Here is a 57,671-nt window from a genome sequence, read left to right on the forward strand (position 1 = left end):
GTAGTAAGACCCCTTGAAGACGACGAGGTAGATAGGTCAGAGGTGGAAGTGCAGTAATGCATGGAGCTGACTGATACTAATCGGTCGAGGGCATGACCAAGCAAGGTGATAGGTAGGATGAAAGAAAATATTTCTTGTATGCAGTTTTGAAGGTATATGAAAGATAAGAAGCAATCAACATGTGTTGGTTGTTTTTTCGTTTAAGAATAAAATGATAATAATAAAACAGCTGCCGATAATAGATTTTCACACAGGTGAGTATGTGATAAAATCTATTGTCGACAGTCTTTTTTATAATGACATATTCAAAAAATTATCAACATATATAATTAATATAGGATATTATTGGTTAGCTTTGTCTTTGGGTTAATTACAGCAAGGCTTACGATCGAATTCAGGATTGAATGCGTAGAAGTTCTTACTGTCCAGTTTATCCTGCACGATTCTTAGGCTTTCTCCAAAACGCTGATAATGGACAATTTCTCGTTCGCGGAGGAAGCGGATCGGATCACAGACTTCAGGATCTTTAATAAGTCGCAGAATATTATCATACGTAGTGCGGGCTTTTTGCTCCGCGGCCATATCCTCATGAAGATCCGTAATTGGATCACCTTTAGACTGGAAAGTTGTAGCACTCCAAGGAGTGCCGCTGGCTGCCTGCGGCCAGAGAGCGAGAGTATGATCTACATAATATTTATCAAAACCAGATTTTTCAAGCTGTTCCGGAGTCAGATTACGGGTGAGCTGGTGTACAATGGCACAGATAATCTCAAGATGGGCCAGTTCCTCCGTACCAATATCCGTAAGAATACCTGTAACCTCTTTATAAGGCATGGTATATCTCTGTGCGAGATAGCGCATTGAGGCACCAAGTTCGCCGTCAGGACCTCCGAACTGAGTTAAGATAATCTGAGCAATTTTAGGATTGGTCTGTGTTATCTTAACGGGATATTGTAAACGCTTTTCATAATTCCACATAGATTAACATCCTCCTTCCTGCCATGGCCAAGGTTCGTTGATCCATTTCCAATAATCCATTTGTGTGGTTGCGGTGTCAAGTGTAAGTGGGCCATAATATTTGGCATATTCCTTTAGTGCCTGCACACGTTGTTTCTTAAATTCATCAAAAAATTCAAGAGCTTCAGAGCAATTAGGATGTGTGTCAAGATATAATTTTACGTCATCAACGGCAAAACTTACGATATTGATCCATTCCAGAAGATCCTTTTTACAAGGTTTGTTTTCATTCATCGTGAGCCACCACCTTTCCAACAGAATGGAAGATTGAGTTCAGCAAATATAGTTCCGCACCGGAATCCTTTTTCCACTTCATAAAGAGAACGCCATTCCTGCCATGGAACATAAGCCATTGCAATGGAAAGTCCGCTCAATTTGTCATGATCCTGAATATTGCAGCAGGGTCTGGACGGATTAGATGGCGATACAGAGGCCGGCATAGTTCGGCTTCCGCCGACATGACATCCATTAGAATGATTCTGGCGCATGTAATCCGGTGTGTTGTAACGATAATTTGGCATTTTGAGTACTCCTTTCAATAAGGTTATGCAATAATATTGTATGAAAATTGCGTGAAGTTGTGAATCAGAAGGTTGTTTTTGAAAGGTTATCTGAGTATAATAGATACGATTGGAGAGTAGAATTATGGCAAATTATCAAACCGAAGCAAAAAAGGTAAATAGGACAAGAAGCATTGCATATTTTGATTATAATCTGTTAGCTATCTTAATCTGTCTGATCTGCTTTGGACTTGTAATGTTATATAGTACAAGTTCTTATAGCGCGATGGTCAAGCAAAACGGAGACAGTCTGTATTATTTTAAAAGACAACTGTTATTCTGCATAGCAGGATTTTTCGTACTGGGAGTGGTAAGTAAGATTGATTATCACTGGTATATCGGTAAGGCGAAGTTATTTTATTATATTTCTATTGCTATGATGTTCGTGGTAAAGACGCCACTGGGAAAGGAAGTAAATGGTGCAAAACGCTGGATCCGGCTTCCATTTAACCAGCAGTTACAGCCGGCAGAGATTGCAAAGATTGCGATTATACTATTTATTCCGGCACTGATCTGTTCAATGGGAAAAGAGATTAAGCCGTGGAAGGGAATAGGAAGAATAATGGCTTGGGGAGGAATTTCAGCAGCAGTAGTATTTCTGATTACTGATAATCTAAGTACTGCGATCATTGTAATGGGAATTACATGTATCCTTATCCTGGTAGTACATCCCAGAACAAAGATGCTGGTTGGAATTTTAGGAATCATAGGTGTAATTGGAATTACAGGGGCGAGAATTCTGGGACTTATCCTGGAGACAAGTGGAAGCTTCCGTATGCGTCGTATTCTGGTATGGGTCAATCCGGAAAAATATGCATCCGAAGGAGGCTATCAGATTATGCAGGCGCTCTATGCAATCGGATCTGGTGGATTTTTTGGAAAAGGTCTTGGAAATAGTGCACAGAAGATGATTATCCCGGAAGTACAAAATGATATGATTCTTTCTATTATATGTGAGGAACTGGGTGTATTTGGTGCAATCATGGTATTGGTATTATTTGGACTGCTTTTATACCGGCTGCTTTTTATCGCACAGAATGCACCGGATATGTATGGATCATTGATCGTGACGGGAATCTTTGCGCATATCGCACTGCAGGTAACATTGAATGTAATGGTAGTAATTAACTGCATACCGACTACCGGAATTACCCTTCCGTTTATCAGTTATGGTGGTACGTCTGTCTTGTTTTTGATGGCGGAGATGGGGATTGCACTGGGCGTCTCATCCAGAATAAAAATTACTGAATAAAAGTCTTTCATTTCTTATATAAATATGCTATGATGAATAATGTAGTATTTAAAACTACTTGTAAAGATCAAGGTAGTGCGAAATGGGTTTTTGAAATGCTGCATCAGGAGGAAGAATATGAGTTACAAAATTATTATAGATAGTTGTGGAGAACTGACAAGAGAAATGAAAGCATCAGGACACTTTGAGACTGCTTCATTACAGATTGATGTGGATGGATATCATATTGTTGATGATGAGACATTTGATCAGGCTGACTTTTTAAGAAGGACAAAGGAATCCAACGAGTGCCCGAAATCTTCATGTCCGTCGCCGGAGCGTTACATGGAAGGTTATCACTGTGAGGCGGAGCATGTCTATGCAGTTACATTATCTTCGGAGCTTAGTGGTTCTTATAACAGTGCAGTATTAGGAAAGAACTTATATATAGAAGAATATGGTGAAAAAGACATCCACATTTTTAATTCAAAATCAGCATCCGTAGGGGAGACTCTGATTGGATTAAAGATTGCAGAGTGTGAAGAGAAGGGAATGAGTTTTCAGGAAGTAATCGAAACCGTAGATGCTTATATCGAAGAACAGCATACATATTTTGTGCTGGAAACGTTGGATATATTGAAGAAAAACGGAAGACTGAAAGGATTAAAGGCAGTGGTTGCTACCGCTTTGAATATTAAGCCAGTAATGGGATCCACACCGGAAGGATCAATCCAGCAGCTTGCCCAGGCAAGAGGAATGAAGAAAGCTCTTGCGAAAATGGTAGATGAAGTAGCTGCAAAACTGACAAATCCACAGGAAAAGATTTTAGCTATTGCACACTGTAACTGCGAAGAGCGTGCAATAGCAGTGAAAGAAATGCTTTTAACAAAAGCAGATTTTAAAGATGTTATCATTCTTGATACAGCGGGAATCAGCAGTATGTATGCAGCGGATGGCGGAGTGATTATTGTTGTATAATTCTTATGACTATGCTAAAATAGTAGCAAGTGATTGGAAAAGGAGCAAAAAATATGAGCCAGGCAAAGGTAGATAAATATAAACAAGAAAAGGCAAATCGTAAACAGACTCTGAAAAAAGAAAAAATGCAGAGAGTTTTACGAAGATGTGCAGCCGGTATAGTGGCGATTGCCCTGGTTGCAGGTTTTGGATATTCTGCATACAACATATATGAATCTAAGAAACCAAAAGAAGAGATAACCGTTGATTATTCAGCAGTGACAAGCCTTAGTCAGGCGTTATCAGAAAGTGGAACATCAGCAGAATAAAGAAGAAAAAAGATAGTAGACAGATTAAATTCTGCCTGCTATTTTTTTAATTCAATTTCTAAAAAGGGGTTGAAAACGATAAAAAAGTAGTTTACAATGGTTTCAAGTGGTAGAAAGTGGTGAAAAGTGGAACGAAGTGGAGGAATATCCACCATTTCGAAAAGGAGAAGTTCTATGTTGAAAGGAGAGTACAGTCATAATATCGATGCCAAAGGGCGTCTGATCATTCCCGCAAAGTTTCGTGACGATTTAGGGGAGCATTTCGTTATAACAAAAGGAATGGAAAATTGTCTGTACGTATATCCGGAAGATGAATGGAACATCTTTGAAGAAAAACTTAACGCATTGCCAACCACCACTGATAAAAAAGCACGTGCGTTTGCGTATTTCTTTCAGGGAAGTGCAGCGGACGGTGACCTTGATAAACAAGGCAGGACTCTAATCCCTTCTGTATTAAGAGCGTTTGCCCATCTGGATAAGGAAGTAGTATTTATCGGTATGGGAAAACGTGCAGAGATCTGGGACAAAGCCAGATGGGATGAAAAGAATGCTGAAGTGGAACTTAACATTGAAGATATTGCATCTGATATGGAAGCAAGCGGATTCAGTATCTAGAGGGAGAAGATATGGGATTCGAACACAAATCAGTATTACTGAATGAGACAATTGAAGGATTAAACATCAAGCCAGATGGCATTTATGTAGATGGCACACTTGGTGGGGGCGGACATGCATATGAAGTATGCAGACGCCTTGGTGACAAGGGGAGTATTATAGGAATAGACCAGGACGCAGCGGCAATCGAAGCCGCAGGCATCCGCTTGAAAGACTTCGGAGAAAAAGTCACAATAATCAGAAGCAATTATTGTGATATGAAGTCAAAACTTCATGAATTAGGAATTGACAAAGTCGATGGGATTGTCCTGGATCTGGGCGTATCATCTTATCAGTTAGATACGGCAGAACGAGGATTTTCTTATCGTGAAGATGCACCTCTTGATATGAGAATGGACAGACGTCAGAAGATGACTGCCAGAGATATTGTCAATGACTATTCGGAGATGGATTTGTACCGCGTGATCCGGGATTACGGAGAGGACAAGTTTGCAAAGAACATCGCAAAACATATTGTCATGGCACGTGGTAAAAGTCCAATTGAAACAACAGGGCAGCTGACAGAGATTATCAGAGCCTCTATACCAATGAAGTATCAGAAAAAGTCTGGACATCCTGCAAAAAGGACGTTTCAGGCTATTCGTATTGAATTAAACAGGGAATTAGAAGTACTCAAGAATTCTCTGGATGATATGATAGAAATATTAAACCCTGGCGGAAGATTGTGCATTATAACGTTTCATTCACTAGAGGACCGCATTGTAAAGAGTGCATTTAAAAAGAATGAAAATCCATGCACCTGTCCACCGGATTTTCCGGTATGTGTGTGTGGAAATGTGTCGAAAGGACACGTTGTCAGCAGAAAACCAATTCTGCCAAGTGAGGAAGAGTTAGAATATAACAGCCGGTCAAAAAGCGCAAAACTCAGAATATTTGAGCGGGCATAGCTGACCGGGGATAGCAGCAGATAGAAAGGGGTGGCGCAATGGCATCGAACAGACTTTATGCAAATGAAAGACGCCAATCCGGTGCATATAGCTATAGCTCTGCAAATCACAGATCTGAACCGATATATATGTATGGTAATGTGGTTACAAAACCGGAACGTGGACCAGAACGCCGGAAGTCACCCACAGAACCGAAAAAAAGAGTAAGCAGACAGGTACAAAGAAATAGGAAACGCGCGCTTCACATGAATGCGGCATATGTAGTATTTCTGGCAGTTGCAGCAACGGTTGCGTTACTGCTTTGCGTTAATTATGTACGTTTGCAGTCAGAGATGACAAAAAGCTCCAAACAGGTTACGGCGCTTCAGGAAGAACTTGCAAATTTAAAAGAAGAAAATACAACGAAGTATAATGCAGTTGTAGATTCTGTAAATCTGGATGAAGTTCGCGAAAGAGCGATTAACCAGCTTGGAATGACATATGCTTCGCCGGATCAGATTGTAGAATATGATGACCCAGCTACGGATTATGTAAAGCAGTATGATAACATACCGGAAAGCGGAGTGCTTGCTCAGTCGGATAAGAATAAGAAATAGGTGAGACGATGGCAAGAAAAGACAGCAGTTTTTTTAAAAGAAAAATTTCAAACTTTATGAAGAAAAAGCTAGTAATGCTCTTTGGGGCAATAATACTAGCTTTTGTTTTCTTGATAGGATGGATTACCGTTATCAATGCAACAAAAGGTGAAAAATACACAAAAGTAGTACTGGACCAGCAACAGTATAATAACCATACGATTCCATTTAAGCGGGGAGACATCATTGACCGCAACGGAACCAAGCTCGTAACCAGTGAAAGAGTATACAATGTAATTATTGATGCGGAGATACTGACCAGCAAAAAGAAATATATGAATCCGACACTGAATGCATTAAAAAAATGTTTTAATCTTAAGAAGAACACAGTGCGTAAGCAGGTGAAAAAGAATCCGAACAGCCGTTACCTGATTGTAAAAACAGGTGTCAGTTATGAAGACGCACAAAAATTCACGAAAATATCCGAAGATACAGAGAAGTATCCGAATGTACAAGGCGTATGGTTGGAAGAAGATTATGAGAGAAAATATCCATATAATACACTTGCAAGTGATGTGATTGGATTCACAACCAATGGAGATGTAGGAAGTAATGGAATTGAAGCTTCTTATAATTCCATCCTGAATGGCACGGACGGAAGAGAGTATGGATATGTGGACGAAAATTCAGGGTTTGAAAGAACGGTGAAAGAACCGGCGAACGGAAGTACAGTAGTGTCTACGATTGACCTTCAGGTTCAAAGCATTGTAGAACAGCATATCCTGGCGTTTAACGAAGAACATAAGGATGAAGAAACAGAAGGAGAAGGAAGCAAAAGTACAGGCGTTATCGTCATGAATCCACAGAATGGAGAAATACTTGCAGAAGCCTCCTATCCAAATTACGATTTGAATAATCCCAGAGATCTTACCAGATACTACTCGAAAGACACAATTAAAAGCATGTCAAGTGATGAGAAGCTGGAAAAATTAAATGAACTCTGGAAGAATTTTTGTGTAAGTGATACGTATGAGCCGGGATCTACATTTAAGCCGTTTACAATTTCGGCAGGACTGGAGACCGGAATTTTAAAAGGCGATGAAACTTATGTATGTAATGGTGTTATGCATGTAGGCGACCATGACATTCACTGTAGTAACAGAAAAGGACATGGAACGGAGACTCTGAAAGAAGCACTTGAAAACTCCTGCAACGTTGCACTGATGCAGATTGGAGCCAAGATAGGAACAGAAGAATTCAGCAGATACCAGAAACTGTTTGGATTTGGTGAGTATACAGGAATTGATCTGCCGGGAGAAGGAGAAACCAGTGGACTTTTGTATACACCCGAAAAGATGGATGCGGCCAGCCTGGCGACGAATGCATTTGGTCAGAACTTTAATGTTACAATGACGCAGATGGCAGCATCGTTCTGTTCACTGATCAACGGTGGGAATTATTATGAACCACATGTCGTGAAGCAGATACAGGATGAAAATGGAAATGTCACAGAGAATAAAGATCCGGTGCTGGTAAAAAAGACCATCTCACAGGAGACCAGCGAAATCATAAAAGATTATATGCTGGGAGTTGTGGAAGAAGGAACCGGAGCAACAGCAGCTGTAGAAGGTTATGCAGTCGGAGGAAAGACAGGTACAGCGGAAAAATTACCTCGTGGTAATGGAAAATACCTGGTATCGTTCATCGGATATGCCCCGCAGGAGAATCCACAGGTTATGGTATATGTAGTCATTGATGAGCCGAATGTGGAATATCAGGCGAACAGCGGGTACGCTACACAGCTTGCATCACAGATTATGACAGATATCTTCCCTTATCTTGGAATTGAAAAAGCTGCGGATGCCATAACAGGTGATACAGCGACAGATGCCACAACAGATACAGCGGCAGATACAACAACTACAACAGATACGGCAACAGATACAACAACTACAACAGATACAGCACAATAATCAATATCATAACCCCATAGAGGCTTTCATAGATTGATAAAGAAAGCTTTTATGGGGTTTTTATGAAGAGCAAGACATTTCATAAAAAGAAAATATGTATTGTGTTTGGCTGTGCGCTTTTTATGATCATGTATCTGGTGGGAAGACTGGTATATCTGATGGTGTTTGATGCGGAATGTTATCAGAAAAAAGCAGAAGACCTTCATGAACGGGAAAGGGACATCAAGGCTGCCAGAGGTGAGATTATAGACAGGAATGGGGTGGTTTTGGCAACGAACCGCACGGTATGTACGATATCTGTCATTCACAGTCAGATAAAAGAACCGGAGAAGATCATTGCAGAGCTTTCGGAGCTGTTAGAAATGGATCAAGAAGTGATCCGGAAAAGAGTCGGAAAAATTTCCGCCATAGAGCGTATTAAGTCAAATGTAGATAAAAAGACAGGAGACAAAATCCGTAATCTGGGACTTGCGGGAGTGAAAGTTGATGAAGATTTTAAGCGTTATTATCCATATGACAGGCTTGCATCCAAGGTCCTTGGTTTTACCGGAGGAGACAATCAGGGAATTATCGGTCTGGAAGTCAGATATGAAAAATATCTGAAAGGAATAGATGGTAAGATTCTTACAACAACAGACGCAAGAGGTGTAGAACTTGAAAATGTTGCAGAAGACCGTATGGAACCGGTTGCCGGAAACACGTTGAAGATCAGTCTGGATTATAATATGCAGATGTATGCGATGCAGATGGCTGAAAAAGTCAGGCAGGAAAAAGAAGCAGATAAAGTGGCAATTCTGCTTATGAATCCACAAAACGGAGAAATTTATGCGATGGTAAATGTTCCAGAGTTTGATCTGAATCAGCCATTTGAACTGATAGAAACAGACGAAAATAATCTTACAGATACTGAGAAACAGGATGCACTGAATCAGATGTGGAGAAATGGGTGTATCAATGACACGTATGAACCGGGAAGTACGTTTAAAATTATCACGGCATCAGCAGGCCTGGAGGCAGGAGTGGTTCATCTGGAAGACCGCTTTAGCTGTCCGGGATATAAGATTGTGGAAGATAGAAAGATACGGTGTCATAAAGTCGGAGGACACGGAGCGGAAAATTTTACAGAAGGAATACAGAATTCGTGTAATCCTGTATTTATAGAAGTTGGACTTCGTCTTGGAGTAGACCGCTTTTGTGATTATTTCGACCAGTTCGGTCTGATGGAACTGACTGGTGTGGACATTCCAGGGGAAGCGGGAACAATCATGCATAAAAAGGAGAATATCGGACAGGTGGAGCTTGCAACCTTAAGCTTTGGACAGTCGTTTCAGATTACGCCGATCCAGCTTGGCACAACAGTAAGTGCATTGATCAACGGAGGAAGGAGAGTAACACCACATTTTGGAGTAAGCATTCAAAATGATGAGGAAAAGACCATGAAAACATTCCAGTATAAAGAAAAGAAACATATCGTTTCGGAAAAAACATCAGAAACCATGCGTGTGCTGTTGGAAAGCGTAGTTGCGGAAGGATCCGGAAAAAACGCATATGTAGAAGGATACCGGATCGGAGGTAAGACTGCAACATCCCAGACTTTGCCACGAAGTGCGAACAGGTACATTTCATCGTTTGTAGGATTTGCACCGGCAGATCATCCGGAGATCCTTGGGATGTGCGTGATCTATAATCCGCAGGGAGTCTATTACGGAGGAACGATTGCAGCGCCGGTGATCGGTAATATTTTTGAAAATATATTGCCCTATCTTGGCATTGAAAAACAATAGGAAATGCAGTATACTATGTGAAGTTAGAGATTAACTGAATAACAAAAGATTTAAAGAGGTGGATTATGGATTATAAGGTATTTATTCCAGTATTGATTTCGTTTGTATTGAGTGTGATTTTAGGTCCGCTTGTAATACCGGTACTCAGACGACTGAAGATGGATCAGACAGAGAGAGAAGATGGTGTAAAATCACATCTGAAAAAAGCAGGAACCCCTACGATGGGTGGTGTGATGATCCTGCTGTCGGTAGTGATCACATCGGTGTTTTATATTGGCCGTTATCCAAAGATCATTCCGATTCTGTTTCTGACACTCGGATTTGGACTGATTGGATTTTTGGATGATTATCTGAAAGTAGTAATGAAACGTTCGGATGGATTATATCCGAAGCAGAAGATGGCACTTCAGATTGTAGTAACAGCAATCTTTGCATTCTATATGGTGAAGTTTGCAAAAGTTCCGCTTACAATGCTGATTCCATTTTCGGGAGGAAAGTATCTCGATATCGGATGGGTAGCAATTCCATTAATGTTCTTTGTAGTCATCGGAACGGTAAACGGTGTAAACTTTACGGATGGTCTGGATGGTCTTGCTTCGAGCGTTACTGTATTAGTTGCAACGTTCTTTACTGTTGTGGCAATCGGTACAAAAAGCGGAATCGAACCAGTTACATGTGCAGTAGTAGGCGCGCTTCTCGGCTTCTTACTGTTTAACGTATATCCGGCAAGTGTATTTATGGGAGATACCGGTTCTTTAGCGCTGGGAGGATTTGTGGCTTCAGCTGCTTACATGCTTCAGATGCCGATATTTATTATTATCGTAGGATTCATTTACCTGGTAGAGGTGTTATCCGTTATGATCCAGGTAACATATTTTAAAAAGACCGGCGGAAAAAGAATATTTAAAATGGCGCCGATACATCATCATTTTGAACTGTGTGGATGGTCAGAGACAAGAGTTGTAGCTGTATTTTCAATTATCACAGCAATACTTTGCCTGATCGCCCTGATGGCTATGTAGGAGGATATCATGGAAGTAAAGAACAAAAAAGTACTTGTATTTGGTCTGGGAATCAGCGGAATCGGAGCTGGTAAGATTCTTGAGGCACACGGAGCAGATGTAGTACTGTATGATGGCAATCAGAAACTGACAGAAGAAAAAGTAAGAAAACAGCTTGGCGAAGACAGCAATGCAAAGATTGTAATCGGAGAATTTCCGGAAGAGATATTAGAAAACCTTGATATGACGGTTTTAAGTCCGGGGGTACCGACCGATCTTCCTGTAATCGAGAAGATGCGTAAGCAGGGAGTGACAGTGATCGGAGAAGTAGAGCTTGCATATCAGTACGGTAAGGGAGATGTGCTTGCAATTACAGGAACAAACGGAAAGACAACAACCACAACACTCCTTGGTGAGATTATGAAGAATTATCAGGATAATGTGTACGTCGTTGGAAATATCGGAACTCCGTATACAACAGCAGCATCACTTATGACAGATGATACGATCACCGTTGCAGAGATGAGCAGCTTCCAGCTGGAAAGTATCGTTGATTTCAGACCAAGAGTCAGTGCGATCCTGAACTTTACACCAGATCATCTGAATCGTCATCATACGATGGAAGCATATGTGAATGCAAAGAAAAATATTGCAAAGAACCAGACGGAAGATGATTACTGTATCCTGAATTACGAGGACGAGCTGACAAGAGAATTTGGAAAAGAAGTAAAAGCAAAGGTTCTATATTTCAGCAGCCAGCGTAAACTAGAAGAAGGAATTTATCTGGAAGATGGTAACATTATTTACCATTATGGCAATGTATCAGAGAAGATCTGCCATGTAGATGAACTCCAGATCCTTGGAACTCATAATCATGAAAATGTAATGGCAGCATGCGCTATGGCAGCAGTTTATGGTGTTCCGGTAGAAAAAATCCGTGAAAGTGTAAAAGCATTTAAAGGGGTTGAACACAGAATCGAATATGTAACAGAAAAAGATGGTGTTGCATACTATAATGATTCTAAGGGAACTAATCCAGATGCTGCGATCAAAGGTATCCAGGCGATGAACAGACCAACGGTGCTGATCGGTGGTGGATATGACAAAGGTTCTGAGTATACAGAGTGGATCAACAGCTTTGACGGGAAAGTGAAAAAACTGATCCTGATTGGAGATACGAAAGAAAAGATTGCAGAAGATGCCAGAAAATGTGGATTTACAGATTATGAATTTGCAGACACATTTGAAGAGGCAGTGCTGACGGCAGCGAAGATTGCAGAGTCGGGAGAAGCTGTACTGCTTTCGCCAGCGTGCGCAAGCTGGGATATGTTCCCAAGCTATGAAGTACGAGGAGAAAAGTTTAAAGAAATCGTAAAATCCTTATAAATTTTATAAAGGAGAAGCAGATTGACACAATCAAGACGGTGGAAATGTGACTATATTCTTCTGTGTGCTCTTGGCATGATTATCCTGAGCGGACTGGTGATACTATACAGCACAAGTTCGTACAATGGTGAAATAAAATTCGGAGACACATGCTACTATCTGAAAAAGCAGGCTTTTGCAACATTACTGGGGATAGCGGGCATGTGGGTCATAGCAAATATAGATTATCATGTCTGGAGAAGAGGGGCAGTGGCAGGCTACATACTGTCTGTGCTACTGGGAGTAGCAGTACTTCTGATCGGAGATGAATATAACGGGTCCAAAAGATGGTTGTCTTTGGGCCCGTTTTCGTTTCAGCCTTCTGAATTTGCAAAAGTGGCGGTGATCGTATTCCTGACAGACCGGATCATACGCAATGCAAAGAAGATGGGAAAGATAACTATGGTTGGAAAGATTGTGCTAAGTGTGCTTCCTGTTGTAGGGCTGGTAGGAGCTAATAATCTGAGTACAGCGATCATTATTCTTGGAATTGCAGGGGGACTTGTATTTGTAGCTAGTCCGAAGTACGGGCAGTTTTTGATCATGATACTGCTTGGATGTGCATTTATGGGAGTATTTCTTGCAATGGAAAGTTACCGGCTGGAACGCCTTCAGATCTGGAGACATCCGGAGAATTATGAGAAAGGATATCAGACCCTGCAGGGATTATATGCGATCGGTTCTGGTGGTCTGTTTGGAAATGGACTTGGAAACAGCATTCAGAAGCTTGGATTTGTACCGGAAGCACAGAATGATATGATCTTTTCGATTATCTGTGAAGAGCTGGGACTGGTAGGAGCAGCTGGGATTCTGATATTGTTTTTGATACTTATCTGGAGATTTTTTGTAATTGCGGCACATGCGCCGGACCTGGAAGGCACTTTGATCGCGACCGGAGCCATGACACACATGATGATACAGGTCATACTCAATATTGCAGTAGTGACCAATACCATACCAAATACCGGGATTACATTGCCTTTTATCAGCTATGGGGGAACTTCAGTTATGTTCTTACTTTTTGAAATGGGACTTGTGCTAAATGTGTCATCTTTGGTAAAATAAAAAGCGTGCGAGAAAAACACGAATGAAAGGAAGTATGTAGAAAAATATGGGGAATCGCTCATCGAAGAAAAGAAAGAAAAAAAATCATCGCCTGTATGCGGCGGTTGTATTGATTCTGGGAATTGTGATCACGGTACTGGCTGCCGGGCTTCTGTTTTACATACAGGAGATACAGGTAACAGGAAATCAGTATTGTGGAAGCCAGGAAATCATCGATTGCGTACAGAATGACAAAGCTTCGGTTAATTCCATATATGTGAAGCTGAAATACGCACTGGGGATGGGTAAAAAACCTGCCTGTCTGGATGAGATAGAAATCCGCATGAAGAACCCTTGGACTGTACAGGTAAAAGTAAAAGAAAAAGAAGTAATCGGATATGTGAAGCATAAGAAGACATATTTGTGGCTTGATAAGGACGGTCTGGTAGTATGCAAAGAAAATACAGCACCGGCGGATGTTCCGGAAATCAGTGGCTTCAGACTGAAGAAAAAGAAATTATATGAGACACTGAAGACTTCGAATGCTGCAAGATTTTCTATGGCACTGGAGGCATGTGAGGAAAGTCTGAAGTATGGATACCGGACAGAAAAAATCACATTGGAAGAACATGAGTTGTATATGTATCTGGAAAATATACGTGCATGTCTTGGAACCAGTGTATCATCAGAGAAGATCGCACAGATCGGACCAATTGTGGAAAAGCTGGATGGAAGAGCAGGAATACTTCATTTGGAGTCATATTCAGAGGAGAATACAGCGATTACCTTTGATGAAGAAGAAAATTCAAAAGAAAATTAAGAAAATTAGAGAAACCCTATTGATATTTTAAACGAAAGTCTATATTATATACTATATGTAGCAAACTGAGTTCATCTCACTTGCCCAATCAATGGGATGTATAATATATAATAAGGAATAACAAAGGAGGAGAAACCCTTGCTAGAAATTAAAACAAATGAATCAGAAGCAGCGGCAAAAATTATTGTTGTTGGAGTCGGTGGAGGCGGAAATAACGCAGTAAACCGAATGATTGATGAACAGATTGCCGGTGTTGAGTTTATAGCAATCAATACAGATAAACAGGCACTTCAGCTTTGCAAAGCTCCAACACTGATGCAGGTTGGCGAAAAGATCACAAAAGGTCTTGGAGCAGGAGCCAGACCAGAAGTTGGTGAAAAGGCAGCAGAAGAAAGTGCAGAAGAGATTTCTGCAGCACTGAAAGGTGCAGATATGGTATTTGTAACATGTGGTATGGGTGGAGGTACCGGAACAGGTGCTACACCAGTAGTTGCACGTATCGCAAAAGAACAGGGCGCATTAACTGTAGGTGTTGTAACAAAACCTTTCCGTTTTGAATCTAAGACACGTATGAACAATGCCCTTGCAGGAATTGAAAAATTAAAAGAAAGCGTTGATACACTCATCGTAATCCCTAACGATAAACTTCTTGAGATCGTAGACAGACGCACAACAATGCCGGAAGCATTAAAGAAAGCTGACGAAGTATTACAGCAGGGTATTCAGGGAATCACAGATCTGATCAATGTTCCTTCACTGATCAACCTTGACTTCGCGGATGTACAGACTGTTATGACAGATAAGGGTATTGCACATATCGGTATTGGTCAGGGACGTGGTGATGATAAGGCTCTTGAGGCTGTAAAACAGGCAGTTGCAAGTCCTCTTCTGGAGACAACAATCGCAGGTGCTTCACACGTTATCATCAATGTATCCGGAGATATCACTCTTATGGATGCATCTGACGCAGCAGAATACGTACAGGAACTTGCAGGAGAAGATGCAAACATCATCTTTGGTGCAATGTATGATGATTCTAAGGCTGATGAAGCTACAATTACTGTTATTGCAACAGGACTTCATAATGTTGGAGGGAGCGCATCTAAGTTAAAATCAAGACTGGAAAGCCAGACAAGAACATCTGCTATGCCAAATGCAGTTCATGCATCTGCATATGACAGAACAGTACGTCAGGCAGGCGCTGTTCATACACAGCAGGCAGAGCGTTCGGTTTCACCAAGAGCTGATTATGGAACCCAGACAAGAGAAAGCGCTGGAGCTGCTGCAGCGAGAAGAACAATGGGAGGAACAACACCTACATTGGAAACTCCAAGAACACCAACAAGCAAAGTAAAAGAACAGTCAATCAAGATTCCTGATTTCTTCAAGAAATAAGAAGATTGAGATATAGCATATTTAAAAAATTTAACACCTCGGTGTCGAAAGACGCCGGGGTGTTTTTGTCTCTATACCTCTGAAAAAACTGCCAGCGGCAGGGTTGACAGATGTGTTATGTATTCTAAAAATTTCTAAACGTTTCTAAAAGATTCTGAAGGTTACGAGGCATGTCGAAGGAAAAAAGACATACCTTACACCGTCTGACAAATTCCTTTTTTCGAAGAACATATAATATTAAGTGTTGAAAACAACAAATCTGTTTCGTGCACGTGAAAAGAAAAAGAGGGCCAGATGTGTACTATGAATTATATGTAGATATATTTTTTATGGTGAATTTTATGATGGACACGATCCTTTTACTGATCGTAAAGAAGATGATACTATGTTCCGTATCTTATGGCCGCATTCTGCTGGGTGCTGCAACAGGAGCAATGTTAACCTGTGTAGTGGCTACAGGTCTGCAGGGCAGAACGTATCTGCAATGGATATTGTTCTATGGAGTCATTAATACTTTGATGTTAAAGACAGGTCTCCGGATAAGATGGGGGCGGGAGCTGTTAAAAGGATGGATTTTTTTGTATATTGCATCTTTTTTACTGGGAGGAATTTTTCTGGTATTCAGGCCGTATCTGAGAGTGGGAAGTCTGTTCTTTTTGTTGGCAGTACTGAGTTATTATCTGGTACAGGGAATCTGGAAAATACTGCTTTTGCTTACCAGAAGAAATCACGACTACTGTGAGGTGGAGTTGTATCTAGGAAAGCAAAGCTTCCGGTCAAAGGCGTTGATAGATACTGGGAATACATTGCGGGATATGGTAAGCGGACAGCCGGTAAATGTGATAGAAAGGCAGGTTGTGGAGCAGCTTACAGCTGAGGGGCGTCCATTAAGATTCCGGTACATACTGTATCATTCCATTGGGAAAAAAGAAGGAATCATGCCGCTTATAAGGCTTGACCGTATGAAGATCATAGAGGGTACACATTTTAAATGGATTGAATATCCACTGGCAGCAATAAGTGAAGAAAGATTAAGTGAAGAAAATTATCAGGTGATTTTAAATCCAGATATATTGACGGGAGGAAAAGAAAATGGTAATAAAAGTAGCAGTTCCACACCAGTTTAAATTAAAAGTCATTCCGGATTTCCGGACATTATTGTTCCCGGACAGAAGAGATATACATTATATAGGAGGATCGGAGATCTTGCCGTCTCCTCTGGATACAGAAGCAGAACAACGGGCAATTCGTGAACTTGGGACAGAAAAAGACGAATATGCAAGAAAAAAGCTGATTGAGCATAACTTAAGACTGGTTGTATATATCGCAAAAAAATTCGACAATACAGGTGTGGGAGTGGAAGATCTGATCTCCATTGGGACGATCGGTCTGATTAAGGCAATTAATACATTTAACCCGGAAAAAAATATAAAACTCGCCACATATGCGTCAAGATGTATTGAAAACGAGATTCTGATGTACTTAAGAAGAAATAATAAGACCCGGATGGAGGTATCCATTGATGAGCCACTCAATGTAGATTGGGATGGAAATGAGCTTTTATTATCCGACATTTTAGGAACGGAAGAAGATACCATTTATAAAGATCTGGAAAATGAAGCAGAAAAAAAGATTCTGATCAAAGCAATCAGCCATCTCTCTGGCAGAGAGCAGATGATCATACGGATGCGGTTCGGACTTGGAACTGCAGACGGAGAAGAAAAGACACAGAAAGAAGTGGCAGATATGCTGGGAATTTCGCAATCTTACATATCCAGACTTGAGAAAAAGATTATGCAGAGATTAAAGCGCGAAATGGTGAAGTATTCTTAGAAATGTGGTACAATAAAAACAAAAAGGGGTTGGTCATATGAGACTTAGCTTTTTTGGGGCAGCCCATGAAGTGACAGGCAGCTGTCATTTACTGGAAGCATGTGGAAAGAATATTCTGATTGACTGTGGAATGGAACAGGGACCGGATCTTTATGAGAATCAGGAACTGCCGGTTACACCAGGAGAGATTGATTATATTCTTCTGACGCACGCACACATTGACCATTCGGGAAATATTCCATTAATGGTAAAAAATGGGTTTGCAGGAGAGATTGTAACTACATTTGCAACATCTGATCTGTGTAATATCATGCTTCGTGACAGTGCACACATTCAGGAATTTGAAGCAGAGTGGAGAAACCGTAAGGCCAAGAGAAGCGGGGAACCGGAATACGAGCCGATCTACACAGTGGCTGATGCGGATGCAGCAGTAAAACTTCTGGCACCGGTAGATTACGGACAGAAGATTACGCTGTGTGATGGCATTGAGGTACGGTTTAATGACGTGGGACATCTGCTTGGATCTGCGAGTATCGAAGTGTGGATCACGGAGAATGGAGTTTCAAAAAAGGTTGTATTTTCCGGTGATGTGGGAAATAAAAACCAGCCGATCATCAAAGACCCGCAGCCGGTAAAAGAAGCGGATTATGTAGTGATTGAATCTACATACGGAGACCGGACGCATGGGGATGATATTCCGGATTATGTAGGTGAATTTACACGTATCTTACGGGAAACATTCCAAAAAGGGGGCAATGTAGTCATCCCATCCTTCGCAGTAGGACGTACACAGGAGATTCTTTATTTTATACGTGAAATTAAAGAAAAGAACCTGCTTCCGGAGTTCCCGGGATTTGAAGTTTATGTCGATAGTCCGCTTGCAATTGAGGCGACGAATGTATTTAATAAAAATGTCACCGGATGCTTTGACGAAGATGCGATGGCACTTGTGAACCAGGGAATCAACCCACTTTTATTCCCTGGATTGAAGACGACAATCACAAGTGACGAGTCGAGACAGATTAACTTTGATACAAGACCGAAGGTTATCTTATCTGCTTCCGGAATGTGTGAGGCGGGACGTATCAGGCACCATCTGAAACACAATCTGTGGCGTTCTGAGTGTACGATATGTTTTGTTGGATATCAGGCAGTCGGAACGCTTGGAAGAAAGCTGATAGAGGGCGCTGAGAGCGTAAAACTGTTCGGTGAAAATATCACGGTCAATGCGAAGATAGAAGTATTAAAAGGTATCAGTGGACATGCAGATGTAAATGGTCTGCTGGACTGGCTGAGGGGATTTGAAAAAACGCCGGACAGAGTGATGGTTGTACATGGTGAAGATACGGTGACGGATCATTTTGCTAAACTGGTGGAAGATACATTTGGATGCCCGGCATTTGCACCTTATTCTGGTGGAAGTGTGGATCTGGCAACCAATGAGATCATAACAGTCGGACAGCGGATTCCTAAGAAAGCAGAAGAAAAGCCGAGCAAGCTTAAGAGTGCATCTGCATTTAACAGACTGGTGGCAGCTGCCAAACGTCTGCTGAATGTTGTATATAAGAATGAAGGTCTGGCAAATAAAGACATGGCCAAATTTGAGTCTCAGATTCAGAATCTGGCGGATAAATGGGACAGAGACCGATAAGCTGTATATGTCAAGGTCTAAAATTTTTTTAATTTTATAAAAATCCGCATAACCCTGTGGGATATGGAGAATCATCTTACTAGAAGCTGATGAAAAAGATTCTGGCAGGAGGTTCAAGATGGCACAGGGAAAGGTTGAAATCTGCGGGGTAAATACGGCAAAGCTTCCAATCCTGAATGAGCAGGAGAAGGAAGCTTTGTTTGTTAGGATCAAAAAAGGTGATGAACAGGCAAAAGAAGAATATATCAAAGGAAATCTGAGGCTTGTACTCAGCGTGATACGACGGTTCAGTGCAAGTGGTGAAAATCCGGATGATCTGTTCCAGATCGGATGCATCGGTCTTATCAAAGCAATCAATAATTTTAACACGGAGTTAGAGGTGAAATTTTCCACCTATGCGGTACCGATGATTATCGGAGAGATAAGAAGATATATGCGGGACAATAATTCAATCCGGGTAAGCCGGTCACTTCGGGATACAGCATATAAGGCAATCTACGCAAAGGAAAATTACGTAAAAAAGCATCAAAAAGAACCAAGCGTACAGGAAATTGCCGAAGAGATCGGGATATCCAAAGAAGATATTGTATTTGCACTGGATGCAATCCAGGTGCCGATGAGCCTGCAGGAGCCGGTCTATAATGATGGCGGTGATGCTTTGTATGTGATGGATCAGTTGAGCGATGCGACGAACAAAGAAGAACGCTGGGTAGAAGACCTTTCGCTTGAAGAAGCGATGAGTCATCTGAATGAGCGTGAACGCCATATCATCCGTCTGAGATTCTTCCAGGGAAGGACACAGATGGAAGTAGCAGAGGAGATTCAGATTTCCCAGGCTCAGGTGAGCAGACTGGAAAAGAATGCGTTAAAGACAATGCGCCAGTACCTTGTATAAGGTCTGGCGCATTACGATTGTGTGAATCTGTCTGTGTGCATTCTTTCTTCTTGCATTTTTCCCGTACTCATACTATGATATTGGCAGGAGGATTTGTAAAATGAAAGCTTGTATATTTGATCTGGATGGAACATTGACAAACACTTTAGAATCGATGACATATTCTGTGAACCAGACATTAAAAGAAATGGGACTTTCACAGATCACAAAAGACCAGTGCAGATTGTTTGTCGGAAATGGTGCCAGGGTACTGATGGAGAAATCCCTGCGGGCAGCAGGTGATCCAGAAGGTTTGAGGATTGAAGAAGGCATGGAGATATACGGACGTATATTTGACGAGAACTGTACATATCATGTAACACCTTATGATGGAATCGTAGAGATGCTTGAGAACCTGAAGAAGAAAAATATCAGACTTGCGGTTCTGTCAAATAAGCCGGATCAGCAGACAGTAAAAGTAGTACATGAAATCTTTGGCGATACGCTGTTTGACTATGCACAGGGACAAAAAGAAGGAATACGCAGAAAACCGGAACCAGACGGAGTCTATGCGATTATGGACAACATGCATGTGAAAAAAGAAGAATGTCTCTATGTCGGTGACTCAGAAGTAGATATTGCAACCGGAAGAAATGCAGACCTGAAAACGGTCGGAGTGTTATGGGGATTCCGGGACAGAACAACGTTAGAAACTGCAGGAGCGGTAAATCTGATAGAAAAACCGGAAGATCTTTTGCAGTTTGTGTAATATTATTAAAGGAGGGTGAGAACGATGAATGAGTATGATGAGGAATGTCTGAAAACATTTATTGAAAACCAGGGACAACTGTTTGATGAACCAGTTGCTGAGACACTGGAAGAAGCAGAGGCATTTCTGGAAGATTGTATGGCTTCTATCGTGGAAAATATCGAAGAAGTCAAAGAATTTCTGGAAGAAGAAGGAATGGACATTAGTGGAATGTCCAACGAAGAGATTGAAGAAGCATCAGAAGTGTTCGCACTTCCAGATGGACGATATCTTATCGTAGAAGGGTAAGAATATCTGTAAAACAAGGCAGCCGGTGAGGGCTCCCCTTGAATACTCAGTTATACAGAAGAATCTGCCGCTGGCAGCTTCTCTTGCATACTCAGGTACAAAAAGCCGTGACTACTCAGTAGTTCCGGCTTTTTTCAGTGCATCCTGGATTGCATTTACAATAAGCTGTGATGTGTAGGGAGTACTGGAAGAATACTTGATATGGTCAAAAGACTGTTCTTCATAAACCTGCCTGGCAATATCTTCGATGGCAGGTTCAATAAAAGGATACATCGTCGTAATGGTATCGTTTAGATTGGTAAAACGGATGGACTGGATGCTTGATTCGTCGACCGTTACCTCGACTTCCAGATCTGCGTTATTCAAAGTCAGTTCGGAAGTATAGATTCCCGGTGTGTAGATTTTTTTAGAACCGGATTTGGAATGTTGTCCCGGACGGAACATAAATATTAACAACAGGATCAGAATCACTGCTAAAATGGCAAAAATAATGGTGTAAATGATTTCTTTCATATGGAGTACGATAATTTTTGTCTTTGCACTCATAGGGAAACCTCCTGGTAGTTTGTGTTAAAAAATGTTTCATTTTCTATAATGTATGAAAAAAGTGGAAAAATTATTCGTCTGTTTTTACGTGACAAATGACAAGGCTTCTTGTAGAATGGTAAAAGAAATGGAGGAAGAATAGATATGTTTATTATTGCAGGACTTGGAAATCCAACATTACAGTATGAAGGAACCAGACATAATGTTGGTTTTGATGTTATAGATACATTAGCAGAAAGATATAATATAACCGTAGATGGAAGAAAAGGAAGAGCGCTGGTCGGAAAAGGTATGATCGAAGGGCATAAAGTACTGCTGGTAAAGCCGCAGACGTATATGAACCTGAGCGGTGAAAGCTTAAGAGAACTTGTGAATTATTATAAGATTGATGAAGAAAGTGAGCTTCTGGTTATCTATGATGATATCAGCCTTGGAGTAGGACAGCTTCGCATCCGTAAAAAAGGAAGTGCCGGCGGACATAACGGAATTAAGAATATCATCGCCAACCTGGGAACCGATGTATTTATGAGAATCAAGATCGGAGTAGGGGAAAAACCGAAAAAATATGATCTTGCAGATTATGTGCTCGGACATTTTTCAAAAGAAGACAGAGAGTTGATGGAAGAAGGTTATGATAAAGCAGATCATGCAGTCGGAATGATCTTAAATGGCGAGATTGAAGCTGCGATGAATCAGTATAACAGAAAAGTAAAGCCTAAGGAGGCGTAAGAAATGCAAGGCTTAGTAAGGCCGCTTAATGAGTTGGCTGAATATGAAGAACTTTACCGAAATAAGAAAAAAGGAACGGGAATGATCCGCGTGTGTGGGTGCGTCAATTCCCAGAAGACGCATATGATGTATGCACTGGGCAGTGGCTGCGGAACGTCCGGGAATAAAGAAGATGCGTGCAGGTATAAAGTAATCGTATGCTCCAGTGAAACAAAAGCAAGACAGCTGTATGAGGAGTACCGGTTTCTGGATGGTAATACATTTTTATATCCGGCTAAGGATTTTTTGTTCTATCAGGCAGATATCAGAAGTAAAGAACTGGTCAGACAGAGGATGGAAGGCATTCAGGCCGTTCTTGGAGATGATCCGGCAACAATTGTAACGAGCCTGGATGGATTTATGGACTATCTGGCAACGAAGGAAAATATCCAGGAGAAGGTTTTACGGATACAAAATGACAGCGTGCTGAAACTGGATGAGATAGAACAGAAGCTTTCAAAGATCGGTTATGACAGGGAAGTGCAGGTAGAAGGTCCCGGACAGTTCGCGGTGCGTGGAGGGATTCTGGACATTTACCCGCTGACGGAAGAGATGCCGGTCAGAATCGAACTGTGGGGAGATGAAGTGGATTCCATCCGGACATTTGATGTAGAAAGCCAGAGGTCGATAGAGAATCTTTCGGAAATTATCATATTTCCTGCGCAGGAATTCCCTCAAAAAGGAGAAAAGGGAGTGTCATTTCTGGATTACTTCCCGCAGGAAGACACGATTTTATTCCTGGACGAACCAGTCAGGCTTACAGAACGGGGAGAACATGTAGAAGAAGAATTTATTGAGGCGCAGAAAAAGAGACTGGAAAGTGGTTACGAGCTGGAAGAGGAAGAGGCAAAGATATTTTCCGTGCCAGAGATATTGAAAAAGATCAATACTTACAGCAGTATTGGATTTTTTGCGCTGGAGATGAAGTGCAAAGGGCTTGAAATCAGAAGCACTTACGAGATCCAGGCAAAAGGGGTAAATTCGTATAATAACAGCTTTGAGATGCTGACACAGGATCTTAAGCGGTTAAAGAGAAACGGTTACCGTGTGATACTGCTTTCTGGATCCAGGACCAGAGCGAAGCGTCTTGCGGAAGATCTGCGGGATTATAATCTGAGCAGCTTTTACAGTGAAGATCTGGACAGGGAAGTAAAGCCGGGAGAGATCATGACTGCATATGGTTATATTGCAGAAGGATATGAGTACCCGATGTTAAAATTTACTGTGATCGCAGAGTCGGATATATTTGGCAAGCGCAAAAAGAAGAAAAAAAGAAAGACCTACGAAGGCCGTAAAATACAAAGTTTCTCGGAACTAAAGCCGGGAGATTATGTTGTACATGAGAATCACGGCGTGGGAATCTATCAGGGAATTGAGAAGATTGTGGTAGATAAGATTTCCAAAGATTACATGAAGATTTCCTATGCCCAGGGAGGAAACCTCTATATACCGGCAACCCAGCTGGATCTGATCCAGAAATATGCAAGTGCAGATGCCAAAAAGCCAAAATTAAACAAACTCGGGACACAGGAGTGGGCGCGGACGAAGAAGCGTGTGCGCGGGGCTGTCCGAGAGATTGCAAAGGATCTGGTAAAACTGTATGCGACCAGACAGGAACAGGACGGATATGTATACGGTGAAGATACGGTATGGCAAAGGGAATTTGAAGAGATGTTCCCGTTTGAAGAGACGGAAGACCAGATGCTGGCGATCGATGCCGTGAAAAAAGACATGCAAAGCCATAAGATCATGGACCGTCTGGTGTGCGGGGATGTGGGATTTGGCAAGACCGAAGTTGCAATCCGTGCGGCGTTTAAGGCAGTGCAGGAGAGTAAGCAGGTCGTATATCTGGTTCCGACAACGATTCTGGCACAGCAGCACTACCGGACATTCGTACAGAGAATGAAAGAATTCCCGGTACGGATCGATCTGATGTGCAGATTCCGGACTCCGGCACAGCAAAAGAAGACGGTAGAAGATGTCAGAAAAGGACTGGTGGATATCGTCATTGGAACACACAGGGTTTTAAGTGAAGATATGAAGTTCAAAGATCTGGGACTTTTGATCATTGACGAAGAACAGCGGTTCGGTGTACAGCACAAAGAAAAGATAAAAAAATTAAAAGAAAATGTAGATGTCCTGACACTTACGGCTACACCGATCCCAAGAACCCTCCATATGAGTCTGATCGGGATCCGTGATATGAGTGTACTTGAAGAAGCACCGAACGACCGTATGCCGATTCAGACATATGTGATGGAATATAACGATGAGATGGTTCGTGAGGCAATCGAAAGGGAATGTGCAAGACAGGGACAGGTATATTATGTGTATAACCGTGTAGAGGACATTGACGAGGTCGCAGGTCATGTGCAGAAACTGGTGCCGGATCTTACGGTTGCCTATGCACATGGGCAGATGAGAGAACATGAGCTTGAGCGGATCATGTATGACTTTATCAATGGAGAGATAGATGTACTGGTATCGACAACCATTATTGAGACAGGACTGGATATCTCCAATGCGAATACGATGATCATTCATGATGCAGACAGACTGGGACTTTCACAGCTTTACCAGCTCCGGGGACGTGTGGGCAGGTCAAACCGTATGGCGTATGCTTTCCTACTCTACAGAAGAGATAAAATGTTAAAGGAAGTGGCAGAAAAGAGACTGGCAGCGATCCGGGAGTTTACAGATCTTGGATCCGGATTTAAAATCGCTATGCGGGATCTTGAAATCCGTGGTGCAGGTAATCTTCTGGGAGCTGAACAGCACGGACACATGGAAGCTGTCGGATACGATCTGTACTGCAAGATGCTGAATGAGGCGGTCAGACATCTGAAAGGCGAGATGGAAGAAGAGGAGATATTTGCAACGACGATGGATCTGAATGTAGATGCGTTTATCCCTGCTTCCTATATTCCGAATGAATATCAGAAACTGGATGTCTATAAGCGGATCGCAGCGATTGAAAACAGGGATGAGATGGAAGATATGACCGAAGAACTGATAGACCGTTTTGGTGATATTCCGAAAAAAGTGGAGAAGCTTCTGGAAGTGGCGGCATTGAAGGCGCAGGCTCATGAGGCATATGTAACGGCAGTAGAACAAAAAGGGGATATCTATACATTTACGATGTATGAAAAGGCCAAAGTTCATCCAGAGCGTATTCCGCAGCTGATCGAATGCTTCCGGGGAGAATTGTCGTTTAAAGCGGACGCAGCACAGCCGTGTTTTGTATATGAAAAAAAACGGCGGAACTTAAAAGAAAAGCAGGGTGATCCATTGGAAATTACGAAAAAAGTGCTAAATGGACTGAAAGGATTGCTCGGAGATGAAAAAAGCGGTATAATTGATACATTAAGCAAATAAAGGCAGGTTTGGATAAATGAAAAAAAGAGCATTAATTTTAGCAATGGCAGGAATTCTCTCTACATCACTGACGGGATGTGGCTCATTGAAAGATGATGCAGTTGTGGTAAAAGCAGGAGATACAGAGATCACTGCAGGAGTTGCAAATTTTTATGCAAGATATACACAGGCACAGTATGAGACATATCTTTCCGGCTATCTTGGCGGAGATGATATGTGGAGTAAGAATGCATCAGATGGTAAGACTTATGAAGAATCCATCAAAGATACACTGTTGGATGATCTGAAGAATATGGCACTTCTGGAAGAGCATATGGATGAGTATAAGGTATCTCTGACAAAAGCTGATAAAAAAGCGGTAAATGACGCAGCAAAAGAATTTGATAAGGCAAATTCGAAAAAGGTAAAAGATAAAATATCAGCGTCAAAAGAAAACGTAAAGAGAACAATGACACTTATGACGATTGAGCAGAGAATGCGTAAGGCAATCGTAGCAGATGCAGACGTTAAAGTATCAGATGAAGATGCAGCACAGAAGCGTATGCAGTATGTAGCATTTGATTACAGTTCATCGGATGCATCCGATGATGAAAAGGCACAGGTAAAGCAGAAGGCGGAAGCATTTGCTGAAGGTGCTAAGAAGGCTGATGACTTTGAAGCATATGCAACCGGGCAGGGAGCAGAAGCTAAGACCGCTACGTTTGATTCGGATTCGGTAAATCCTTCGGCAGAGGTTGTAAAAGCAGCCGATAAGCTTGGCGAAGGAGAGGTTACAGGCGTGATTGAAGCCGATGGCGGATGTTATGTTGCAAAAGTAACAAGTCTTATGGATGAGACAGCTACGGAAACGAAAAAAGAATCTCTGATTTCTGATAAACAGGATAAATACTACAAAAAGATTTTAAAGAAATGGAAGAAAGAAGAGAAGATTACGGTTCACAAAGGAAACTGGAATAAGGTAAGCTTTACGAAGTTAAGTGTAAAAATAAAAGATGATTCGACAACAACAGGTACAGATTCAACTAGCAGTACAGATGCGGCTGCTACAGATTCTGCAAACTAGAGTGTGTCTGGGAAAAAGAAAATGCCACCATCGCAGGTGGCATTTTTTATCATAGTATGCAGAAGAAGCTGCAGGTAGCAGGTTCTCTGTATACTAACGTTTCTAGTTCATAAAAGTAGATACGATTTCATTTACGAGCTTTCCGTCAGCTTTTCCTTTTACCTTAGGCATCAGGTTCTTCATGATCTTACCTTTGTCTTTGGCTGTTGGGGCATCGAGACCCATTTCTGCAAGAACAGAAGCAACGACTTCTTTGATTTCAGCTTCGTCCATCATCTTTGGAGCGTACTGCTCAAGAACTGCGAGACGTTTGTTGCATTCATCAATAATCTCTGTACGGTCAGCTGGTGTCAGATCCAGAGTTTCTTTTGTCTGCTTGATCTCTTTTAAGATAACCTGAGTCTCTTCTTCAGGTGTAAGATCGGCACGTTTGTCAATGGCTTTATTCTTAAGGGCTGCAAGCAGCATGGATAAAGTTTCCTTTGTTTCTTTGTCTTTGGCTTTCATGGCTTTGACCATGTCAGCGCGTACTTCATCAATTTTACTCATGATAGATTCCTCCTAATATTTTCTTCCAACTATTATACAAAACTATTAAAAAAATATCCAGTCCTTATCTTAGGTATAAAAGTATGATTTTGGGGTTATGGATGAAAAATTCCGAGCCTGAAATCGAAAAAACTTCAGATACATAGTTCTACATAATTTTTCATATACTACCTCTATATCACAATTATGGAAAATCTATAATGTACTCTTTGGGGCACAGGAAAATAAGAAGAAAGTAAGGAAAGAAAAATCACGGGGAGTATATTACCAGGAGCAGGAGGAATTTTTTATATGAAAGCTACAGGAATTGTAAGAAGAATCGACGATCTCGGTCGTGTGGTGGTGCCGAAAGAAATCAGAAGAACACTCAGAATAAGAGAAGGAGATCCGGTTGAAATATTTACTGACAGTGAAGGCAAGATCATACTGAAAAAATATTCACCGATTGGGGAACTTTCTACATTCGCAAGGCAGTATGCAGAGAGTCTGGCACAGGTGCTGGAGTGTCTGGTGTGTATCTGTGATATGGAGCAGGTGGTGGCAGCAGAAGGACCGGGAAAAAAAGAGGTACAGGATCAGGGAATCACAGAAGAGATGGCAAAATTTTTAAAGGAAAGAACGCAAAGGGAAGCCAGGACAGGAGAAAAGCAATATATACAGGTCGTAGAAGAACAGGAACATTATGAACGGGAAATCATAAGTCCGATCATGTGCCGGGGAGATGTGATAGGTGGAGTGATCCTTCTGGCTAAGAACAAAGAAAAAAAATTCGCAGACACAGATAAAAAGATGGCAGAATGTACAGCAAAAGTAATTGGAAAACAGATGGAGCAGTAAAAGGAATATATGCAGAAGATCACGCATATTCTGTGATATAAAAGAGCCTGGAATCAAGTAGTGAAAGTACAGCCGGAATCAGAAATTAAAATCAGACACGGCAATCAGGTGCAAAAAAGATTCCGGGAGTACATAGATTAAGGAGGTGTGTATGCCAGATCATAGAAAGCTGGATAAAAAGATCACGGGAATACTAAAAGCACTTCTGATTTCTTACGCCGTTACCGGAATATTACTTATGATACTGGCCTTTGGGGTATACAAACTGGAACTTCAGGAAGGGGTAGTGACGGCTGGAATCAAAGGCGTATATCTGCTATCTTCTTTTACAGCAGGATGTGTGGCAGGAAAAGCACTGCAGGTCAGAAGGTTTATATGGGGAATAATAGCAGGAAGCCTTTACTTTGTTCTGTTGTTGTTGATCACACTTGGAATTTACCGCACATTTCAGGGGAACACAGTGGATATCTGGATTACATTGGGGCTGTGTGCAGGCGGTGGAATGGCCGGTGGGATGATATCCTAAGAAAAAGATTGCGAAACTTATAGCAAAATGTTATAATAACGTAAGTTAAGCAAAAAGTAAGGAGGGATACGAACATGAAACATGTAAAATCATTGAATAAACCTATGAACAGTAATCTGAAAAAAAGCGGATGCGGCGAATGCCAGACATCTTGCCAGTCAGCATGTAAGACATCCTGCACAGTAGGAAATCAGACTTGCGAACAGAGCAAATAATTAAAAATCATATGTCACACTCGGGACAGCGGTCTTTTGGGTCGCTGTTTCTTGTTGTCTAATGAGTTGTTCAAAGGTATAAAGCAGAATCCAAAGAGAAACAACGGAAAAATTCCGATATAAAATAAGAAAAATGAGAAAGGGGTACCATAATAATTATGATTCATCAGTACCGTAATAATGGCTACAATATCGTGATGGATGTGTACAGTGGATCTGTACATGTGGTAGATGATGTCTGTTATGATGTGATTGAAAAACTGAATCAGACAGAAAATGAACCAACCATCGAATCATTAAAAGAGCCATCTGTAAAAGAAATGCTTTTACAGGAACTGGGAGAAAAATACGAAGCATCTGATATTGAAGATGCATTATCAGATGTGATTGAACTGACAGAAGGCGGTCAGTTATTTGTAAAAGATACATATGAATGTATGATCGAAGAGGTAAAGAAGAGAAAGACGGTTGTAAAAGCACTCTGTCTTCATATTGCGCATGACTGTAACCTTGCATGCAAATATTGCTTTGCAGAAGAAGGCGAATATCACGGAAGACGTGCACTTATGAGCTATGAAGTCGGTAAGAAAGCACTGGATTTCCTGATTCAGAATTCAGGAAACCGTCATAACTTAGAGGTTGATTTCTTCGGTGGGGAACCACTTATGAACTGGCAGGTTGTAAAGGATCTGGTAGCATATGGAAGAGAGCAGGAAAAAATCCACGATAAACATTTCCGTTTTACAATTACAACAAACGGAGTCCTTTTAAATGACGAGATCCAGGAATTTGTCAATAAAGAGATGGACAATGTTGTATTAAGTCTGGACGGACGTAAAGAGATTAATGATCAGATGCGTCCATTTAGAAATGGAAAAGGAAGTTATGATCTAATTGTTCCAAAATTCCAGAAACTTGCAGAAAGCAGAAATCAGGAGAAATATTATATCCGCGGAACATTTACAAGAAATAACCTGGATTTTTCAAATGACATCATGCATTTTGCTGATCTTGGATTCAAACAGATGTCAATCGAGCCGGTTGTCGGGGACGAAAGTGATCCGTATGCGATCAGGGAGGAAGATCTTCCTAAAATCATGGAGGAATATGATAAACTTGCAAAGATGATGATCGAACGCGAGAAAGAGGGAAAAGGCTTCAATTTCTTCCATTTCATGATAGATTTAAATGGTGGACCTTGCGTTGCCAAGCGTCTGTCCGGATGTGGTTCCGGAACAGAATACCTGGCAGTTACACCGTGGGGAGACCTCTACCCATGTCATCAGTTTGTTGGACAGGATGATTTCCTGATGGGCAATGTAGATGACGGAATCGTTAAGCCGGAGATTGCTGACGATTTCAGAAGCTGCAATGTGTATTCAAAAGATAAATGCAGAAACTGCTTCGCAAAATTCTACTGCAGCGGTGGATGTATGGCAAACTCTTATAATTTCCATGGTACGATCCATGATACATATGAGATCGGCTGTGAGATGCAAAGAAAACGTGTAGAGTGTGCAATCATGATGAAAGCTGCACTTGCAGAGTAAGCATAGTAATTAGAAATTATCGAGAGGATGTGTAAGAGAACGATGAAAAAGTCAAAAAGCATATTGAGCCTGCTTCTGACAGTCATCCTGATCGTTGGCCTTGGCTTTACCGTGATTACAGGAATTGGTAAGACACATACCGGTTCTATGAAGAACATAAAGCTGGGTCTGGATCTTGCAGGTGGTGTCAGCATCACTTACCAGGTAAAGGATAAAAATCCTACTAAAGAAGAGATGAGTGATACCATCTATAAACTTCAGAAGCGTGTGGAACAGTACAGTACAGAAGCAAGTGTATACCAGGAAGGCGATGACAGAATTAACATCGAGATTCCTGGTGTTACAGATGCGAACAAGATTCTGGATGAACTTGGAAAACCAGGTTCCCTTTCCTTTATGACAACAGACGGGGAGACCGTTCTTACCGGTACAGATGTAAAGAATGCATCTGCAAAAAGCGGTCAGGACGATATGGGAAACAAAGAATATTCTGTAGAGCTGAATCTGACAAAATCAGGAACAAAGAAATTTGCAACAGCAACAAAGAACAACATCGGCAAACAGATCGCCATAGTCTATGACGGGGATGTGATCTCAAGTCCGGTTGTACAGTCTGAAATTACAGGTGGACAGGCCTATATCACAGGGGATTTCAGCTACGAAGAAGCAGATAATCTGGCATCGACAATCCGTATCGGTGGATTAAAGCTGGAACTGGAAGAACTTCGTTCAAACGTAGTAGGAGCCCAGCTTGGAGAGCAGGCACTGAGCACCAGCTTAAAAGCAGGTGTAATCGGATTGATCTTAGTATTCCTGTTCATGATCTTTGTATACAGACTTCCAGGACTGGCATCCAGTCTTGCACTGCTTATCTACACAGAGATTGTACTTGGAGTGTTAAATGCATTTAATGTAACACTGACACTGCCTGGTATTGCAGGTATTATCCTGAGTATCGGTATGGCGGTGGATGCAAATGTTATTATCTTTGCCAGAGTACGTGAAGAGATGGCGAAGGGAAGAAGTGTAAAATCCTCTTTAAAGTTAGGATTCCAGAAAGCAATGTCAGCTATTGTGGATGGTAACGTAACTACCTTGATCGCTGCAGCAGTTTTGTGGTTCAAAGGTTCCGGTACAGTAAAAGGATTCGCACAGACACTGGCGATTGGTATTGTCGTATCCATGTTTACGGCACTTGTGATCACACGTATGATCGTATATGCATTCTATGGAATCGGAATCCACAAAGAAAGCCTTTACTATCATAAGATGAAAGAAAGAAAACCGGTCAACTTCCTTGGAAAGAAAAAGGTATTCTTCAGTATTTCCATCGCAGTGATCCTTGCAGGATTCGTGATCATGGGAGTGAATTCCGCAAAGGGAAATGGAGCACTGGCTTACAGTCTTGATTTCAAGGGCGGAACATCTATGAATGTAAAATTTGATAAAGATTACACTATTGATGAAATTGATAAAGAGATTGTTCCGGTTGTAGAAAAAGTAACCGGTGACCATAATATCCAGACACAGAAAGTATCAGGAACCAAACAGGTTATCATTAAGACAGTTACATTAAGCCTGTCTGAGCGTGAAGAAGTTAATCAGGCACTGGAAGACAGTTTTGGAGTAAAAGAATCTGATATTACAGCAGAAAACATCAGCTCAACGATCAGTAACGAGATGCGCCGGGATGCAGTAGTAGCGGTGATCATAGCAACTATTTTCATGCTGCTTTACATCTGGTTCCGTTTCAAGGATGTGCGTTTTGCAACAAGTGCAGTACTGGCACTGTTACATGATGTACTGGTTGTGCTTGCATTCTATGCGGCATCCAGAATCTCTGTAGGAACAACGTTCATTGCCTGCGTGCTGACAATTGTCGGATACTCTATTAATGCGACGATCGTAATCTTCGACCGAATCCGTGAGGAACTGCCGAATAAGAAGAGAAATACAGATCTTGCAGAACTTGTAAATGGATGCATTACACAGACTCTTACAAGAAGTATCTATACATCTCTGACTACATTTATCATGGTTGCGGTACTGTTCATTATGGGTGTAAGCTCCATCCGTGAATTTGCGGCACCTCTTATGGCTGGTATCATCTGCGGAGGATATTCATCTGTATGTATTACAGGAGCACTGTGGTATGTAATGAAGACCAGAGTAAAGAAAAAAGAAGAGCCAAAGAAAAAGAAAAAATAAAGAAAAATAAAACGGCAAAAGCCGGGAAGCAGTTATACCTATTGACAGGGTGTAACTGCTTTTTTTACAATAGAGAAAGCTGAGAGAAGAAGCGTACACAAGAGGCAAAGGAGCAATAAAAGAATGGAACGATGGGTCCTGCTGAGAAAAGGAGCAGATTTTGAAAAAATAGGGAAAAAATATCAGATCAGTCCAAGACTGGCATGCCTGATACGTAACAGAAATGTCATTGGAGATGAAGAAATCAACCGGTATCTGAACGGAACGATCAACGATCTGTATGATGGAATGTTGATGAAAGATATGGACAAGACGGTAGATATTCTGAAAGAGAAGATAGAAGAAAATAAAAAGATCCGTATCATAGGAGATTATGATATCGATGGTGTCAATGCGACTTATATATTGCTGGAAGGACTGGAGCGGCTTGGAGCGGATGTAGACAGTGATATTCCGGATCGTATGCGGGATGGCTACGGGCTGAACCGGGATCTGGTTGAACGGGCATATGAAGCAGGTGTTGATACGATTGTCACCTGTGATAATGGAATTGCGGCATCTTCTGAGATTACGTACGGAAAAGAAAAAGGGATGACGGTTCTGGTAACGGATCATCATGAAGTCCCGTATGAGGAAACGGAAGATGGACGAAGCTATATACTTCCGCCGGCAGATGCAGTGATAGATCCAAAACAGGCTGACTGTATGTATCCGTTTTCCGGCCTGTGTGGTGCGGCGGTTGCATATAAGCTTATGGAAGCATTGTGGGAAAGCATGGGAAAAGATTCTTCAGATCTGGACGACTTGATCGAGAATGTAGCCATTGCAACCATCGGTGATGTGATGGATCTGGAGGAAGAAAACAGAATATTCGTAAAAGAAGGGATTCAGATGTTAAAAAGGACATCAAACCTGGGACTGAAAGCATTGATCGAATGTACCGGAATCGAGAAGGAGCATCTGAATTCTTATCATATCGGATTTGTGCTGGGACCATGTATCAATGCAAGCGGCAGACTGGATACGGCAAAGCGTGCACTGGAACTTCTGCGCGCAAAGACGAAGAAAGAAGCGGATATACTGGCAGGAGATCTGAAAGCACTCAATGATAGCAGAAAGGATATGACGGCAGATGCCGTAGAGCAGGCAAAAGAACAGGTGGAATTTTCTACGATGAAGGAAGACCGGGTTCTAGTGATCTATCTTCCGGATTGCCACGAGAGTCTCGCGGGGATTGTAGCAGGAAGAATACGTGAAAGTTATTATAAACCAGTATTTGTCCTGACGGATGCAGAAGAAGGCGTAAAAGGTTCGGGAAGATCGATAGATGGATATCATATGTATGAAGAACTGAATAAATGCAAACATCTGCTGACTAAATTTGGCGGACACAGACTGGCAGCAGGCCTGTCTCTTGAAAAAGAAAATGTAGATACGTTAAGAGAAATGCTCAATGCAAACTGCAGACTTACAGAAGAAGATCTGAAAGAAAAAGTAACGATAGATATGGAGATGTCTTTCGCAAATGTGACAGAGAAGATGGTAGAGGAATTGTCACTTCTGGAGCCGTTCGGCAAAGGAAATACCAAGCCGGTGTTTGCTGCAAGAAATGTAAAAGTGCTAAACGGAAGAGTCCTTGGAAAAAACAGAAACGTACTGAAAATGCAGGTGCAGGATACAGCAGGAACCGTAATAGAAGCAATGCTGTTCCAAAAAGTAGAAGAGTTCTTAAAAGAGATAGAAGATGTATATGGCACACATAGTGTGGAAATGTTTCTGCAGGGGAGACAGACGGATATCAGACTTGCTTTGACGTATTATCCGGATATCAATGAGTATATGGGCAGAAAGACGCCGCAGATTGTAATCTCACATTACAGATTTGCAGTATGATGAAAGCTTCTTACAGTTTGCCTGGCAGGAAAATGCCGTGAATTGTTTTTTTACGCAAGCAAGAATGGGAAGATTGAAAATTGTAAAAAGTGATGATATACTTAAAGGTGTATTTTAGACAGAATGGAGAGAGTATCATGAAACCAATAGAAGACGGATTAAAAGGAAGAGACAGATTAGAAGGATATGATGTGGATGCTGTGATCACATATCCTGGAAAATAAAAAAGGAATCGAGGAAGGAGGCGTTAATATGTCGAACACAACAACGTATGAATCAATTGATAACCGCATTGCACCGGAAGCACTGACGGAGGATCATGCGAAGGGCTTAGAGATTGTAGACGGGCATGCTGTAAAAGCCCAGGAAGATTATGAAGATCCGAACAGATTATATGACATGTTAATTGCCCGTATCCGTAAGTATCATCCTTCCACAGATGTCTCCCTGATCGAAAAAGCATATCAGCTGGCGGTAAAAGCACATGGAAACCAGTGCAGAAAGTCAGGAGAACCATATATCGTACATCCATTATGGGTAGCGATCATTCTGGCTGATCTTGAGATGGATAAAGAGACCATTGCGGCAGGTATGCTGCATGACGTGGTAGAAGATACTGAGGTTACTGAAGAGGAGATCCGGAAAGAATTCGGAGGAGAAGTAGCACTTCTGGTAGATGGTGTTACAAAACTGGGCAGATTGTCTTATTCTTCTGACAAACTGGAGGTTCAGGCGGAAAATTTACGAAAAATGTTCCTTGCCATGGCAAAAGATATCCGTGTGATCATCATAAAACTGGCAGACCGTCTGCATAATATGCGTACGCTGCAGTTTATGACACCGGCCAAGCAGAAAGAAAAAGCAAAAGAGACGATGGATATATATGCACCGATCGCACAGCGTCTTGGTATATCAAAGATCAAGACAGAACTCGATGATCTGGCGCTCAAATATTCCCAGCCGGAAGTCTTCTATGATCTTGTAAAGCAGATCAATGCCAGAAAAACGGAGAGGGAAGAATTTGTAGAGCAGATTGTGGAGGAAGTATCCACACATATGAAAAATGCCAATATTCATGCAGATGTGAACGGACGTGTAAAACATTTCTTCAGCATCTATAAAAAGATGGTAAACCAGGACAAGACGGTAGATCAGATCTATGACCTGTTTGCCGTACGTATTATCGTAGATTCAGTAAAGGACTGTTATGCGGCACTTGGTGTGATCCATGAGATGTATACGCCGATTCCGGGGCGCTTCAAAGATTATATTGCCATGCCAAAGCCAAATATGTATCAGTCACTGCATACAACGCTGATGAGTTCCGTAGGACAGCCATTTGAGATCCAGATCCGTACACAGGAGATGCACAAGACGGCTGAGTATGGTATCGCAGCACACTGGAAATACAAAGAATCGAATGATGGCAAGAAGAGCGTGGAAGCGCAGGAAGAAGAAAAATTAAGCTGGTTAAGACAGATTCTTGAATGGCAAAGAGACATGTCTGATAACAGAGAGTTCCTGAACCTGATCAAGGGAGATCTGGATCTGTTTGCGGAAGATGTGTATTGTTTTACACCGCAGGGCGATGTAAAGAACCTTCCAAATGGTTCTACACCGATTGATTTTGCTTATGCGATCCACAGTGCAGTTGGTAATAAGATGGTTGGAGCCAGGGTAAATGGAAAACTGGTCAACATTGATTATAAGATTCAGAATGGAGACAGAATAGAGATCCTGACATCCCAGAATTCCAAAGGACCAAGCAGAGACTGGCTGAATATTGTTAAGAGTACACAGGCGAAGAACAAGATTAACCAGTGGTTCAAAAAAGAGTTCAAAGAAAGCAATATCATCCGTGGAAAAGATATGATCGCCACATACTGTAAGGCGAAAAGTATCAACCTTTCCAATATCATACAGCTGAAATACCAGGAGATTGTCCAGAAAAAATATGGATTCAAAGACTGGGATTCGGTACTGGCAGCAATCGGACATGGCGGCTTAAAAGAAGGACAGGTTGTGAACCGTCTGGCTGAAGAATACGGAAAAGACCACAAACAGGCCCTTACCGATGAAGTGGTTCTGGAACGTGTAGCTGAGGCTGCTAAGAACAAAGTACACATTGCAAAATCCAAGAGTGGCATTGTAGTGAAGGGAATCGATGATATGGCAGTCAGATTCTCCAGATGCTGTAATCCGGTACCGGGAGATGAGATCGTAGGATTTGTTACGCGCGGAAGAGGACTTTCCATTCACCGTACAGACTGCATCAACATGATCCATCTGTCGGAAGCAGAACGTGCAAGACTGATCCCGGCAGAATGGGAGACTGAAGTAACAGAAAAATCTGGCGGACAGTACCTTGCAGAGATTAAGATGTATGCCAACGACCAGCAGGGACTTCTGATGGAGATTTCCAGAATCTTTACGGAAGAAAACGTAGATGTAAAATCCATGAATGTCCGTACAAGCAAGAAAGGCACGGCAACGATCGAGATGGGATTCATCGTACATGGAAGAGAAGAACTGGAACGGATTGCCAAGAAATTACAGCAGCTGCCTGGAATTTTGGATATAGAAAGGACAACAGGTTAAAGGGATGAAAGTAGAAAAATATGTAGTAGGAATCATCGGAACCAACTGTTATCTGATCATCAACGAAGATACAAAAGAAACGGTCATGGTTGATCCGGGCGGATATCCGGCTCAGCTAAAACGAGAGATAAAAGAAAAAGGGCTGAAAGTTCAGGCGGTACTTCTGACGCATGCACATTTTGACCATATTATGGGACTGAAAGATGTTATGGAAGATTTTAAGGTTCCGGTCTATGTAGAAGAGATGGACAAAGAGATGCTGACAGATGGAAATATGAATCTTTCAGGTGGATATATGAATGGTGGATTTTTGTTTGAAGATGCAGAGACTGTGACAGACGGACAGGTGCTGGAACTTGCAGGATTCCGGTTCCGGGTGATTCATACACCGGGACATACACCGGGAGGATGCTGCTACTATGCAGAGAAAGAAGGCGTGCTGTTTAGCGGGGATACATTGTTTCATGCGTCGGTAGGACGGTCTGATTTTCCTGGTGGAAGTGCATCCGATCTTGTACGTTCGGTGAGAGAAAAATTACTGATCCTGCCGGAAGAGACACATGTATATCCAGGACATATGGATGAGACAACAATCGGATATGAGAAGTTGTATAATCCGTTTATTTAGAAAAAATTGCAGTTCTCAGGCCGGAGATTCCCGGACTGAGACTGGAAATATGTACGGATTGTAGAAAGTATTTTTAAGACACAATCCAGAGTACATGAAAGAATGGAGAAAAAGAATGATTCAGATTATATGTAAGAGTGAATCTTATACTTATAATGCGTATCATATATTAAAGGCTTTTTATCCGTCGCAGGATGTATCCTGTCAGACGGACGAAAAAGCCTCTAATTATGTAACGGTACGATTGCCGGATGAACAGGAGATTATTGTAGATTCTGAAAATGTTACAGAGGAAAAGCGACAGATAGATCTGTATCTGTATGATCAGTTAGAAAAGGTTACAGGTGAAAAGCTGGCATGGGGCGTATTGACGGGAGTTCGTCCGACTAAGCTTGCCATGCAGAAGCTGGAAGCAGGATGGAAAAAAGAAGATTATATTACCTGGGCATGGGAAAGTGCCAGGGTGGGAAGAGAAAAAGCAGATCTTGCCTGGGAAATTGCCAGAAGAGAACAGTCGATTTTAAAAGAACTGGATTATGAAGAAGGGTATAGTCTCTATATAGGAATTCCATTTTGTCCATCGGTATGTTCTTATTGTTCATTCAGTTCAGGACCGCTGGACCGGTGGAAGGGGCAGGTAGATGCTTATCTGGACGCGCTTTTAAAAGAACTGGAATTCATAGCAGAGCGCTCAAAAGATAAGAAACTGAATACGATCTATATCGGCGGAGGCACTCCGACGACACTGACGGCTCAACAGTTAGAACGTCTGATGAGCTGGGTTGACGAAAAGTTTTCACGGGAATATCTGCTGGAGTATACGGTAGAAGCCGGAAGACCGGACAGTATTACAGAAGAAAAATTAAGAGCCTTACAGAAACATCAGATCACAAGAATTTCCATTAATCCACAGAGCATGCAGCAGAAGACGCTGGATACAATTGGAAGAAAGCATACGGTAGAGCAGATAAAAGATGCATATGCACTTGCAAGAAAAGTTGGATTCGATAATATTAATATGGATATCATAGCGGGACTTCCGGGAGAAGAGCTTTCTGATATGGAAGATACATTAAAGCAGATCAAGGCGATGGGGCCAGACAGTCTGACGGTACATTCTCTGGCAATCAAGCGGGCTGCAAAGATGGAGATGGAAGATCTGAACCGGGATACGGATACTACACATAAGATATTATCCGGTATGATCGAAAAGGCAGCAGAGACTGCAGAAGAGATGGATCTATATCCATATTATCTGTACAGACAGAAGAATATTGCGGGTAATTTTGAAAATGTTGGCTATGCAAAGGTTGACAAAGCCGGAATATACAATATACTTATTATGGAAGAAAAACAATCCATTATTGCTGCAGGGGCAGGAGCGTCGACGAAGATCGTATTAAAAGATCCGATCCCTATGCCGGGCAGTAAAAAGAAGAAGATGACACGTCTGATCCGTCAGGAGAATGTAAAAGCAGTAGACGCTTACATCAGCCGGATCGACGAAATGATAGAACGCAAAGGAGAATGGTTATGGCATTAAAGAAAAAACCGGTTACCGGTATGAAAGACATGCTCCCACGTGAGATGGAGATTCGTGACTATCTGATTGGTCTGATTAAAGAGACGTATAAAACATACGGATTCTGTTCCATCGAGACACCATGTGTGGAACATATCGAAAACCTGTGCAGTAAGCAGGGTGGAGACAACGAGAAGCTGATCTTCAAAATCTTAAAAAGAGGAGAGAAGCTGAAAATCGCAGAAGCAAAAGAGGAAAATGATCTGGTAGACGGAGGACTTCGTTATGACCTTACCGTACCACTTGCCAGATATTATGCAAACCATTCGAATGAATTGCCAGCACCTTTTAAGGCGCTGCAGATTGGAAACGTATGGAGAGCTGACCGTCCGCAAAAAGGACGTTTCCGTCAGTTTATGCAGTGTGATATTGATATTTTAGGAGAACCGGGCAATCTTGCAGAGATCGAACTGATCCTTGCAACAACTGCGATGCTTGGAAAGTTAAGTTTTAAAAACTTTACGGTATGTATCAACGATCGTAATATTCTGAAAGCAATGGCTGCTTATAGTGGTTTCCGCAAGGAAGACTACGATGAAGTATTCATCATTCTGGATAAGATGGATAAGATCGGTGCTGAAGGTGTTGCAAAAGAATTAGAAGAGATGGGATATGCAAAAGAAAATGTAGAGACATATCTTCAGCTGTTCGAAGATGTGGCACCGGATGTAACAGGTATCCGTTTCCTGAAGGAGAAACTTGGTGATTGTTTAAGCGAAGATACTGCAGACAGCATGGAGATGATCATTTCCAGTGTTGAGACAGCAAAAGAGTGTGAATTCAACATCAAGTTCGATCCAACACTCGTAAGGGGACAGTCATATTATACAGGAACAATCTTTGAAGTAACAATGGATGACTTTGGCGGATCGGTAGCCGGAGGCGGACGTTATGATAAGATGATTGGCAAATTTACCGGACAGGATACACCGGCATGCGGATTCTCGATCGGATTTGAAAGAATCGTAATGCTGCTTCTGGAAAATGGATATGAAGTACCGACTGTAAAAGAAAAGAAAGCATATCTGTTAGAAAAGAAGATGACAAAAGAAGGACTTTTAAAAGTTATGTCACTTGCAAAAGAAGACAGAATGGCTGGAAAACAGGTTCTGATCGTCAATATGAAGAAGAACAAGAAGTTCCAGAAAGAACAACTGACAGAAGACGGTTATACAGAGATCGTAGACTGTTATGCAGATTCTGTGGAAAATCTGTAAAAAGCAGATGAGCACAGGCTGTCTGAAATTATCACAAGGCAGTATATTTAATGTAAAAATCCACATCCTTGTCTGCCGGAGCAGTTTTGCACCGGCAGGATGTAAAAGGAGAGGTTATATAAAGGAGATAAAAGAATATGGCAGAATCAATGAAAGGGTTAAAGAGAACCCACAGATGTGCAGAATTATCTGCAGCCAATGTTGGGGAAAAAGTAACCATCATGGGCTGGGTACAGAAAAACCGTAATAAGGGTGGTCTTGTATTCGTAGATGTCAGAGACCGTTCTGGTATTATCCAGGTTGTATTTGAAGAAGGAAAATGCGAAGCAGCACTGATTGAAAAAGCAGCAAAACTTCGTGCAGAATATGTAGTAGCAATTGTTGGAACTGTTGCAAAACGTTCCGGTGCAGTCAATGATCATCTGGCAACAGGTGAGATTGAAGTGATTCCGGAAGAACTGCGTATTCTTTCTGAATCAGAGACACCTCCGTTCCATATTGAAGAAAACTCTAAGACAAAAGAAGAAGTACGTTTGAAATACAGATATCTGGATCTTAGAAGACCGGATCTGCAGCGTAATCTGATGATGAGAAGTAAAGTAGCGACTCTGACACGTCAGTTCCTTGCAGAGGAAGGATTCCTTGAGATTGAGACACCGGTACTGATCAAGAGCACACCGGAAGGAGCAAGAGATTACCTGGTTCCTAGCCGTATCCAGCAGGGACAGTTTTATGCACTTCCACAGTCACCACAGTTATTCAAACAGTTACTGATGTGTTCCGGATACGACAGATATTTCCAGATTGCAAAATGTTTCCGTGATGAAGACCTTCGTGCAGACCGTCAGCCGGAATTTACACAGATCGATATGGAATTATCTTTCGTAGACGTAGATGATGTCATTGAAGTAAATGAAAGACTGCTTGCCAAATTATTCAAAGAAGTACTGGGTGTAGAAGTATCACTTCCAATCCAGAGAATGACATGGCAGGAAGCGATGGATCGTTTCGGATCTGATAAGCCGGATATCCGCTTTGGTATGGAACTTACAAATGTTACAGATGTTGTAAAAGGTTGTGAATTTGTAGTATTTAAAAATGCAATTGAAAATGGTGGAACAGTTCGTGGTATCAACGCCAAAGGACAGGGCGGCATGGCACGTAAGAAGATTGATAAACTGGTTGACTTTGCAAAAGATTACGGCGCAAAGGGACTTGCATATATCGCAATCCATGAAGATGGAACTGTAAAATCATCATTTGCCAAATTCATGACAGATGATGAGAGGAAAGCACTGATCGAAGCTATGGGTGGAGAGAACGGCGACCTGTTATTATTTGCAGCAGATAAGAACAAAGTTGTATGGGATACACTTGGAGCACTTCGTCTGGAGCTTGCCCGTCAGATGGAACTTCTGGATAAGAATGAATACAAGTTCCTGTGGGTAACAGAATTCCCACTTCTTGAGTGGAGTGAAGAGCAGAACCGTTATACAGCAATGCATCATCCATTTACAATGCCGATGGAAGAAGACCTTCAGTACATCGACAGTGATCCGGGAAGAGTTCGTGCAAAAGCATACGATATCGTCTTAAATGGTAATGAGATCGGCGGCGGAAGCGTCAGAATCTTCGATCAGGATATTCAGAGCAAGATGTTTGAAGTTCTAGGATTCACAGAGGAACAGGCACAGGAGCAGTTCGGATTCCTCCTGACAGCATTCAAGTATGGAGTACCACCACACGCAGGACTTGCTTATGGTCTGGACCGTCTGGTTATGCTGATGGCAAAACAGGACAGCATCCGTGACGTAATTGCATTCCCGAAGGTAAAAGATGCATCAGATCTTATGACAGAAGCTCCGGGACATGTAGATGCAAAACAGCTGGAAGAACTCGGAATTGCAGTCGTAGCAAAAGAAGAGAAAAAAGCAGAAGACGCAGAATAAATCAGAGCATATTTGATAGAATTTTCTGGAAGAAATTCTTGAAGATTTGAGCTGATACAAAGAAGACTGTTTTATAGATATGAAAATTTTTCTGTAATGATAAGATACCGGAAAATCAGAAAAAAGATTTTCCGGTATCTTATAAAAATTGTCGGAGTTTTCAAATTAAAAGAAAAATTCAAAAAACTTAAAAAAAGCAGTTGACAATCTGATAGACATGCGTTATACTAAATATCGTTCTGATGAACACAAAACAATAAAATACATTTGATGTGCGATAGTAGTACAGTTGGTAGTACGCCACCTTGCCAAGGTGGAGGTCGCGGGTTCGAGTCCCGTCTGTCGCTCTGAAAAAGGCGTTGCAAGTAGTTGCTATGCGATAGTAGTACAGTTGGTAGTACGCCACCTTGCCAAGGTGGAGGTCGCGGGTTCGAGTCCCGTCTGTCGCTCTTGAAAAAACTGTTTGCAACGCTTTTTTCTCTGTATACCAAAGTATGCAAGAAAAGTTGCCAGTAACAAGTTCTCTGTATTATTTTGCGAGCATAATAGAATGCGATTGAAATCATGTGTAACACTGTGCTATACTAAAGTCTGAATAAAATCGATAAGACAAAAGAGAGTGAAACAGACGAAAAGCGAGGATGTGAAAAGATGAAGCAGGAAAGAATAGTAAAAGCAGGACTTCTGGGACTTGGAACTGTAGGAAGCGGAGTATACAAACTGGTAGAGCGCCAGAAAGATGAGATGGCATTAAAAGCAGGAGCAGGTCTTGAGATCAGCAAAATTCTTGTACATAACATAAGCAAGAAAAGAGATGGCGTAGATGCCAGTCTTTTAACGGATAAGTGGGAAGATATTATCACTGATGACGAGATAGAGATCGTGATTGAGGTTATGGGTGGCATTGAACCGGCAAGAACCATGATCCTGGAAGCATTACATGCAGGAAAAAATGTTGTAACAGCCAATAAAGACCTGGTAGCAACACATGGTCATGAACTTCTTGAGGCGGCAGAAGAAAGTGGCGTGGATTTTCTGTTTGAAGCAGCTGTTGCAGGTGCGATTCCGATTATCCGCCCGCTGAAGCAGTGTCTGGCAGCAAATGAGATCAGTGAAGTGATTGGTATTGTGAATGGTACTACGAACTTCATTCTGACCAAGATGATAGAAGAGGGAATGGATTTTGATGATGCACTTGCACTGGCAACAGAACTTGGCTATGCAGAGGCAGATCCGACAGCAGACATCGAAGGTCTGGATGCCGGACGTAAGGTGGCAATTATGGCATCCATTGCATTCCATTCAAGAGTTACATTTGCAGATGTATATACAGAAGGAATTACAAAGATTACAGCGAAAGATGTACAGTATGCAGAAGAATTCGGCGATGTGATCAAGCTGCTTGGTGTTGCACATAATACAGAAGACGGTATTGAAGTAGCTGTGCATCCGATGATGATCCCGAAGGAGCATCCGCTGGCATCTGTCAGAGATTCTTTTAATGCAGTATTTGTACGTTCTGATGCTGCAGACGATACGATGTTCTACGGAAGAGGAGCAGGAGAACTTCCGACAGCGAGTGCGGTTATGGGCGATGTGATCGATGTGATCAGAGATATTCAGTATCACTGTACGGGAAGAATCAGTTGTACATGCTATCGTAATACACCGGTTAAAGACTTCAAAGAAGTAAAGAATAAATTCTATATCCGTATGGTGGTAGATAATAAGCCGGGAGTTCTGGCGGCAATTGCGAGCGTGTTTGGTGTACATAAAGTAAGTATCTCAAGAGTGATCCAGAAAATTCAGGATAAAGAAACTGCGGAACTGGTTATCGTAACAGAAGCAGTAAAAGAAAAACATCTGGAAGATGCACTGGAGCATCTGACGGATATGGATACGACAAGAGAAATCGGAACGGTGATCCGCGAATATTAAGTGGAAGCTAATAGCTAAAATAATAGAAACAGGCTGAGACGGAGAATGCAAAGATCTCCGTCTTTTGTTGACATGAGTCCTGAAAACTGTGGATAGCAAAAAAGTGATGATATGGATGAATAAGAAGTAAAAAATACGAATACATGGAGTGAATGACATGAAAGAAGAACAAAAACAACAGAATCCGCTTGCTGTAGAAAAAGAAGGAAAATTAATTGCCAAATTTGCAATTCCGGCGATTATCAGTATGCTGGTAAGTTCACTTTACAACATTGTGGATCAGATATTCATCGGGCAGGGCGTTGGTCTGTTGGGAAATGCCGCTACTAATATCGCATTTCCGATATCAATTATCTGTACAGCAACGGCACTCCTTCTGGGAATCGGAAGTGCTTCGAACTTTAATCTATGTTCGGGAGCAGGTGAACAAAAAGAAGCAAGCGGGATTGCCGGAACGGGACTTTCTATGCTGGTGATCTGTGGTGTGATCATATCTGTGGTGACATTGATATTTTTGAATCCGTTGCTGCATCTGTTCGGGGTAACGGCAAAGATCCTTCCATATGCACAGGATTATACGGGGATTACGGCATTTGGTATTCCATTTCTGATTCTGACTACAGGCGGAAACCATCTGATCCGTGCGGACAGAAGTCCGACATATTCGATGACCTGTATGCTGACCGGTGCGATTATCAATACCATTCTGGATTCGCTTTTTATTTTTGGATTTCACTGGGGAATTAAGGGTGCTGCATGGGCAACGGTAATTGGACAGATTGTATCAGGAATTATGGTAATTGTGTATTTTATGCGCTTTCGTAAGATGGAACTGGACGCCTCTATGCTTCGCCCGCAATTACATTTGCTGAAAAAAATCTTTTCACTTGGAATGGCGTCGTGTATCAATCAGATTGCGATGGCTGTGGTTCAGATTACAATGAATAACACGCTGCGTTATTATGGAGCGGCTTCTGTATATGGAACAGATATTCCTCTTGCATGTGTCGGAGTCATATCCAAGGTCAATATGGTTTTTATGGCAATCGCCATCGGTATATCACAGGGCTGTCAGCCGATATGGGGATTTAATTATGGTGCAGGGGCGTACGACAGAGTAAAGAGAACATACTGGAAGGCGTTTAAGATAGCGGTAACGGTTGGCGTTATATTTTTCTTGTGCTTCCAGCTTTTCCCGGATCAGCTGGTTAGTATTTTCGGAACGGGAAGCAAAGAATATTATCAGTTTGCGGCGAGATATTTCCGTATATTTATGTTTATGACATTTGCAAATGGAATCCAGCCGATGTCATCTGGATTCTTTACTTCGATTGGAAGAGCAAAGCTTGGAATTGTAGTATCGCTGACAAGGCAGGTTATCTTCTTACTGCCGTTGATTCTGATCTTCCCGAAGTTCATGGGCATTGATGGAGTAATGTATGCAGGACCGATTGCGGATGCGGCGGCAGCAATCGTAGCGATCGGATTCGCATTAAAAGAACTTGATAAAATGAATTCAGGGAACAAAAGGCAGAACATTGCATAGCAGGTCGGAATATGCTAGAATAAATAGAATTATGGAATGGGAGAATAAAGAAGATGAAAGAGCGCTTACCCATTGGATTTGTAGTAAAGCAGATCAATAATATCTATGAAAAGGAGTTCAATAACCAGCTTCGGGGGCTTGGAATTACAGCTTCTCAGGCGGCAGTTCTGGATTACCTTTTTAACAGCAGTAAAGAAGCTGTGAATCAGAAAGATATTGAAAAAGCACTGAGTCTTAAAAATCCGACGGTAACGGGGATTTTAAAAAGACTGGACGAAAAAGGATTTGTCCTGTCAGTGCCAAGTACAAAAGATAAAAGATGTAAAAATATTTATCCTACAGAGAAGGCGTATGATATCCAGCGGAAGATGGAAAACTACCGCAGGAAGATCGATAAAAAGCTGACGGTAGGAATGACGAAAAAAGAAGTAGATGCATTGGAAAAGATGCTGGCAAGGGTATTATATAATGTCAGTGATCCATAAAAAGAGAACAAGAACAGGAGATTGAGAAGATGAGTTATGCAGATAAAGTATTCATTGATATGTGCCGGGATATCATTGATAACGGAACAGATACGAGAGGGGAAAAAGTAAGACCGGTGTGGGAAGATGGAACTCCGGCTTATACGATCAAAAAGTTTGGGGTTGTGAACCGGTATGATCTTTCAAAAGAATTCCCTGCACTGACGCTTAGAAGAACAGCAATTAAGAGTTGTACTGATGAGCTTTTGTGGATCTGGCAGCAGAAATCTAATAACATCAATGATCTGCACAGTCATATCTGGGATAGTTGGGCAGATGAAGATGGTTCGATCGGTAAAGCCTATGGTTATCAGCTGGGAATTAAACATCAGTACAAAGAAGGAATGTTTGACCAGGTAGACCGTGTAATCTATGACCTGAAGAATAATCCATACAGCAGACGTATCATGACAAATATTTATGTACATGAAGACCTGCATGAGATGAACCTGTATCCATGTGCATATAGTATGACCTTCAATGTGACAAAGAAACCAGGACATGAGAAGCTTACATTGAACGGAATACTGAATCAGAGATCCAATGATGTTCTTGCGGCAAATAACTGGAATGTATGCCAGTATGCAGTGCTGATCCATATGCTGGCGCAGGTATGTGATATGGAGGTTGGAGAGTTCGTACATGTGATCGCCGATGCACATATCTATGACAGACATGTGCCGATGATTGAAGAACTGATCAGCAGGGAACCGCTGCCGGCACCAAAGTTCTGGCTGAACCCGGAGATTAAAGATTTCTATCAGTTTACGAGAGATGACGTAAAACTGATTGATTACCAGACACATGAGCAGATCAAAAATATTCCGGTAGCAGTATAAGAAGAAAATAGCGGAATATTTAAATGATATTTTTCGGAAATGTTTCAGAAAACGAGTAAAGTACATGAAAAAATAAAAGGAGATGCAGGGAATGAATTTAATCGTTGCAGTAGATTCTAATTGGGCAATTGGAAAAGAAAATAAATTATTAGTAAGTATCCCGCAGGATATGAAATTCTTCAGAGAGACAACAAAAGGAAGAGTCGTGGCTATGGGGCGTAAGACGCTGGAGAGCTTCCCTGGAGGGCAGCCTTTGAAAAACAGAGTAAATATTGTGCTGACTTCGGATAAGAATTATAAGGTGAAAGATGCCGTTGTTGTACACACGGTAGAAGATATGGTAAAAGAATTAGAAAAGTATGATTCGGAGGATATCTTTGTGATCGGCGGAGAAAGCATTTACCGTCAGCTGCTTCCTTATTGTACCAAAGCCTATATTACAAAGATTGATCATGCATATGATGCAGATACATATTTCCCGAATCTTGATGAAGATCCGGACTGGCAGATGACAAAGATCAGCGATGAACAGACCTACTTTGATCTGGAATATGTATTCACAATCTATGAGAGGAGAAAATAATCATACATGAAGATATTAAGTATCACAGCGCAAAAACCATCCAGTACCGGAAGCGGGGTTTATCTGACGGAAGTGGTGAAAGCACTGAAAGAGCAGGGGCATGTGCAGGCTGTGATGGCGGGAGTCACACGAGAGGATAATGTAGAACTGCCGGAAGGCGTTACATTATATCCGGTGTATTTTGAATCGGAAGAGCTTCCTTATCCGGTGGTTGGAATGTCGGATGAGATGCCGTATAAAAGTACACGGTATATGGATATGACGGAAGAGATGACAAAGCAGTTTAAAACAGCATTTTTAAAAGTACTGGATCAGGCAGTAGAAAAGGAAGATCCGGATCTTATTCTGTGCCATCATCTGTATTATCTGACGGCACTTGTAAGAGAGCGTTACCCGGAGAAAAAAGTATATGGCTTCTGTCATAATACGGATTTAAGACAGATGGAAAACACAGCGTTTCAAAGGGAGTTTATCAGAAGTCAGATACCGGCACTGGATCGCATCTTTGCACTTCAGAAGATGCAAAAAGATGTAATCCAGAAGACATACCAGATGTCAGATGAACATATCCAGATCATTGGAACCGGATATAACAGTCACATATTCTATCGCGAAGGGGAAAAAGCAAGCCGGTGCGATCAGATCAAGAGAATGATCTTTGCGGGAAAGATCACACAGAAAAAAGGGGTCAAAAGTTTTCTGCGGGCATTAAATCTTCTGGACTATGATAAGGAGCATCTGAAGATTACGCTGGCAGGCGGAGCAGGCAATGAAAAGGAATACCGTGAGATTGTAGAACTGGCGGAACAGTGCAGGTATAAAGTGGAATTTGCCGGATGTGTTTCCCAGATACGGCTGGCACAGCTTTATAATGAAAGTGACATCTTTGTGCTTCCATCAATGTTCGAGGGACTGCCGCTTACTGTAATCGAAAGCCTTGCATGTGCGGACCGTGTAGTTATGACAGAACTGCCGGGCGTAAAAGAGTGGCTTGATGAGACAGTTCCGGGAGCGGACATCAGATATGTGAAGCTTCCGCGTATGAGAGGTGCTGACGAGCCCGTAGAGGAAGATCTGCCGGCATTTGAAGAAAGACTTGCAAAGGCTCTTTGTGAAGCGTTAGAAGAGAAGATACAGAGTATAAGCGATGTGAACAATATATCCTGGGAAAGGATAGCGGAAGAAGTCATCCGGTAAGAGATTATAATATCGGAAAAAATTCAGGTGATGGTCGTATGGATCGTTCATCATGGAGAGTAAGAAGTATATTGTAATTTTAATAATATATAGAAGAGTACATAAGAAAAGGAACATCCGTCATGTGATGTTCCTTTTTGGTATCTTATTTAGATTGTGTTTTATTTAGATTGTACCTTATCTAGATTGTATCGTTTCTTCTTACATATCCTGGACGATCTTCGGTAGCTGTAAGCTCTTTGACATGTGTGATCTTCGCATGCTTGTCAATTACCTGATTTTCAAGGTGTACATTTTCACCAATGTAAGCATCGGAAAGAACCACACAGTTCTTGATGACAGCCCCTTTCTTAATGATACATCCACGACCAACAACAGAGTGTTCCAGAGAACCTTCGATCAGACATCCGTTTGATACAACAGAGTTCTTGGCAGTACCTGTCTCGAAATATTGTGTAGGGCAGGAATCGTTAGTTCTTGTGTAGATCGGCCAGTCAGGGTCGAACAGATTCTGAGCAGTTTTGATATCTGTCAGAGACAGGTTTGAATCATAATAGCTTTTGAAATCTGAAATAGCTGCAAAGTAACCTCTATGAGAGACGCCACGGATATCAAGCTCGCCACATGAAGCATTTACAATATCCAGTAATGTATATACAGAAGAAGTCTTTCTTGCTTTGTGGATCAGTTCGATGAACAGATCTTTCTTCATAACATATGTATCCATGAAGATATTCTTATTTTTTGCATTTCCAAGATTTTGTTCCAGAGAAAGGACACCTTTCTGTTTGTTCAGGTTCAGTGCATAGCAGTTCAGGAAATACTCTTTTGCTGTATCAACAGAATGATATAACAAAGTGATATCAGCACCAGACTCGATGTGGTCGTTTAACAGTTTTCTGTAGTTCTGTGTATAGACCATATAACTAGGTGCGATTACTACATATTCAGCCAGCTCCTGCTCGATGGACTCGAGGTTTTCGATATAAGAAGCAATATCATTATTGTACAGACTCATATTCATACCAAGTCCGGAGTAGAGAATCTGAAGATTGCCACTCTTTGAATTGATATTGAAATGACGTCCTGTTCCAAGATGAGCAGTCAGAGACTGAGGTTTTCTGCGGATATAAACCTGGATATGATCGATTCCGCTGTTGCTCATATTTGAAATAGGGAAATCAATAACACGGTAACGTCCAAGGAAGGAGAATGCACCTACCGGACGATATTCCTGCATGCCTTCTACTGCGATATGATTTCCGGCAAAGTTTACGATTCCAAATGCTTTAGCCATTTTATTCTACCCCCTTTACACGTTTGGAAACGAGTTCGATATGCTCGCTCTTTGCGTCGCCGACAACAGCTCCTGCACCGATTTTTACATTATCTGCAACCAGCGCACGTGTAACGACAGCATTTTCTTCTACAACAACACCTGGCATCAGGACACTGTCGATGATCTTAGCACCTTTTCTGACTTTTGCACCGGTAAAGAGAACGGAGTTTGTGATCTCACCCTCGATCACACATCCCTGATTGACAAATGCGTGGTTGATCTCAGCATCTGGTCCGATATACTGAGGAAGAGTAGCAGTATCTTCTGTGTAAATCTTCCATGTAGGATCATTGAGGTCAAGTTCGTTGTTCTTGCTTAACAGATCCATATTAGCTTCCCACAGGGAATCAATTGTTCCAACGTCTTTCCAGTATCCTTTGAACTTGTAAGCGAATAATTTCTTATCGTCATTCAGAAGGGCAGGAATAATATCCTTTCCAAAATCATGGTTAGAATCAGGATCCTTCATATCAGCTACTAATTTCTTGCGAAGCAGCTTCCAGTTAAAGATATAGATACCCATAGAAGCAAGATTGCTCTTTGGATGTTCTGGTTTTTCTTCAAATTCTACGATACGGCCTTCTTCGTTTGTATTCATGATACCGAAACGGCTTGCTTCTTTCATAGGTACTTCAATAACGGCGATTGTAGCATCTGCTCCGTTGTCTTTATGTGCCTGAAGCATTTCGTCATAGTTCATTTTATAGATATGATCTCCGGAAAGTACGAGAAGATACTCCGGTGAGTATGTATCGATGAAGTCGATATTCTGTGAAATTGCATCTGCAGTTCCTCTGTATACATCGAGGTTAGCGTCAGCCTTTTCACGTGGTGGAAGTACAAATACTCCACTGTCCTTTGCGTCCAGACCCCAACGTCTGCCGGCAGCAACATAGCTGTTCAGCAGGATGGATTCGTACTGGGTTAATACTCCTACAACATTCACACCGCTGTTTGCACAGTTGCTGAGTGGAAAATCGATAATGCGGTATTTTCCACCATAAGAAACAGCTGGTTTTGCAACTTTATTTGTCAGTTCGTGAAGACGTGAGCCTCTACCACCGGCTAATATCATCGCTAACATATTATTTTGTTTCATGACATATCCTCCTTATTGCTTATGAATATATTGTATAATTTTTTGCCAAAAATTACCACATATTTGTTAAAAAAATTAAAAAAAATACTAAAATTTTGCATCATAAGTGAATCAATAAAAGGGAGAATATGGAAAATTCTGACAAAATATGTTTTAGAATGTCTGATAAAAAATAATAATTTTGAAAATAGTTGACAATAGGTAAGAATGTCACATATAATATTTTATAAATATTCAGTAAAAGCTGTGACAGGGAGGAGTACATAAGTGCCCGAAGCAAAGAGAGAAGATGGACGGTGCGAATCTTCATGAAGGATTTATGGAAGTAGCCCCCGAGCTGTGAACCGAAAAGGCAGAAAGCATGAACGTTAATAAGTATAAATAGTCGGATCATAAAAGAAAGCCTGAGTAGACTTCAACGCATTCCCAGCGTTATCGGGGAGGCAGTATTAGGAGCATTTTTATAATGAAAAAGGATTCCAGTACTGGATGGAGAGCAGAAAATTATTTTCTGAATTTAGGTGGTAACACGGATGCAAAATTCGCCCTAGGCTGTTAAGCTTAGGGTTTTTCTTTTACTGTGAAGGTGTTCTTAAGAATCTGTCCGTAGCAGGTTCTTACAGGAAGAAGGCAGATCCGCCAGTCTTAAGGAGGTAGGAATATGAAGAAGATCAGTGGAAATAAATTATTGGTAAAGGCACTGAGAGAAGAAGAAGTGGATACAATCTTTGGTTATCCGGGAGCATGTACGATTGATATCAGTGACGAACTTTATAAACAGGACTATACAAAGGTAATTCTTCCAAGACAGGAAGTAGCACTGGTGCACGAAGCAGATGCATATGCACGTTCAACCGGAAAAGTCGGAGTATGTCTGGTTACAAGTGGACCGGGAGCAACAAATCTGGTGACAGGACTTGCAACTGCATATTATGATAGTGTGCCTTTGGTATGCTTTACTGGACAGGTGTCAAGACATTTAATAGGTAATGATGCATTCCAGGAAGTTGATATCGTGGGAATTACAAGAAGCATTACAAAGTATGGAGTAACCGTCAGAAACAGAGAAGATCTGGGACGCATTTTAAAAGAAGCATTCTATATTGCAAGAAGCGGAAGACCAGGACCGGTACTGATCGACCTTCCTAAAGATGTCATGGGAGAACTTGGAAGTGCAGAATATCCGGAGACTGTAAATATCCGCGGATATAAGCCGAATACACATGTGCACGTAGGACAGTTAAAGCGTGCGATCAAGATGCTTTCCAAGGCGAAAAAACCATTATTCCTTGCCGGAGGCGGAATCAATATCGCACATGCGAATGAAGAGTTTACAAAATTAGTAGATATGACGAATGTTCCGGTTGTAACGACCGTTATGGGACGCGGAGCGATTCCGACCACTCATCCGTTATATATCGGTAATCTTGGAATGCATGGTGCGTATGCCTGTAACATGGCGGTAAATGAATGTGATCTGTTATTCTCCATCGGAACCAGATTCAACGACAGAATTACTGGAAAATTACATTCATTTGCACCAAATGCACAGATTGTACATATTGATATTGATACAGCGGCAATCTCCAAAAATGTACAGGTAGATGTACCGATTGTAGCAGATGCAAAAGAAGCAATTACAAAAATGCTGGAGTATGTGGATAAATGTGAGACAAAGAGCTGGCTTAAGACTATTAACGGATGGAAAGAAGAGCATCCTCTTATGATGAAGAAAAAGCCGATCATGACACCGCAGGATGTCATCGAAACAATCAACCGTATCTTTGATGAGGCGATTATTGTAACGGACGTAGGACAGCATCAGATGTTCACGGCACAGTTTATTGAGATCACAGAAAAGAAGAAGCTTCTGATGTCCGGTGGACTTGGAACGATGGGATATGGACTTCCGGGAGCAATCGGAGCGAAAATCGGTAATCCGGACACACCGGTTATCTCAATATCCGGTGACGGCGGATTCCAGATGAACAGCCAGGAGATCGCGACAGCGGTACTAGAGGAGCTTCCGATCATCAGCTGTATTTTCAATAATAATAATCTCGGAATGGTACGTCAGTGGCAGAAATTATTCTATGGAAAGCGTTATTCCATGACATGCCTGCGCTCGGGAGCAGCGTGCAGAGGAAAATGCGGTGAAGTAGAATGTCCGACATATACACCGGACTTTATGAAACTTGCTGACAGCTATGGAGCAAAAGGTATTCATATTACCAAGACAGAAGAGATCGAACCGGCTTTCAGAGAAGCAATGAAGAGTAAAAAGACACCGTATATTCTGGAGTTTGATATTGATCCGGAGGATCTGGTATATCCGATGGTAAAACCTGGCGGAACACTGGAAGAGCTGATCATGGATTGTTAGATAAGAGAGCAAAGAAGGAGAAAACTATGAATAATAATGGTATGAAAAAACGTTGGATTTCATTATATGTAGAGAACCAGGTGGGAGTTCTTTCAAAGATTTCCGGTCTGTTCTCTGGTAAATCTTATAACCTGGACAGTCTGACTGTAGGAACAACGGAAGATCCGACAGTGTCCAGAATGACGATCGCGACAGTCAGCGATGATGAGACATTCGAGCAGATTAAAAAGCAGCTGAACCGTCTTGTGGAAGTAATTAAAGTCATTGATTTTACAGATGTGTTTGTGCGTATGAAGGAAATCCTGTATGTAAAAGTACGAAAATGCAGCAAGGACGATAAAGTAGAATGCTTCCAGATCGCAGAGACGTTCAAAGCCAAAGTGATTGATTACGGAAAAGACAGTGTCCTGATGGAATTTGTACAGACTGCAACCAAAAATGACGCGGTTATAAAGCTTATGAAAGAAGAATTTGAAAGTATCGAAGTTGTGCGCGGCGGAAGTGTCGGCATTGAATCTATCAGCATGATGGAAAGATAAGGCTGCCTCTGTATTAGATTCATATATAAAAATATAGAATAATATGCAAAAAATAAATGCATAATAAAAAACAGAGTGCACTCTTGAATTTTAAAAACAGTAGTATTATAATAAGACAAGATGATAAATCAAACAGTTGTTAAAAGGACGGAGGAGTCACAATGGAGAAGAAAAATATTGACTGGTCAAACATTGGATTTGGCTATATGAAGACAGACAAAAGATATGTGTCCAATTTTAAGAATGGAGCATGGGATGAAGGTACACTTACCTCCGATGACAAGATCACAATTAGCGAATGTGCAGGCGTACTTCAGTATGCACAGACATGTTTTGAGGGAATGAAAGCGTATACCACAGAAGATGGTCATATCGTAACATTCCGCCCGGACCTGAATGCAGCAAGAATGGCAGACTCAGCAGCAAGACTTGAGATGCCTGTATTCCCGGAAGATAGATTTGTAGATGCGATCAAACAGGTAGTAAAAGCAAATGCAGCTTACGTACCACCATACGGATCAGGAGCTACATTATACGTAAGACCATATATGTTCGGTTCAAGTGCGGTTATCGGTGTAAAACCAGCAGAGGAGTATCAGTTCCGTGTATTTGCTACACCAGTTGGACCATACTTCAAAGGCGGCGCTAAGCCAATTACAATTAAGGTATCAGATTTTGACCGTGCAGCACCGCATGGAACAGGTCATGTAAAAGCAGGGCTGAACTATGCAATGAGTCTTCACGCAATCGTAACAGCTCATCAGGAAGGATACGATGAGAATATGTATCTTGATGCAGCAACAAGAACAAAAGTAGAAGAGACAGGTGGAGCTAACTTTATCTTCGTAACAAAAGATAACAAAGTCGTAACACCAAAATCATCTACAATCCTTCCATCTATCACAAGACGTTCTCTGATGTACGTTGCAGAGCATTATCTTGGACTGGAAGTAGAAGAAAGAGAAGTATACTTAGATGAACTTGGCAATTTCGCAGAATGTGGTCTTTGCGGTACAGCAGCAGTTATCTCTCCGGTAGGAAAGATCGTTGATCATGGTAAAGAAATCTGCTTCCCAAGCGGAATGGAAGAGATGGGACCTGTTACAAAGAAACTGTATGAGACATTAACAGGAATCCAGATGGGACACATTGAAGCACCAGAAGGATGGATCTGCAAGATCTGCTAATCGCTGGTCATGAAATATGTAGAAATGTGCGTTTGTGCAGGATTTTCCATAAAAGATAAAAAAGAAATATTGATAATAAGGCAGGGATTGAGAAGTCAGTTCCCTGTCTTTTTCTATACCTAGAGTGTGTCTGAAAAATCACTCCTGGAAAATATAGACGAAATTTATAGTCAATAAAAGTGGGTATAAAAAATATTTTCCTAAAATAATGAAAAAAAGGAGAAAGGCAATAGCAGGAAGAAAAAAATTGGTGTAAAGTATAGAAAGAAAAAGAAAGGATTTGAGGTATGAAAGATTTGTTATTTCCAACATTGAGAAATTATAAAAAAGAATATCTGCCAAAAGACATATTTTCAGGAATCATCATGGCGGCTGTGTCGATCCCGATCTCGATGGGATATGCGCAGATCGCGGGACTCCCTGCAGTGTATGGACTCTACGGATCGGTATTTCCGATACTGTTCTTTGCGCTGCTCTCGACTTCGAGACAGTTCATCTTCGGTGTCGATGCAGCGCCGGCTGCCATCGTCGGAGCAGCGCTGGTGTCTCTTGGGATTGAAAGTGGAAGTAAAGAAGCGATACAGTATGTTCCGGTTATTGCACTGATGACAGGAATATGGCTTCTGTTGTTTTATTTCCTTAAGGCCGGAAGGATTGTAGATTTTATCTCGACGCCGGTTATGGGAGGATTCATCAGTGGAATTGCGCTTACGATCATACTGATGCAGATTCCGAAGATACTTGGAGGGAAGGCTGGTTCCGGGGAACTGCCGGAACTTACCAGACATATTATAGAGACTTGTAAGGATATCAACTGGCTGTCGGTTACACTTGGTGTCGGAGCACTGGTATTACTCCGTGTGGCCGGAAAACTGATTCCAAAGTTCCCGATGGCCATCGTGATTATGGCAGCGGGTGTTGCGGCAACGATGATCTTTCATGTGGATCAACATGGCGTTGTACTGCTTGATGCGGTAGAAAAAGGACTTCCGAAGCTGACACATTTTCAATTCGGAGAAATAGATCTGAAACAGGCGGCAGGACGAAGCCTGATGATTGCAGCAGTGATCATGTCAGAGACATTATTGTCAGAGAACAATTTCGCACTGAAGAATGGCTATAAAATAGATGAAAATAAAGAAATTCTTGCATGTGCAATGGGAAATATTGCGGCTGCATGTGTAGGATGCTGTCCGGTAAATGGCAGTATTTCCAGAACATCCATGAATGAACAATACGAAGGGAAGACGCAGGCAGTGTCGGTTGTGGCAGCAGTTACGATGGCGCTGGTATTAATTGGTGCCACTGGATTCATTGGATACCTTCCGGTGCCGGTCCTTACAGCAATTGTCCTTTCGGCTTTGATGAATGTAGTAGAATTACATCTGGCAGTCCGTCTGTTCAAAGTGAGCAGGAATGAATTCTATATCTTTGTGGCGGCCTGCGTGAGTGTATTGTTCCTTGGTACCATCTATGGTGTAGTGATCGGACTTTTGCTGTCATTTGTGGCAGTGGTGCTGCGGGCAACCAATCCACCGAGGTCTTTCCGTGGTATGATCCCGGGAAAAGAAGCTTATTATGATCTGAAGAGAAACCGTAATGCATATCCGATCCGTCACACGGTGATATACCGGTTTAGCGAGAACCTTTTCTTTGCAAATGTAAAAATCTTCCAGTCAGATATTGAAAACAGTATCAAGGACGATACAGAGGTTGTAATTGTGGATGCAGCAGCAATCAACAGCATTGATATTACAGCAGCAGACCGTCTGGAGATGATGGCGAAGAATTTTGACAAGCAGGGAATCAAATTCTATATAACGGAGCATTCAGAAAATGTAAATGAGCAGATGAGAAATCTGGGAATCGGCCATCTGATTGAAGAAGGAAAGGTAAGAAGAACTA

50 protein-coding genes, 2 tRNA genes, 1 rRNA gene and 1 other annotated feature (1 of these 54 running past the window's edge) are annotated in these 57,671 nt (G+C 41.7%); of the genes, 46 read left to right on the forward strand and 7 right to left on the reverse strand.

Annotation, left to right across the window (positions count from 1 at the left end; all coding sequences use genetic code 11):
• Positions 1-100 (forward strand): 23S ribosomal RNA (locus tag ACWJAF_RS09475); the annotation flags it as partial.
• A gap of 266 nt (positions 101-366) precedes the next feature.
• Here ACWJAF_RS09475 and ACWJAF_RS09480 read toward each other — a convergent pair.
• The 3 genes from ACWJAF_RS09480 to ACWJAF_RS09490 are packed head-to-tail and all read right to left on the reverse strand — an operon-like array spanning position 367 to position 1,538.
• A complete protein-coding gene (locus ACWJAF_RS09480; protein WP_296032131.1) occupies positions 367-978 on the reverse strand; it encodes a manganese catalase family protein in 612 nt (203 codons plus the stop codon).
• Positions 979-981: 3 nt separating this feature from the next.
• Complete coding sequence (locus tag ACWJAF_RS09485; protein ID WP_296032130.1) at positions 982-1,251, reverse strand: spore coat protein CotJB; 270 nt, start codon at positions 1,249-1,251, stop codon at positions 982-984.
• Positions 1,248-1,538 (reverse strand): spore coat associated protein CotJA, encoded by a 291-nt coding sequence (locus ACWJAF_RS09490; RefSeq protein WP_296032129.1) that lies wholly within the window; start codon positions 1,536-1,538, stop codon positions 1,248-1,250. Before ACWJAF_RS09490 ends, ACWJAF_RS09485 begins: the two co-directional genes overlap by 4 nt.
• A gap of 124 nt (positions 1,539-1,662) precedes the next feature.
• Here ACWJAF_RS09490 and ACWJAF_RS09495 point away from each other — a divergent pair, with 124 nt between their 5' ends.
• The 19 genes from ACWJAF_RS09495 to ACWJAF_RS09585 all read left to right on the forward strand — a co-directional run bounded on the left by ACWJAF_RS09495 (position 1,663) and on the right by ACWJAF_RS09585 (position 21,088).
• Positions 1,663-2,829 (forward strand): FtsW/RodA/SpoVE family cell cycle protein, encoded by a 1,167-nt coding sequence (locus ACWJAF_RS09495; protein ID WP_296032127.1) that lies wholly within the window; start codon positions 1,663-1,665, stop codon positions 2,827-2,829.
• 117 nt (positions 2,830-2,946) lie between these two features.
• The gene (locus tag ACWJAF_RS09500) at positions 2,947-3,786 is read left to right on the forward strand and encodes a DegV family protein (RefSeq protein WP_448863508.1); all 840 of its coding nucleotides are present in this window, start codon (positions 2,947-2,949) and stop codon (positions 3,784-3,786) included.
• Positions 3,787-3,839: 53 nt separating this feature from the next.
• Positions 3,840-4,094 (forward strand): hypothetical protein, encoded by a 255-nt coding sequence (locus ACWJAF_RS09505; protein WP_296032125.1) that lies wholly within the window; start codon positions 3,840-3,842, stop codon positions 4,092-4,094.
• 174 nt (positions 4,095-4,268) lie between these two features.
• Positions 4,269-4,709: a division/cell wall cluster transcriptional repressor MraZ gene (mraZ, locus tag ACWJAF_RS09510; protein ID WP_296032124.1), complete on the forward strand. Its 441-nt coding sequence runs from the start codon at positions 4,269-4,271 to the stop codon at positions 4,707-4,709.
• An 11-nt stretch (positions 4,710-4,720) separates the two neighbouring features.
• Positions 4,721-5,656: a 16S rRNA (cytosine(1402)-N(4))-methyltransferase RsmH gene (gene rsmH, locus ACWJAF_RS09515; RefSeq protein WP_296032122.1), complete on the forward strand. Its 936-nt coding sequence runs from the start codon at positions 4,721-4,723 to the stop codon at positions 5,654-5,656.
• Between the two features lie 38 nt (positions 5,657-5,694).
• Positions 5,695-6,252 (forward strand): hypothetical protein, encoded by a 558-nt coding sequence (locus ACWJAF_RS09520; protein ID WP_296032121.1) that lies wholly within the window; start codon positions 5,695-5,697, stop codon positions 6,250-6,252.
• A gap of 8 nt (positions 6,253-6,260) precedes the next feature.
• Complete coding sequence (locus tag ACWJAF_RS09525; protein ID WP_448863511.1) at positions 6,261-8,204, forward strand: peptidoglycan D,D-transpeptidase FtsI family protein; 1,944 nt, start codon at positions 6,261-6,263, stop codon at positions 8,202-8,204.
• Positions 8,205-8,266: 62 nt separating this feature from the next.
• Positions 8,267-9,988 (forward strand): peptidoglycan D,D-transpeptidase FtsI family protein, encoded by a 1,722-nt coding sequence (locus tag ACWJAF_RS09530; RefSeq protein ID WP_448863513.1) that lies wholly within the window; start codon positions 8,267-8,269, stop codon positions 9,986-9,988.
• 65 nt (positions 9,989-10,053) lie between these two features.
• On the forward strand, positions 10,054-11,010 hold the full coding sequence (gene mraY, locus ACWJAF_RS09535; RefSeq protein WP_296032113.1) for a phospho-N-acetylmuramoyl-pentapeptide-transferase: 957 nt from the start codon (positions 10,054-10,056) through the stop codon (positions 11,008-11,010).
• A gap of 9 nt (positions 11,011-11,019) precedes the next feature.
• Positions 11,020-12,375 (forward strand): UDP-N-acetylmuramoyl-L-alanine--D-glutamate ligase, encoded by a 1,356-nt coding sequence (gene murD, locus ACWJAF_RS09540; RefSeq protein WP_448863515.1) that lies wholly within the window; start codon positions 11,020-11,022, stop codon positions 12,373-12,375.
• Between the two features lie 75 nt (positions 12,376-12,450).
• On the forward strand, positions 12,451-13,479 hold the full coding sequence (locus ACWJAF_RS09545) for an FtsW/RodA/SpoVE family cell cycle protein (protein WP_448863560.1): 1,029 nt from the start codon (positions 12,451-12,453) through the stop codon (positions 13,477-13,479).
• A gap of 46 nt (positions 13,480-13,525) precedes the next feature.
• Positions 13,526-14,278, forward strand: a complete 753-nt coding sequence (locus tag ACWJAF_RS09550; protein ID WP_448863517.1) for a cell division protein FtsQ/DivIB — start codon at positions 13,526-13,528, stop codon at positions 14,276-14,278.
• Positions 14,279-14,416: 138 nt separating this feature from the next.
• Positions 14,417-15,673, forward strand: a complete 1,257-nt coding sequence (gene ftsZ, locus ACWJAF_RS09555) for a cell division protein FtsZ (RefSeq protein ID WP_448863519.1) — start codon at positions 14,417-14,419, stop codon at positions 15,671-15,673.
• A 296-nt stretch (positions 15,674-15,969) separates the two neighbouring features.
• A complete protein-coding gene (locus ACWJAF_RS09560; RefSeq protein ID WP_448863522.1) occupies positions 15,970-16,800 on the forward strand; it encodes a sigma-E processing peptidase SpoIIGA in 831 nt (276 codons plus the stop codon).
• Positions 16,766-17,506 (forward strand): RNA polymerase sporulation sigma factor SigE, encoded by a 741-nt coding sequence (gene sigE, locus ACWJAF_RS09565; RefSeq protein ID WP_296032105.1) that lies wholly within the window; start codon positions 16,766-16,768, stop codon positions 17,504-17,506. The genes ACWJAF_RS09560 and sigE overlap by 35 nt, the downstream gene beginning before the upstream one ends.
• Before the next feature lie 37 nt (positions 17,507-17,543).
• A complete protein-coding gene (locus ACWJAF_RS09570) occupies positions 17,544-19,157 on the forward strand; it encodes an MBL fold metallo-hydrolase RNA specificity domain-containing protein (protein ID WP_296032103.1) in 1,614 nt (537 codons plus the stop codon).
• A gap of 118 nt (positions 19,158-19,275) precedes the next feature.
• On the forward strand, positions 19,276-20,052 hold the full coding sequence (gene sigG, locus ACWJAF_RS09575; protein ID WP_448863524.1) for an RNA polymerase sporulation sigma factor SigG: 777 nt from the start codon (positions 19,276-19,278) through the stop codon (positions 20,050-20,052).
• A gap of 100 nt (positions 20,053-20,152) precedes the next feature.
• Positions 20,153-20,800: an HAD family hydrolase gene (locus ACWJAF_RS09580; RefSeq protein WP_296032099.1), complete on the forward strand. Its 648-nt coding sequence runs from the start codon at positions 20,153-20,155 to the stop codon at positions 20,798-20,800.
• A gap of 24 nt (positions 20,801-20,824) precedes the next feature.
• Positions 20,825-21,088: a glyoxalase gene (locus ACWJAF_RS09585; RefSeq protein WP_296032098.1), complete on the forward strand. Its 264-nt coding sequence runs from the start codon at positions 20,825-20,827 to the stop codon at positions 21,086-21,088.
• Positions 21,089-21,199: 111 nt separating this feature from the next.
• Here the strand turns inward: ACWJAF_RS09585 and ACWJAF_RS09590 are convergent, their stop codons facing one another.
• The gene (locus tag ACWJAF_RS09590) at positions 21,200-21,634 is read right to left on the reverse strand and encodes an FMN-binding protein (RefSeq protein WP_448863526.1); all 435 of its coding nucleotides are present in this window, start codon (positions 21,632-21,634) and stop codon (positions 21,200-21,202) included.
• Positions 21,635-21,778: 144 nt separating this feature from the next.
• On the opposite strand from ACWJAF_RS09590, the gene pth reads away from it, so the two are divergent.
• The 3 genes from pth to ACWJAF_RS09605 are packed head-to-tail and all read left to right on the forward strand — an operon-like array spanning position 21,779 to position 26,840.
• Positions 21,779-22,363 (forward strand): aminoacyl-tRNA hydrolase, encoded by a 585-nt coding sequence (gene pth / locus ACWJAF_RS09595; RefSeq protein WP_296032095.1) that lies wholly within the window; start codon positions 21,779-21,781, stop codon positions 22,361-22,363.
• Between the two features lie 3 nt (positions 22,364-22,366).
• A complete protein-coding gene (gene mfd / locus ACWJAF_RS09600; RefSeq protein WP_448863528.1) occupies positions 22,367-25,777 on the forward strand; it encodes a transcription-repair coupling factor in 3,411 nt (1,136 codons plus the stop codon).
• A gap of 16 nt (positions 25,778-25,793) precedes the next feature.
• Positions 25,794-26,840, forward strand: coding sequence for a peptidylprolyl isomerase (locus tag ACWJAF_RS09605; RefSeq protein ID WP_448863530.1), 1,047 nt, complete (start codon positions 25,794-25,796; stop codon positions 26,838-26,840).
• 102 nt (positions 26,841-26,942) lie between these two features.
• Here the strand turns inward: ACWJAF_RS09605 and ACWJAF_RS09610 are convergent, their stop codons facing one another.
• The gene (locus tag ACWJAF_RS09610; RefSeq protein WP_296092982.1) at positions 26,943-27,389 is read right to left on the reverse strand and encodes a GatB/YqeY domain-containing protein; all 447 of its coding nucleotides are present in this window, start codon (positions 27,387-27,389) and stop codon (positions 26,943-26,945) included.
• 291 nt (positions 27,390-27,680) lie between these two features.
• Between ACWJAF_RS09610 and ACWJAF_RS09615 the strand changes: the two genes are divergently transcribed.
• From ACWJAF_RS09615 to ACWJAF_RS09705, 19 genes are all read left to right on the forward strand, one after another.
• Entirely contained in the window at positions 27,681-28,226 is a 546-nt protein-coding gene (locus ACWJAF_RS09615; protein WP_296092981.1) for a stage V sporulation T C-terminal domain-containing protein, read from the forward strand.
• 151 nt (positions 28,227-28,377) lie between these two features.
• Positions 28,378-28,752: a TIGR04086 family membrane protein gene (locus tag ACWJAF_RS09620; RefSeq protein ID WP_296032087.1), complete on the forward strand. Its 375-nt coding sequence runs from the start codon at positions 28,378-28,380 to the stop codon at positions 28,750-28,752.
• A gap of 74 nt (positions 28,753-28,826) precedes the next feature.
• Positions 28,827-28,967: a six-cysteine ranthipeptide SCIFF gene (gene scfA, locus ACWJAF_RS09625; RefSeq protein ID WP_022415003.1), complete on the forward strand. Its 141-nt coding sequence runs from the start codon at positions 28,827-28,829 to the stop codon at positions 28,965-28,967.
• A gap of 158 nt (positions 28,968-29,125) precedes the next feature.
• Entirely contained in the window at positions 29,126-30,517 is a 1,392-nt protein-coding gene (gene scfB, locus ACWJAF_RS09630; RefSeq protein ID WP_296032086.1) for a thioether cross-link-forming SCIFF peptide maturase, read from the forward strand.
• A 42-nt stretch (positions 30,518-30,559) separates the two neighbouring features.
• Complete coding sequence (gene secD, locus ACWJAF_RS09635) at positions 30,560-32,725, forward strand: protein translocase subunit SecD (protein WP_448863534.1); 2,166 nt, start codon at positions 30,560-30,562, stop codon at positions 32,723-32,725.
• 123 nt (positions 32,726-32,848) lie between these two features.
• Positions 32,849-34,618: a single-stranded-DNA-specific exonuclease RecJ gene (recJ, locus tag ACWJAF_RS09640; protein WP_448863536.1), complete on the forward strand. Its 1,770-nt coding sequence runs from the start codon at positions 32,849-32,851 to the stop codon at positions 34,616-34,618.
• Positions 34,619-34,870: 252 nt separating this feature from the next.
• Positions 34,871-37,216 carry a RelA/SpoT family protein gene (locus tag ACWJAF_RS09645; RefSeq protein WP_448863538.1) on the forward strand — a complete coding sequence of 782 codons (2,346 nt, stop codon included), beginning with the start codon at positions 34,871-34,873 and terminating at the stop codon, positions 37,214-37,216.
• Between the two features lie 4 nt (positions 37,217-37,220).
• The gene (locus ACWJAF_RS09650; protein WP_296032078.1) at positions 37,221-37,844 is read left to right on the forward strand and encodes an MBL fold metallo-hydrolase; all 624 of its coding nucleotides are present in this window, start codon (positions 37,221-37,223) and stop codon (positions 37,842-37,844) included.
• A gap of 115 nt (positions 37,845-37,959) precedes the next feature.
• Complete coding sequence (gene hemZ, locus ACWJAF_RS09655; protein WP_448863541.1) at positions 37,960-39,387, forward strand: coproporphyrinogen dehydrogenase HemZ; 1,428 nt, start codon at positions 37,960-37,962, stop codon at positions 39,385-39,387.
• Positions 39,372-40,643 carry a histidine--tRNA ligase gene (hisS, locus tag ACWJAF_RS09660; RefSeq protein ID WP_448863542.1) on the forward strand — a complete coding sequence of 424 codons (1,272 nt, stop codon included), beginning with the start codon at positions 39,372-39,374 and terminating at the stop codon, positions 40,641-40,643. The genes hemZ and hisS overlap by 16 nt, the downstream gene beginning before the upstream one ends.
• Positions 40,644-40,780: 137 nt before the next feature.
• Positions 40,781-42,592, forward strand: coding sequence for an aspartate--tRNA ligase (aspS, locus tag ACWJAF_RS09665; RefSeq protein WP_448863544.1), 1,812 nt, complete (start codon positions 40,781-40,783; stop codon positions 42,590-42,592).
• 274 nt (positions 42,593-42,866) lie between these two features.
• Positions 42,867-42,939, forward strand: a tRNA-Gly gene (locus tag ACWJAF_RS09670).
• Positions 42,940-42,968: 29 nt separating this feature from the next.
• A tRNA-Gly gene (locus ACWJAF_RS09675) sits at positions 42,969-43,041 on the forward strand.
• A 202-nt stretch (positions 43,042-43,243) separates the two neighbouring features.
• A complete protein-coding gene (locus tag ACWJAF_RS09680) occupies positions 43,244-44,530 on the forward strand; it encodes a homoserine dehydrogenase (protein ID WP_296032071.1) in 1,287 nt (428 codons plus the stop codon).
• Between the two features lie 157 nt (positions 44,531-44,687).
• Positions 44,688-46,076 (forward strand): MATE family efflux transporter, encoded by a 1,389-nt coding sequence (locus ACWJAF_RS09685; RefSeq protein ID WP_448863547.1) that lies wholly within the window; start codon positions 44,688-44,690, stop codon positions 46,074-46,076.
• A gap of 53 nt (positions 46,077-46,129) precedes the next feature.
• Entirely contained in the window at positions 46,130-46,561 is a 432-nt protein-coding gene (locus tag ACWJAF_RS09690) for a MarR family winged helix-turn-helix transcriptional regulator (protein ID WP_296032068.1), read from the forward strand.
• A gap of 29 nt (positions 46,562-46,590) precedes the next feature.
• Positions 46,591-47,439 (forward strand): thymidylate synthase, encoded by an 849-nt coding sequence (gene thyA / locus ACWJAF_RS09695; RefSeq protein ID WP_296032067.1) that lies wholly within the window; start codon positions 46,591-46,593, stop codon positions 47,437-47,439.
• Positions 47,440-47,530: 91 nt separating this feature from the next.
• Entirely contained in the window at positions 47,531-48,022 is a 492-nt protein-coding gene (locus tag ACWJAF_RS09700; protein WP_296032065.1) for a dihydrofolate reductase, read from the forward strand.
• Positions 48,023-48,028: 6 nt separating this feature from the next.
• Positions 48,029-49,219, forward strand: coding sequence for a glycosyltransferase family 4 protein (locus tag ACWJAF_RS09705; RefSeq protein WP_448863550.1), 1,191 nt, complete (start codon positions 48,029-48,031; stop codon positions 49,217-49,219).
• Between the two features lie 181 nt (positions 49,220-49,400).
• Here the strand turns inward: ACWJAF_RS09705 and glgD are convergent, their stop codons facing one another.
• Both glgD and ACWJAF_RS09715 read right to left on the reverse strand, forming a co-directional pair.
• Entirely contained in the window at positions 49,401-50,516 is a 1,116-nt protein-coding gene (glgD, locus tag ACWJAF_RS09710; RefSeq protein ID WP_296092965.1) for a glucose-1-phosphate adenylyltransferase subunit GlgD, read from the reverse strand.
• A gap of 1 nt (position 50,517) precedes the next feature.
• A complete protein-coding gene (locus ACWJAF_RS09715; RefSeq protein ID WP_296092963.1) occupies positions 50,518-51,657 on the reverse strand; it encodes a glucose-1-phosphate adenylyltransferase in 1,140 nt (379 codons plus the stop codon).
• Positions 51,658-51,894: 237 nt separating this feature from the next.
• Positions 51,895-52,210 (forward strand) — a binding site (T-box leader).
• A 108-nt stretch (positions 52,211-52,318) separates the two neighbouring features.
• On the opposite strand from ACWJAF_RS09715, the gene ilvB reads away from it, so the two are divergent.
• The 4 genes from ilvB to ACWJAF_RS09735 form a co-directional block, all read left to right on the forward strand.
• Positions 52,319-54,040, forward strand: a complete 1,722-nt coding sequence (gene ilvB / locus ACWJAF_RS09720; protein WP_296032058.1) for a biosynthetic-type acetolactate synthase large subunit — start codon at positions 52,319-52,321, stop codon at positions 54,038-54,040.
• Between the two features lie 26 nt (positions 54,041-54,066).
• Positions 54,067-54,579: an acetolactate synthase small subunit gene (gene ilvN / locus ACWJAF_RS09725; protein WP_296032056.1), complete on the forward strand. Its 513-nt coding sequence runs from the start codon at positions 54,067-54,069 to the stop codon at positions 54,577-54,579.
• A 161-nt stretch (positions 54,580-54,740) separates the two neighbouring features.
• Positions 54,741-55,766, forward strand: coding sequence for a branched-chain amino acid aminotransferase (locus ACWJAF_RS09730; protein WP_448863553.1), 1,026 nt, complete (start codon positions 54,741-54,743; stop codon positions 55,764-55,766).
• A gap of 287 nt (positions 55,767-56,053) precedes the next feature.
• A protein-coding gene (locus ACWJAF_RS09735; RefSeq protein WP_448863555.1) for a SulP family inorganic anion transporter crosses the window boundary here: on the forward strand, positions 56,054-57,671 show its 5' portion. It continues 581 nt past the right edge of the window; 1,618 of the gene's 2,199 nt are visible here — the first part of the coding sequence; its start codon is at positions 56,054-56,056; the stop codon falls past the right edge of the window.

It is taken from the genome of Dorea sp. (assembly GCF_977044405.1).

Coding starts and splice junctions, on each gene's coding strand:
- ACWJAF_RS09480 (WP_296032131.1), bottom strand. CDS start 978: ATGTGGAATTATGAAAAGCGTTTACAATATCCCGTTAAGATAACACAG.
- ACWJAF_RS09485 (WP_296032130.1), bottom strand. CDS start 1,251: ATGAATGAAAACAAACCTTGTAAAAAGGATCTTCTGGAATGGATCAAT.
- ACWJAF_RS09490 (WP_296032129.1), bottom strand. CDS start 1,538: ATGCCAAATTATCGTTACAACACACCGGATTACATGCGCCAGAATCAT.
- ACWJAF_RS09495 (WP_296032127.1), top strand. CDS start 1,663: ATGGCAAATTATCAAACCGAAGCAAAAAAGGTAAATAGGACAAGAAGC.
- ACWJAF_RS09500 (WP_448863508.1), top strand. CDS start 2,947: ATGAGTTACAAAATTATTATAGATAGTTGTGGAGAACTGACAAGAGAA.
- ACWJAF_RS09505 (WP_296032125.1), top strand. CDS start 3,840: ATGAGCCAGGCAAAGGTAGATAAATATAAACAAGAAAAGGCAAATCGT.
- mraZ (WP_296032124.1), top strand. CDS start 4,269: ATGTTGAAAGGAGAGTACAGTCATAATATCGATGCCAAAGGGCGTCTG.
- rsmH (WP_296032122.1), top strand. CDS start 4,721: ATGGGATTCGAACACAAATCAGTATTACTGAATGAGACAATTGAAGGA.
- ACWJAF_RS09520 (WP_296032121.1), top strand. CDS start 5,695: ATGGCATCGAACAGACTTTATGCAAATGAAAGACGCCAATCCGGTGCA.
- ACWJAF_RS09525 (WP_448863511.1), top strand. CDS start 6,261: ATGGCAAGAAAAGACAGCAGTTTTTTTAAAAGAAAAATTTCAAACTTT.
- ACWJAF_RS09530 (WP_448863513.1), top strand. CDS start 8,267: ATGAAGAGCAAGACATTTCATAAAAAGAAAATATGTATTGTGTTTGGC.
- mraY (WP_296032113.1), top strand. CDS start 10,054: ATGGATTATAAGGTATTTATTCCAGTATTGATTTCGTTTGTATTGAGT.
- murD (WP_448863515.1), top strand. CDS start 11,020: ATGGAAGTAAAGAACAAAAAAGTACTTGTATTTGGTCTGGGAATCAGC.
- ACWJAF_RS09545 (WP_448863560.1), top strand. CDS start 12,451: ATGATTATCCTGAGCGGACTGGTGATACTATACAGCACAAGTTCGTAC.
- ACWJAF_RS09550 (WP_448863517.1), top strand. CDS start 13,526: ATGGGGAATCGCTCATCGAAGAAAAGAAAGAAAAAAAATCATCGCCTG.
- sigE (WP_296032105.1), top strand. CDS start 16,766: ATGGTAATAAAAGTAGCAGTTCCACACCAGTTTAAATTAAAAGTCATT.
- ACWJAF_RS09570 (WP_296032103.1), top strand. CDS start 17,544: ATGAGACTTAGCTTTTTTGGGGCAGCCCATGAAGTGACAGGCAGCTGT.
- sigG (WP_448863524.1), top strand. CDS start 19,276: ATGGCACAGGGAAAGGTTGAAATCTGCGGGGTAAATACGGCAAAGCTT.
- ACWJAF_RS09580 (WP_296032099.1), top strand. CDS start 20,153: ATGAAAGCTTGTATATTTGATCTGGATGGAACATTGACAAACACTTTA.
- ACWJAF_RS09585 (WP_296032098.1), top strand. CDS start 20,825: ATGAATGAGTATGATGAGGAATGTCTGAAAACATTTATTGAAAACCAG.
- ACWJAF_RS09590 (WP_448863526.1), bottom strand. CDS start 21,634: ATGAGTGCAAAGACAAAAATTATCGTACTCCATATGAAAGAAATCATT.
- pth (WP_296032095.1), top strand. CDS start 21,779: ATGTTTATTATTGCAGGACTTGGAAATCCAACATTACAGTATGAAGGA.
- mfd (WP_448863528.1), top strand. CDS start 22,367: ATGCAAGGCTTAGTAAGGCCGCTTAATGAGTTGGCTGAATATGAAGAA.
- ACWJAF_RS09605 (WP_448863530.1), top strand. CDS start 25,794: ATGAAAAAAAGAGCATTAATTTTAGCAATGGCAGGAATTCTCTCTACA.
- ACWJAF_RS09610 (WP_296092982.1), bottom strand. CDS start 27,389: ATGAGTAAAATTGATGAAGTACGCGCTGACATGGTCAAAGCCATGAAA.
- ACWJAF_RS09615 (WP_296092981.1), top strand. CDS start 27,681: ATGAAAGCTACAGGAATTGTAAGAAGAATCGACGATCTCGGTCGTGTG.
- ACWJAF_RS09620 (WP_296032087.1), top strand. CDS start 28,378: ATGCCAGATCATAGAAAGCTGGATAAAAAGATCACGGGAATACTAAAA.
- scfA (WP_022415003.1), top strand. CDS start 28,827: ATGAAACATGTAAAATCATTGAATAAACCTATGAACAGTAATCTGAAA.
- scfB (WP_296032086.1), top strand. CDS start 29,126: ATGATTCATCAGTACCGTAATAATGGCTACAATATCGTGATGGATGTG.
- secD (WP_448863534.1), top strand. CDS start 30,560: ATGAAAAAGTCAAAAAGCATATTGAGCCTGCTTCTGACAGTCATCCTG.
- recJ (WP_448863536.1), top strand. CDS start 32,849: ATGGAACGATGGGTCCTGCTGAGAAAAGGAGCAGATTTTGAAAAAATA.
- ACWJAF_RS09645 (WP_448863538.1), top strand. CDS start 34,871: ATGTCGAACACAACAACGTATGAATCAATTGATAACCGCATTGCACCG.
- ACWJAF_RS09650 (WP_296032078.1), top strand. CDS start 37,221: ATGAAAGTAGAAAAATATGTAGTAGGAATCATCGGAACCAACTGTTAT.
- hemZ (WP_448863541.1), top strand. CDS start 37,960: ATGATTCAGATTATATGTAAGAGTGAATCTTATACTTATAATGCGTAT.
- hisS (WP_448863542.1), top strand. CDS start 39,372: ATGGTTATGGCATTAAAGAAAAAACCGGTTACCGGTATGAAAGACATG.
- aspS (WP_448863544.1), top strand. CDS start 40,781: ATGGCAGAATCAATGAAAGGGTTAAAGAGAACCCACAGATGTGCAGAA.
- ACWJAF_RS09680 (WP_296032071.1), top strand. CDS start 43,244: ATGAAGCAGGAAAGAATAGTAAAAGCAGGACTTCTGGGACTTGGAACT.
- ACWJAF_RS09685 (WP_448863547.1), top strand. CDS start 44,688: ATGAAAGAAGAACAAAAACAACAGAATCCGCTTGCTGTAGAAAAAGAA.
- ACWJAF_RS09690 (WP_296032068.1), top strand. CDS start 46,130: ATGAAAGAGCGCTTACCCATTGGATTTGTAGTAAAGCAGATCAATAAT.
- thyA (WP_296032067.1), top strand. CDS start 46,591: ATGAGTTATGCAGATAAAGTATTCATTGATATGTGCCGGGATATCATT.
- ACWJAF_RS09700 (WP_296032065.1), top strand. CDS start 47,531: ATGAATTTAATCGTTGCAGTAGATTCTAATTGGGCAATTGGAAAAGAA.
- ACWJAF_RS09705 (WP_448863550.1), top strand. CDS start 48,029: ATGAAGATATTAAGTATCACAGCGCAAAAACCATCCAGTACCGGAAGC.
- glgD (WP_296092965.1), bottom strand. CDS start 50,516: ATGGCTAAAGCATTTGGAATCGTAAACTTTGCCGGAAATCATATCGCA.
- ACWJAF_RS09715 (WP_296092963.1), bottom strand. CDS start 51,657: ATGAAACAAAATAATATGTTAGCGATGATATTAGCCGGTGGTAGAGGC.
- ilvB (WP_296032058.1), top strand. CDS start 52,319: ATGAAGAAGATCAGTGGAAATAAATTATTGGTAAAGGCACTGAGAGAA.
- ilvN (WP_296032056.1), top strand. CDS start 54,067: ATGAATAATAATGGTATGAAAAAACGTTGGATTTCATTATATGTAGAG.
- ACWJAF_RS09730 (WP_448863553.1), top strand. CDS start 54,741: ATGGAGAAGAAAAATATTGACTGGTCAAACATTGGATTTGGCTATATG.